We start from the raw sequence: 55514 nt of genomic DNA on the forward strand, positions 1-55514 counted from the left end.
AAGTCGCCGTCCAGGGTGAGCTGGGTGGCGTGCGCGGCCATCGCGGCGGCCTTGCGGTCGCGGAACGCCGCGCCGTCGAGCTCGCAGCTGACGTCGGCGTCCTCGGCGGCGAAGGGGATCTCGCGGGCGTCGGTGACGCCGTCGTAGCCGGTGTCGGCGGCGGCGAGGGCATCCAGGCCCTCCTGCAGCACCGAGACCGGCACGCAGGTCCAGTACAGCTTGGCCACCCGGTGCGGTGCGCCGAGGTCGGGCCGGTAGGCGGGGTCGGCCGCGGCGTCGGCGGCGGCCATGGTCACCCGGTGGGCCTGCACGTGGTCGGGGTGGCCGTAGCCGCCGTGCTCGTCGTAGCCGACCACCACCTGGGGGCGGACCTCGCGCAGCACCGCGACGGCGGCCGCGACCGCCTCGTCGAGGTCGGCGTTCCAGAACGCGCGCGGGTGCGCGTTGGCCGGGGTGCCGACCATGCCCGAGTCGCGCCACCGGCCGGTGCCGCCGAGGAAGCGGTGGTCGGTGACCCCGAGGGCGGCCATCGCCCGCTCCAGCTCGACGATCCGGTAGCCGCCGAGCTGGTCGGCCTGGTCGGCGGCGAGCCCGGCGAGCTCGGGCACGAGGATCTCGCCCTCCTCCCCCAGCGTGCAGGTGAGCAGGGTGACGTGGGCGCCCTCGGCGACGTAGCGGGCCATGGTGGCGCCGTTGTTGATGGACTCGTCGTCGGGGTGGGCGTGCACGAGCAGCAGACGACGATCAGCGGGAGCCACGTGCACATGGTCCCAAGGCCGGGGCCCGGCGGTCACCGGGCCCCGGTCGGTCACAGGACCTGGGTGGCCGCCGCGTAGTGGCAGGCGCTCTGGTGCGCCGGACCGCGGGACTCCAGCGGGGGCTCCACGGTCAGGCACTTCTCCCGCTGGGTGTCGGTCAGCTCGTTCGCGAACTTCTGGCAGCGGGTGCGGAACCGGCAGCCCGAGGGCGGGTTGGCCGGGCTGGGCACGTCGCCGGTGATGATGATCCGCTGCCGGCTGCGCTCCCGGCGCGGGTCGGGCAGCGGGATCGCCGACAGCAGCGCCTGCGTGTACGGGTGCGTGGGCCGGTCGAACAGCTCGTCCCGCGGCGCGACCTCGATGATCTTGCCCAGGTACATGACGGCGACGCGGTCGGAGATGTGCCGCACCACCGACAGGTCGTGCGCGATGAACAGGTAGGACAGGCCCAGCCGCTCCTTGAGGTCCTCCAGCAGGTTGATGACACCCGCCTGGATGGACACGTCCAGCGCCGAGACCGGCTCGTCGAGGACCAGCACCTTGGGCTCCAGCGCCAGTGCCCGGGCGATGCCGATGCGCTGCCGCTGCCCGCCGGAGAACTCCGCGGGGTACCGGTTGGTGTGCTCGGGGTTCAGCCCCACCGTCTCGACGAGGGTGCGCACCCGCTCGCGCAGCTCCGCCTCGTCCTTGGTCAGCCCGTGGATGATCAGCGGCTCGGCGACGATGTCGAAGACGGGCAGCCGCGGGTTGAGCGAGGCGTAGGGGTCCTGGAAGACGATCTGGATGTCGCGGCGCAGCGGCCGCATCGCCTTGCGGTCCAGGCCGACCAGCTCGCGGCCCTCGAACTTCACCGAGCCGCCGGTGGCCGGCTGCAGGTTGAGGATGGCGCGGCCGGTGGTCGACTTGCCGCAGCCGGACTCCCCGACCAGGCCGAGCACCTCGCCCGGGTAGAGGTCCAGGTCCAGGCCGTCGACGGCCCGGACGGCGCCCACGGTGCGCTTGATCAGCCCACCGCCCTTGATCGGGAAGTGCTTCTCCAGACCGCGCACGGTCAGGATGGGCTCACGGGTGGCGGTCATCGCCGGTCTCCGTCCGTGCTCGTGCTCGGGGTCGTGGTCGCGTCCAGCAGCGAGCCGGTGCCCGCCTGCGGGGCGGGGTCGGTCCGCTCGCCGACCGGGTCGCCGGGGGCGCCGACGTCCTCGGTGCCGGCCGCCGCGGACAGGTCCGCGGGCTGCTCGGAGCCCAGCAGCCGGTCGTCGGCGGTCTCGTCGAACACCGCCGCGGCCTCGCCGTGGGCCTTGCGCACCTCGTCGATGCGGATGCAGGCCGCGGTGTGCCCGCCGCCGACGTCGACCAGCTCGGGCTCGGTGACGTCGCACTCGGCCACGTGCAGCGGGCAGCGCGGGGCGAAGGGGCACCCGGGCGGCATGTTGACCACCGAGGGCGGGGAGCCCTTGATCGGGGTCAGCCGCTGCTTGGTGGAGGAGTCCAGCCGGGGCAGGGAGCCGAGCAGGCCCAGGGTGTAGGGCATCCGCGGCTCGTAGTAGATGTCCTCGACGCCGCCGATCTCGACCGGGCGGCCGGCGTACATGACCAGCACGCGGTCGGCGATGCCGGCCACGACGCCGAGGTCGTGGGTGATCAGCACCATCGCGGCGCCGGTCTCGGACAGCGCGGTCTGCAGCACCTCGAGGATCTGCGCCTGCACGGTCACGTCGAGGGCCGTGGTCGGCTCGTCGGCGATGATCACGTCGGGCTGGTTGGCCATCGCGATGGCGATGACCACGCGCTGGCGCATGCCGCCGGAGAACTCGTGCGGGTAGGACCGCACGCGCTCGGCGGCGTTCGGGATGCCGACCATGGTCAGCAGGTCCGCGGCCCGGGCCTGCGCGGCCTTCGAGGACAGCTTCGAGTCGTGGACCCGCAGCGTCTCCTCGATCTGGTACCCGACGCGGTAGACCGGGTCCAGCGACGTCATCGGGTCCTGGAAGATCATGGACACGCCCTTGCCGCGGATCCGGGACATCGCCCGGTCGCCCTGCCCGAGCAGCTCCTGGCCCCGGTACTTCACCGACCCGCTGACCCGCGCGGAGGCGGGCAGCAGGCCCATGACGGCCAGCGACGTCACCGACTTGCCCGACCCGGACTCGCCGACGATGCCCAGCACCTCGCCCGAGCGCAGGGTGTAGTCCACCCCGCGGACGGCGTGCACCAGCCCGTCCTCGGTCGGGAAGCGGACGTTGAGGTCCTCGACGGTCAGCAGCGGCGCGGCCGGGTCGAGGTCTTTCACGATCGACATGTGGTGAACCCCTCAGGCCCGCACGCGGCGGTTGCTCGGGTCGAAGGCATCGCGGATCCCGTCGCCGATCAGGTTGATCGACAGCACGATGATCAGCAGCGTGATGCCGGGGAAGTAGAAGAGCCACGGCCGGGTGGTGGTGGCCTGCACCCCGTCGGAGACCAACCGGCCCAGGGACGTCTGGTTGGCCCCGTTCACCCCGAAACCGAGGTAGGTCAGCGACGCCTCGAGGATGATCGCGGTGGCCGCGGCCAGCGTCGTCCAGACGATCAGCGACCCCAGGGCGTTCGGGATCAGGTGCTTGAAGATGATCCGGCTGTTGCTGGCGCCGAGGGCGTGCGCGGCCTCGACGTACTCCTTCTCCCGCAGGGAGAGGAACTGGCTGCGCACGATGCGGGCCAGGTCCAGCCAGCCGAACAGGCCCAGGATGATGCCGACGCCCAGCGGCGTGCGGCTGGAGGGGAAGTTGCTGGCGACGACGATCAGCACGACCAACAGCGGCACGGTCAGGATCAGGTCGACGAAGCGCATGAGCACGCTGTCGATCCACCGCCCGAAGTAGCCGGCCAGCGCGCCGACCAGCAGGCCCAGCGGCAGGGCGATGACGACGAACAGCAGCACGATGAACAGCGAGCGCTGCACGCCCTGCATGAGGCCGGCGAGCAGGTCGCGGCCGATCGCGTCGCTGCCCAGCGGGTAGCCCTGGCTGCCCGGCGGAACGGACTGGGCGCCGGAGTTCTGGGTGGCGTAGTCGGTCGTGTAGAGCAGCGGGCCCAGGAAGCCGAAGGCGAGCAGCAGCACGAACACGACCAGGCCGGTCATCCCGACCTTGTTGTGCAGGAAGCGCCGGATGATCTGCTGCCGCTGGCTGCGGGCCTTGACGGTGAACTCGCGCTCGACCCCGCCGCCGACCGGCGCGCCGGGCTCGGTGGGGAGGGCCGCCTCGGCGGCGGCCTGCGTGGTGGCCATGGGATGTCCTCTCAGCCGGTCAGGACAGTCGGATGCGCGGGTCGAGGACCGCGTAGAGGACGTCGGCGACGAGGTTGAACACCACGACGAAGACGGCGCTGACGAGCAGCCAGCCGAGGACGACGTTGATGTCGTTCTGCCCGATGCCGTCCTGCAGCAGGTACTCGCCCATGCCGTGCCAGACGAAGACCTGCTCGGTGATGACCGCGCCGCCGAACAGGGTGCCGATGCCGAGGGCCACGACGGTGGTCAGCGGGATCAGCGCGTTGCGCAGGCCGTGCTTCATGACGACCCGGCGGTAGGGCAGGCCCTTGGCGCGGGCCAGCCGCATGTAGTCCGAGCCGAGGACGTCGAGCATGGCCGAGCGCTGGAACCGGCTCCACGCGGCGAAGGACAGCAGCGCCAGGCTGACGGTGGGCAGCACCAGGTGGCCCAGGCGGTCGCTCCACAGCTCCCAGCCCGAGGCGTAGAGCGACAGCCCCGGTGTCTCCTCGCCGATCGTGTAGAGCACTTGCTTGCCGAAGACGTCGTTCACCCCGCCGGCCACGAACTCCTTGAGGATCGCGGCGAACCAGAAGGTCGGCAGCGCGATCAGCAGGTAGGCCAGGAAGGTGAAGGCGTAGTCGGACGGCTTGTACTGCCGCACGGCACCGATCACGCCCACGACCACCGCCAGGATGACCGCGATGATGATCGCCAGCAGGATCATCCGGCCGGTGACCATGAGGCGGCCCGGCAGCTGCTCGCTGACCGGGGTGCCGTTGATGGTCTCGCCGAAGTTGCCGGTGACCACGCCGGAGAGCCAGCGCCAGTACCGGACGAAGAAGTTGTCGTTGAGCCCGAGCTGCTCGCGGAGGTTGTTGAAGAACGACTCCGGGGGCCGGGGGTTCTGCGTGTAGTACTTCGACAGCGGGTCGAAGCTGGCCGCGCAGAGCGCGAACACCAGGAACGAGCTGGCGAGCAACACGAAGACGGACGCGATGACCCGTCGGATCGTGAAGAAGAACATGCGGGGACCTTACGCCGTGAGCGGAAGCCGTCCGGTCGGAACGGCCAGTTCAGCTGGGACGTACTGACTCAGCGCAGACACAGCGCGGCCCCCGGGGGGTGCCCCCGGGGGCCGCGACTGCGATCAGCGATCAGGTGGTGCGGTGGTGCGTGCCGGCCGGGTGGCCGGCGGCGGGACCCTCAGGTCACTGCACCGTCCACGTCTCGGAGTTCCAGAGCGGACCGGCCTGCGTCGAGTTGTCCTCGACGTTGCTGATCGAGCTCTGGTAGGCGATGAACGTGGGCTTCTGGTACAGCGGCACCGTGGCGACCTGGCCCCAGAGCAGGGCGTCGATCTGGTTGCCCAGCTCGGCCTGCTTGTCGGGGTCGGGCTCGACCTGGAACTGCGCGAACAGGTCGTCGATCTCCTGGGTGCCCTGGCGGGAGTAGTTCTGCCCGATGGCGTCACCCTGCGGCTGCTCGTAGATCGACTGCGTGGCACCGCGGAACGGCGACCCGACCCAGGCGAAGACGGCGGCCTGGAAGCCACCGGCCTCCAGCGAGGTCGGCTTGTCCGCGCCGGCGAAGATGTCCGGGTTGGCGTTGAACGTCGCCTCGATGCCGGCCTCGGCCAGCTGCGGGATCATGACCTCGATGGTGGTCTGGCGCAGCGGGTTGTTGGCGGTGGTGTCGATCTGCACCGTCAGCCGCTGGCCGTTCTTGGCGTAGACGCCGTCGGACCCGAGAACCCAGCCGGCACCCTCGAGGGTCTGCTTGGCCAGCGCGGTGTTCTTGGTCTTGTACTCGTCGGGCGCGGTGTCCTGGTACTGCGGCTGGTTGTTGAAGTAGATCCGGTTCTCCAGCACCGTCGCGTCGGAGGAGAACTGGCCGACGGTCTGGTCGACGATCTCCTGCCGGTCCAGGGCCATGGTGAAGGCCTGGCGCACGGCGAGCTCGGAGAGCGGGCCGTAGGTGGTGTTGAAGTCCAGGTGCTCGAAGGACAGACCGAAGGTCACGTCGCTGGAGACGTTGGGCTCCAGGCCCTGGATCTGGTCGACCAGGTCCAGCTGCGGCTGCGGGTAGATCACGCCGAGCTCACCGGACTGGATGCCCTGCACGGCGGTGGTCGGGTCGTTGCCGATGTTCTGCACGACCAGCTGGGCCAGCCCGGTCGGCTCGCCCCACCACTCGGGGTTCGGCGTCAGGACGACGATCTGGCCGCCGACGTCGATGTTCTCCTTCTTGATCTGCCACGGCCCGGCGGAGATGTCCCCGACGATGCCGTCGGCGATCGGCCAGCCGTTGGTGATCGTGTCGCACAGCGCGACCGGGTCCTCGTTGTCCATCAGGTGCGCCGGCAGCAGGTTGCCGAACAGCGACTGCCAGTCGGAGAACGGGGTGGAGTAGGTGACGGTGACGGTCTTGTCGTCGTCGCCGGCCTCGACCGAGGCGATCTGCTCGTAGCCGGTCGTGCCCAGGAGCGAAGCGCAGCCGCCGTCGGCCGGGTCGCTGGAGCGGTTGGCCCGCCAGGTGAACTCGAAGTCCTCGGCGGTGATCGGGGTGCCGTCGCTCCACACCGCGTCGGGGTTGATGACGTAGGTGTTGACCTGGCCGCCGCCGGAGGTGTCCAGCTCGGGCTCGGAGGCCAGCAGGTCCTGGTCCCACTTCACGCTGAAGTCGGGCTCGACGACGTAGGGGCCGGGGAGGACCCGGATGAGCAGGTTGGCCACGGAGGTGGCGTTGCCCGCCGCGATGTAGGGGAAGAGGTTCTCCGGGAAGTCCGTGGACTCACCGAAGACGACGCGGCCCTGCCCGGAGGACCCGGACTCACCGCCCCCACCGCTGCTGCTGCCGCCGCCGCAGGCCGACAGCACCATCGCGCCGGCGATGCCGGTCGCGAGGAGCGCTGCGCCGCGCTTGCTGAACTTCACGTTCGAATGCCTCCCTCGACCCGCCCGAGGCGGGGGGAACTGACCTGGTCTGCCCGTCCGGGCACGATCGGCACCCGGACCGGACTGTGGACGAGCCGCGCCGGACCTGGCCGACAGCTGTCGGTCCGGGTACGACCAGGAGGACACTAGGCAGACCGTGGGGGGGCGTCCACGACCGTCACCGATTTGTGACCTGGGCTCACGACCTGCAGGAATTTCCCAGCATTCGCCCGGAACGACGACGTCACGGCGGCGTGACGGCTGGATTTCCTGCGGCCCCACGGACCCCTGGCCGGATTCCTTGCAGCGCGGCCGGTGCCGGGGACGACGGGGAACCGGCGGCGGACGGGGCGCGGGACCGGTCCCACCACACCGCCGGGGCCTGCCAGGGAATCGGCAGGTGCGAGCAGGTGTGACCGGTGGGGCCCCGGGTAGTGCCGAACTCGACCGCGTACGACGACCTCGAGGGAGAAGACCATGAGCGCCGTGGACAAGATCAAGAACAAGGCCGAGGAGCTGCTGGGTCAGGGCAAGGAGGCCGCGGGCAACGCGACCGACAACGACCGCCTCCGCGCCGAGGGCCAGGGCGACCAGGCCAGCGCCAACACCAAGCAGGCCGGCGAGAAGGTCAAGGACATCTTCAAGTAGGCCGCTCGACGGAGGGCCGTCCCGCGACAGCGGGACGGCCCTCCGTGCTGTCCGGGGGCTTGTGGTCGCCCCCCACCGGGGTCACGATGGCTGGTGATGATGAGCAAGGCTCACGATGTCCCCGTCCCGTCGGCCGCGTACGACGCCGCCTCCGCGGCCGTCGAGGCCGCCCTGGCCGCCGGCGCCCGCTACGCCGACGCCCGGCTGGTCGACCGCCGCACCGAGTCCATGACGGCGCGCGACGGCGACGTCCGCACGCTGGACCAGAGCACCACCGCAGGACTCGGCGTCCGCGCCCTGGTGGGGTCCTCCTGGGGTTTCGCCGCCCTGGGTGACCCCGACGGCGACGCCGCCTGCCGCGCCACCGGCGCGCGTGCCACCGCCATCGCGCAGGCCTCCGCCGCCGTCGCCGGGCCCGACGTCGACCTGCTGCCGGCGCAGGCGCACGTCGACACCTGGGCCAGCGGGTGCACCGAGGACCCGTTCGCGGTGTCGCTGGCCGAGAAGGGCGACCTGCTCACCGGGGTCACCGCGACGATGCGTGCCGCCGGGGTCGCCGTCGCCGAGGCGCTGTACCAGGCGTGGGACACCCGGACCGCGTTCGTCTCCAGCGAGGGCGCCCGCATCGGCCAGCACGTCCGCGAGTGCGGCGCCGGCATGCACTGCCTGACCGTCGGCGAGGACGAGACCCAGCGCCGCTCCTACCCCGCCTTCCGCGGCCAGTACGGCACCCGCGGCTTCGAGCTGGTGCGCGAGCTGGACCTGCCCGCCCACGCCGAGCGGATCGCCGCCGAGGCCACCGCGCTGCTCACCGCACCGCCCTGCCCGTCCGGGCGCACCACGCTGGTGCTCGGCGGTGAGCAGCTCTCGCTGCAGATCCACGAGTCGGTGGGCCACGCGGTCGAGCTGGACCGCATCCTCGGCTGGGAGGCCGCCTACGCCGGCACCTCGTGGCTGGACCTGGACCGGCTCGGCTCGCTGCGCTACGGCTCGGAGCTCATGACCATCACCATCGACCCCACGATCCCCGGGGCGCTGGGCTCCTTCGGCTACGACGACGAGGGCACCCCCGCGCAGCGGCGGTACGCCGTCCGCGACGGCGTGTGGGTCGGCGTGCTGGGCGGGCGGGACTCCGCCGCCGTCGCCGGGCTCACCGACACCGGGTCCGTGCGGGCCGACGGCTACGCCCGGATGCCGATGGTCCGGATGACCAACGTCGGCTTCGAGCCCGGCCCGCACTCCCTCGAGGAGATCGTGGCCGCCACCGACGACGGCGTCCTCATGGAGCACAACCGCTCCTGGTCCATCGACGACCGCCGGCTCAACTTCCAGTTCGGGTGCGAGATCGGCTACGAGATCAAGGACGGCCGCCGCGGCCGCATGCTGCGCAACCCGACCTACACCGGGATCGGCCCGCAGTTCTGGGCGTCGCTGGACATGCTCGCCGGCGGCGACGAGTGGCGGGCGTGGGGCACCCCGAACTGCGGCAAGGGCCAGCCCGGCCAGGTCGGCCACACCGGCCACGGCGCCGCGCCCGCCCGGTTCACCGACGTCCGGGTGGGGGTGCGCGGGTGACCGCCGACGACGTCGTCGCCGAGTTGCTGGAGCAGGTCCGGCGGCAGGCCGGCCCGGGTGCCGAGGCCGTCATCCGGGTGGAGGACGCCGACCTGGCGCTCACCCGGTTCGCCGGCTCGGCAATCCACCAGAACACCGCCGAGAGCCGCCGGACGCTGCACCTGCAGCTGGGCGTGGACGGCGGCCGCACCGCCGCGGCGTCGACCACCCGTGCCCGCGACGTGGCCGGTCTCGTCGAGGCCACCCTCGCCGCGGCGCGGCTGCGCCCGCGGGACCCCGCCTGGCCCGGGCCGGCCGGCCCGGCCCCGCTGGTGCTGCCGGACGTGGCCGACCGGGCGACCGCCGACGCCGACCCCGCGCTGCGCGCCCGCCTGGTGGGCGAGTTCGTCGCCGCGGCCGAGGGCCTGGAGACCGCGGGCTACGTGCAGACGTCGGTGGTGCACGCCGTGCTCGCCACCACCGCCGGCCAGCACGTCGCCGGGTCCTCGACCGCGGCCGCCTGCGACGGCGTCGCCCGGCTCCCCGGTGCCGACGGCACGGCCCGCCAGGTGGCCGCCGCGGTCGGCGAGCTGGACTGCGCGGCACTGGGCGCCCGGGCGGCGGCCAAGGCGCGGGCCGGCACCGACCCCTCCCCCGTCGACCCCGGCCGCTGGCCGGTGGTCCTCGAGCCCACCGCGGTGGCCGACGTGGTCGCCGGCCTGCTCACCGGGCAGTTCCAGGCCCGCGCCGTGCTCGACGGCACCGGCGGGCTGCGGACCGGGGAGCAGCAGTTCGACCCGGCGGTGTCGCTGACCGACCCGGCCGGCCTGGGCCTGCCCTTCGACACCGAGGGCACCCCGAAGCGGTCGGTCGAGCTGGTGCGCGACGGGGTGCCGGTCGGGGTGACCTCGGACCGGCGGACCGCGGCGGCCACCGGCGGGGCCTCCACCGGCCACGGCGGGCCGGCGTCGGCGACCTGGGGCCCGGTGGCCACCGACGCCGCGCTGGCGCCCGGGACCGGCGGCGGCGTCGAGGACCTCGTCGCCGGGCTCGACCGCGGGCTGCTGGTCACCGATGTCTGGTACACCCGCGTGCTGGACCAGAAGCGCTCGGTCTGGACCGGCCTGACCCGCAACGGCGTCTGGCTGGTCGAGGGCGGCCGGGTGGTGCGGCCGGTGTCCACGCTGCGGTTCACCCAGTCCTACCTGGAGGCGCTCGCCCCCGGCGCGGTCACCGTGGGCTCGCAGGTGCAGGCGGTCCCCCGCACGCTGACGTCGACCGCGTGGGGCACCCACCGGGTCGCCGTCCCCGCGCTGGCCCTGGCGTCCTGGAACATCACCGGCAACGCGACCGGCTGAGGTCAGAGCCGGGCCAGCAGCGCCCGGACGGCGGGCAGCAGCGGCCGGTCGGCCGGGATCCAGTCCAGGTCCTCCAGCTCGTCGGCGGTCACCCAGCGCACCTCGGAGTGCTCGTGGGCCACCAGCTCGCCGCCGGTGACCCGGCCCCACCACACCCGCAGCGTGGAGGCACCGGGTGCGCCGCCGGCGACGACGCCGGGCAGCGGCACCTCGCCGAGGAAGGCCTGCGGGGCGATGTCCACCGCCAGCTCCTCCTGGCACTCCCGGACCAGCGCCGCCAGCTCGGACTCCCCGCGCTCGACCTTGCCGCCGGGGAACTCCCACCTGCCGGCCAGCTGCCCGCTCCCGCGGCGGGCCACCAGCACCCGGTCGCCGTCCACCAGCGCGGCACCGACGACCTGCACGACGTCCTCGGCCCGGCGCTGCGCGGCCGCGGCGAACAGGTCCAGGTGGGCCTGCATGGCGGCCAGCACGTGCCGCCGGACGACCGTCTGGTCCAGCAGGCGCCCCAGCACCCCGGGCACCCGGTTGTCCCACTCGACCTGCTCGTCGACCAGCGTGCCGGCGCCGGTCGGGTGGAACCGGCGGGTGTGCCGCACCTGCGCCATCAGCCCGCCCGACCCGTGGAACTCGTCGGCGAAGGGGCGCTCGGAGGAGACCTCGGTCAGCGCCCACGGCCAGGGCCGGCCGAGCACCCGGGCCACGTCGTGGGCCACCGTCAGCGGCGCCTCCACCAGCGTGGTGAATCGCAGCTGGAACACCACCGCAGCTTCCCAGACGGGGCAGGATGGCGGTCGTGCGCATCTCCGCCCGGGTCGACTACGCCGTACGGGCCACCCTCGAACTGGCCAAGGCGAGCCCGGACGCCCTGACCTGCGACCGCATCGCCACCGCCCAGGGCATCCCCTCCCGCTTCCTGCAGGCGATCCTCGGCGACCTGCAGCACGCCCGGCTGGTGACCAGCCAGCGCGGCCGGGACGGCGGCTACCGCCTGGCGCTGCCGCCGTCGGAGGTGTCGATCGCCCGGGTCATGCGGGTCGAGCAGGGCTTCCTCGCCGAGGTCCACGGCCAGCGGCCGGAGGACGCGCTCTACCCCGGCGCCGCGGAGGCGCTGACCAGCGTGTGGGTGGCCGCGCGGGACTCCTACCGGCGGGTGCTCGAGCAGGTCACCCTGGCCGACGTGGTCTCGGGCAAGCTGCCCGACGCGGTGGCCGAGCTGGCCGAGGTGGAGAGCGCCTGGCGCTCCTTCGGCGCGGTGCCGGTCGACTGATTGACTCACCGCCCATGAGCGGAGTCGCCGTCCTGCTGACCGGGCTCTCGGGAGCCGGGAAGTCCACCATCACCGACGCGCTCGTCGCCGAGCTGGAGGCCGAGGGCACCCCGGTCACCGTGCTGGACGGCGACGTGGTGCGCACCCACCTGTCCAGCGAGCTCGGGTTCAGCCGGGCCGACCGCGACCTCAACATCCGGCGCATCGGCTGGGTGGCCGGCGAGGTCGTCAAGCACGGCGGGACGGCGGTCATCGCCGCCATCGCCCCCTTCGAGGAGGCGCGCGAGCAGGCGCGCGCGCTGGTCGAGGCGCACGGCCGGTTCGTGCTGGTGCACCTGTCCACGCCGCTGGAGGTCTGCGAGGCCCGCGACGTGAAGGGGCTGTACGCCAAGGCGCGCGCCGGGGAGATCCCGACGTTCACCGGCGTCAGCGACCCCTACGAGGAGCCGGTCCGCGCGGAGCTGCGCGTCGACACCTCCGTCGTGCCGCTCCCCGACGCGGTCGCGCAGGTCCGGGCGGCGATGGCAGGTGTGGGAGACTCGTCGGCGTGACTGGCCGCGGCACGCCCCTGGTCGCGCGCCTGCACATCGACCTGGGCCGCGTCGTGAGCGCCGCCTGTCGCCGCTCGCTCTGAGCCGCGCCACCCCAGTCCCCGCAACGCCGCGCCGCCCCGACCCCGGCGCGAAGATGGAGCCCACCCGTGTCCTCCCCCACCCGCACCAGCCGCACGGCCCAGAAGGGCCAGGGCCAGTGGGCCCTCGGCTACCGCGAGCCGCTCAACCCCAACGAGCGGATGAAGAAGGACTCCGACGGCCTCGACGTCCGCCAGCGGATCCTCGACATCTACCGGCACACCGGCTTCGACGGCATCGACCCCGGTGACCTGCGCGGGCGGATGCGCTGGATGGGCCTCTACACCCAGCGCGCCCAGGGCATCCCCGGCGGGAAGACCGCCGTGCTGGAGCCCGAGGAGCTCGAGGACTCCTACTTCATGCTGCGCATCCGCATCGACGGCGGGCAGCTGTCGGCCGACCAGCTGCGGGTGGTCGCCGGTATCTCGACCGAGTTCGGCCGCGGCGTCGCCGACGTCACCGACCGGCAGAACGTGCAGCTGCACTGGATCCGGATCGAGGACGTCCCCGAGATCTGGGAGCGGCTGGAGGCCGTGGGCCTGTCGACCACCGAGGCCTGCGGCGACACCCCGCGCGTCATCCTCGGCTGCCCGCTGGCCGGGGTGCTCGACGACGAGGTCCTCGACGCCACCCCCGCGGTCGCCGAGGTGGTGGAGAAGTACCTGGGCGACCGGGAGTTCTCCAACCTGCCCCGCAAGTTCAAGTCCTCCATCTCCGGGTGCGCCCACCACTGCACCAACCACGAGATCAACGACGTCGCCTTCGTCGGCGTGCGCAACGCCGACGGCGAGGCCGGCTACGACCTGTGGGTGGGCGGCGGGCTGTCGACCAACCCGCGCTTCGCCGAGCGGCTGGGCGTCTTCGTCCGGCCCGACCAGGTCTCGGACGTGTGGGCCGGCGTGTGCGCGGTCTTCCGGGACTACGGCTACCGCCGCTCGCGCACCCACGCCCGGATCAAGTTCCTGATGGCCGACTGGGGGCCCGAGAAGTTCCGCCAGGTGCTGCAGGACGAGTACCTGCACGAGGCGCTGCCCGACGGCCCGGCCCCCGACCGGCCGGCCACCGACCAGCGCGACCACGTCGGCGTGATGAGGCAGGTCGACGGCACCAACGCGCTGGGCTTCGCGCTGCACACTGGCCGCATCGGCGGCGAGCTGCTGGCCCAGGTCGCCGACATCGCCGAGCGGTTCGGCCAGGGCCGCATCCGGACCACGGCCGACCAGAAGCTGGTGGTCCTCGACGTCCCGGACGACCAGGTCGAGGACGCCGTCGCCGCGCTCGCCGAGCACGACCTGCTGGTCCGCCCCAGCGTGTTCCGCCGGCAGACGATGGCCTGCACCGGCATCGAGTTCTGCAAGCTGGCCATCGTCGAGACCAAGGGCCGGGCCAAGGAACTGACCGCCGAGCTCGAGCGCCGGCTGCCCGACTTCGACACCCCGCTGACCATCAACGTCAACGGCTGCCCGAACTCCTGCGCCCGGTTCCAGACCGCCGACATCGGCTTCAAGGGCATGGTCGTCGGCGGCGAGGAGGGCTTCCAGGTGCACCTGGGCGGCCACCTCGGGTTCGAGTCCTCGATCGGCCGCAAGCTGCGCGGGCACAAGGTCGCCGCCACCGAGACCGCGGACTACGTCGAGCGGGTGCTGCGGGGCTACCTCGAGCACCGCACCGAGGGCGAGACCTTCGCCGCCTACGCCGGCCGCGCCGACGAGGAGTGGCTGCGCTGAGCGGCGAGGGAAGGGTCCGGCAGCTCCCGCCGTTCTACTGCCCGTACTGCGGCGAGGAGACCCTCCGGCCGCGCGCGACCGAGGGAGAATGGCACTGCGGGTCCTGCCTGCGGACCTTCACCCTCGCGACGACGGGAACGGGAGTGCAGCAGCCGTGAGCTCGACCCTGGTGGAACCGACACCCGAACTGGCCGCCGAGGCCGACGCCCGCTTCGAGGGCGTCGCCGACCCGGAGGAGCAGGCGCTGGCGGTGCTCCGCTGGGCCGGGGAGACCTTCGGCGACTCGTTCGCGCTGACCTCCTCGATGGCCGACGGCCTGCTGGCGCACCTGGCCGGCCGCGCCCACCCCGGCGTCCAGGTGGTCTTCCTCGACACCGGCTACCACTTCGCCGAGACCACCGGCACCCGTGACTGGATCGCCTCGGTCACCGACATCCGGGTGCTCTCGGTGCAGCCCGAGCAGACCGTCGCGCAGCAGGACGCCGAGTTCGGCCCGCAGCTGCACGACCGCGACCCCGACCTGTGCTGCGCGATGCGCAAGGTGCAGCCGCTGGCCCGCGCGCTGGCCGGCTTCTCCGCGTGGGGGTCCGGGGTGCGCCGCGACGAGGCCGAGACCCGGCGCGGCACCAAGGTCGTCGACTGGGACGCCAAGCGCGGCATGGTGAAGGTCAACCCGCTCGCCGCCTGGACCCAGGACGACGTCGACCGCTACACCGCCGAGCACCAGGTGCCGGTGAACCCGCTGGTCGAGGTGGGCTACGCCTCGATCGGCTGCGCGCCGTGCACCCGGCCGGTCGCCCCCGGCGAGGACCCGCGCGCCGGGCGCTGGGCCGGTCGCAACAAGGTGGAGTGCGGCCTGCACACCTGAGCGCCCTGGCCCACACTGCTGGGCATGGGACGACCCGAACCGCTGTCCGCCGAGCAGGTGGCCACCGCGGTGGCCGAGCTGACCCACTGGGACGGCGACACCCAGGGCATCTACCGCCGGGTCGAGACCGGGTCCTTCCGGGCCGCCGTCGAGCTGGTCGACCGGATCGCCGACGTCGCCGAGGAGATGGACCACCACCCCGACCTCGACATCCGCTACAGCTGCGTGCGGGTCGCGGTGGTCACCCACTCCGCCGGCGGCGTCACCGACCTGGACGTCGAGCTGGCGCGCCGGGTCGACGCCCTCGCCGAGGCCGCCGACCCGGCCTGACCGACCGGTCCGCTGCCCGCTGTTCACCGGGGCGTCGTCCGCCCGCCCCCTCCCCCTCGCCGTGCTCGACCAGGGTCGGGTGGTCGAGCACGCATGCGATCCGGGAGGACCGAACGGGATGGGCCACGACCACGGGCACCCGCACGACCACGACCACGAGCACGACCACGAGCACCCGCACGACCACACCCACGACCACGGCCCGGTGGAGGGCAGCTGGCGCGACGAGCGCGCCGACGACCCGCTGTCGGTGTCGCGCCGGCAGTTCCTGACCCGCGCCGCCCTCGTCGCCGGGGCCACCGCCGGCGCCGGGGTGCTGGGCACCGGCCTGGCCGCGGCGGCGCCCGGCGGCACCCCCGGCCGCCCGGGCCCGCGCCCGCAGCCGGTCAACCCGTGGAGCGGCGGTGCCCGCTTCTACGCCGGCGACCACCACATCCACACCCAGTACTCCCCCGACGCGCAGTACACGGTGGAGACCCAGGTCGCCAAGGGCCGGGAGTACGGCCTGTCCTGGGTGGTCATCACCGACCACGGCAGCGTGGCGCACCAGAAGTTCTCGATCGACCAGGTCACGCCGAACATCGAGGCCTCGCGCAACGCCTACCGGGACATGCTGGTCTACCAGGGCCTGGAGTGGAACATCCCCGGCGCCGAGCACGCCACCCTGTTCCTGCCCCCGGGCCGCAACACCGTCGACATCCTGCGCGCCTTCGAGCTGGCCTACGACGGGTCGGTGCTCGCCGCCAACGGCGTCATCCCCGGCGCCAACGCGGTGCAGGGCGAGCCCTACGCCATCCAGGCCCTGCAGTACCTGGACCAGCAGGTGCGCAGCGGCCGCACCGACATCGCGCTGATGTTCGCCAACCACCCCTCCCGCCAGGGCATCGACAGCCCGCACGAGCTGCGCAACTGGCGCGACACCGCCCCCGGCGTCGCCGTGGGCATGGAGGGCGCTCCCGGGCACCAGGCCGCCGGCATCCCGACCGCCGCGGGCGGCCCGGGCTCGGCCCGCGGCTACTACGACCGCAGCCCCAACCCCAACAGCTTCCCGGGCTACGCCCCCACCGCCACGGAGAACCCGTACCGCACCTACGGCGGGTTCGACTGGATGACGGCGAAGGTCGGCGGCGTGTGGGACTCCCTGCTGGCCGAGGGCAAGCCGTGGTGGGTCACCTCCACCTCGGACTCCCACCAGGTCTGGCGGGACACCCGCACCCCCGGCACCCAGGACTACGCCACCACCGGCAGCCGTGGCGCGCCGGTCGACACCGGCTCCCCCATCACCACCTACGGCGACTTCTGGCCCGGCCAGTACTCCTCCACCCTGGTGGCGGCCCGGACGAAGAACTACCTCGACGTCATGCGCGGCCTGCAGTCCGGCCAGGTCGTGGCCGTGCACGGCCGGCTGATCGACGGCCTGGACGTGCGGGTGCGCGCCACCCGCGGGGACGGCGACGCGCGTGGGGTGACCCTCGGCGGGCGCACCTTCGTGGCCCGGGGCGGGGACGTCCGCCTCGACGTCACCATCGACCTGGCGGCCGGCCCGAACTCCAGCGGGCAGATCCCCAAGCTGGCGAAGGTGGACGTCATCTCCGGACCGGTCACCGGGGCCGCGACCGACCGCGACACCCTGGCCGCACCGCAGACCCGGGTGGTGAAGACCTTCGACGTCAGCTCGGCCGGTGGCCGGCGGGTGCGGCTGGACCACACCTTCACCAACGTCCAGCAGTCGTTCTACCTGCGGCTGCGCGGCAGCGACGGCAAGCAGCTCGACGCCGCGGGCAACCCGCCGATGGACACGATCGCCAACGAGGACCCCTTCGCCGACCTCTGGTTCTACGCGAACCCGGTCTTCGTCGACGTGGTGTGACCGGCTCCGACCACTGGTGGGTGGGCGTCCCGGCGCAGGCCGCGGACGCCCACCTGCTGGCCGACCTCGACGCGGCGCTGACCGGGTCGGGCCGGCGGGCGGTGTGGGTGCAGACCCACGTCGACCGCACCGGCCCGGCCCCGGTGGTGACCGCGAGCTGGCAGCTGGACGACGGGCCGGCGGTCCCCGCCGCGCGGTTCGCCGGCCCGTTCGGCGACACCGCCCGGCCGGTCGACGGCGCACCCGTCGACGGCCGGGCGGTGCGCTTCCCCGGCAGCGATGCGGTCTCCGCACGGCTCACCGTCGCCGAGCTGCTGGCCTCGACGGCCGTGGACCGGGTGGTGGGCATCGGCGCCCCGGCCGGGCCGGGCGACGTCCTGGACACCGTCGACGGGTACCTGCGCCCGGTCCGCCACCCCGACGGCGTCGAGCTGCTGGTCGACCCCGCCGGCCCCGGCACGTGGCGGCCGGTGGAGATCAGCTCGCCGCACGAGTGCTGCGGAGGCCACGGCTGAGCGCTGCCCGGTGTTCACCCGCCGGCCCCGTGGCGGTCGCCGGGACCGGTCAGCATGTCGACATGTCGACGACGACGCACGTCTCCCGCCGCACCGTCCTGCAGGGCGGGGCCGCCGGCCTGGCCGCCCTGGCGCTGGGCGCGCTGACCCCCGAGCAGGCCCGCGCCACCGTCGAGGACGGCGCCCGCGCCGGCGTCTTCGGGTTCGGCGTGGCCAGCGGGGACCCCACGGCGACCTCGCTGCTGCTCTGGACCCGCGTCACCCCGGTCCCGGGCGCGGTGCCCGGCAGCGGCACCGGGCCGGGCTCCCGGGTGGACTGGGAGGTCGCCGCCGACGCCGGGTTCCGGCGCGTGGTGCGCCGCGGCACGGCGCGCACCGACGCCTCCCGCGACCACACGGTCAAGGTGGTGGCCGACGGGCTGACCCCCTACACCCGCTACTGGTACCGCTTCCGCACCCGCGGGGCGACGTCCCCGGTCGGGCGCACGCAGACCTCGCCCGACGAGCCGGGCCGCACGCACGCCCTGCGGCTGGCGTTCGTCTCCTGCTCGAACTACACCGGCGGCTACTTCACCGCCTACCGCGGGATCGCCGCCCGGGACGACCTGGACGCCGTGCTGCACCTGGGCGACTACCTCTACGAGTACGGCAACGCCGAGGACCGCTACGGCCCCGACTCCCTGGCGGGCACCCGCGACCACCAGCCGCCCACCGAGATGGTGACCCTGGCCGACTACCGGCTGCGGCACGCCCTCTACAAGACCGACCCCGACCTGCAGGCCGCGCACCGGCAGCACCCGTGGATCACGATCTTCGACGACCACGAGGTCACCAACGACACCTACGCCACGGGCGCGGAGAACCACCAGCCGCAGGAGGGTGACTTCTTCGTCCGGCGCGCCGCCGCCTACCAGGCCTACCTGGAGTGGATGCCGATCCGGGAGCCCGGCTGGCAGCCCGCCCCGCACCGCGGCACGCAGTTCTTCCGCCGGTTCTCCTTCGGCGACCTGGCCGACCTGTCGGTGGTCGAGACCCGGCAGAACCGCAGCCAGCAGGTGCCCACCACGGTCGGTGGCCAGGTGAACCCGGCGCTGGCCGACCCTGCGCGGCACCTGCCCGAGCCCGAGCAGCTGCGGTGGCTCACCGACGGCATCCGGCGCAGCCGCAAGCCCTGGCACCTGGTCGGCAACCAGACCGTGTTCGCCCGGCTGTTCGCCGTGCCCCGCGCCGGGGTGGTCGGTGGCCAGGTCTTCAACGCCGACCAGTGGGACGGCTACCAGGCCGACCAGGCGACGCTGCTGCAGGCGATGGCCGCCGGGAGCACGCACCCCGTCGTGCTGACCGGCGACATCCACTCGTCGTGGGCCAACGACCTGCCGCTGGCGCCCGACGCGGTCGGCTACCTGGCGCGGCGGTCGTCGGTCGGCGTGGAGTTCGTCTGCCCGTCGGTGACCAGCGACGGGTTCAAGGAGTCCCTCGGCGGGTCGGCCGCCGCCGCGGTGGCCGCGACCACCGCCTTCCAGACCACCAACCCCTGGATCCGGTACCTGGAGGGCATCGGGCACGGGTTCGCCGTCGTCGACGTCACCCGCGAGCGGGTGCAGACCGACTTCTGGTTCATCCGCTCCGGCGGTGACAAGGGCCTGGCGGTCGACCCCCGCACCGACCCCGCCGCCGTGGTCGGGTTCGAGTCGGCGTGGCAGTCGGTGCAGGGCTCCCGGCAGGTGTCCGGCCCGGTCGGCCAGCTGGGCCCGCGCAGCGACCGGCCGCGCGGCGCCTGATCGCTCAGACCGGCAGGACCAGCAGGGCCAGCAGGCGGTCGGCCTCGGCGTCGGGGTCGGCGGTCAGCCCGGTGTGCACGGCCCCGGGCTGGACGACGGTCGAGCGGGGCGCGGTGAGCCAGCGGAACCGCGACCCCAGCACCTCCCGCCCGGCCGCCCCGGCACCGGGCACCGCGGCGCAGACGTCGGCGGCGGCCTGCAGGGCCCAGGCGATCGCCACCGGGTCGGCCGTGGGGTCCAGGGCGCGCAGCCGGTCGAGGTCCAGGTGCACGCGGGAGCCCAGGTAGTCGCGCTGCCGGCAGTAGACCAGCACCCCGGCGTTGAACTGCTCGCCGCGGTCGACCCGCGGGACGACCCGCAGCACGGCGTACTCGTAGGTGTTCACCGCTGGGAGACCCCCGGCGGGGGCGGCGGGCCCAGCCAGCCGGGCCGGTTCTGCCCGCGCGGCGCCGGCGCGCGGCCCCGGGAGCCCTCGGCGGCGGCCTGCACCAGCGCGGGCAGCCAGGCCGGGCGGGCCTCCAGCCGGGCGAGCAGCTGCGCGACGTACCGCTCCCGGGTGGTGGCCGGCGGCTCCTCCTCCGGCCCGCGCAGCCAGGCGTCGGGCACCAGGTCGAGCACCCGCTGCAGCAGTGGCCGGGTCACCAGCGGGCCGAGCGCGGCGTCGGCCGCGGCGACGTCGGGGTGCGACTCCACGAGGGCGTGCTGGGCGGCGTCGTAGGGCCGGGCGACGGCGGCCGGCGCGCCGGGCCAGTGGTGGTGGAAGGTGAGCGCCGCGCCGTGGTCGATCAGCTGCAGCCGACCGTGCCAGAACAGCATGTTCGGGTTGCGCCAGGAGCGGTCGACGTTGCCCACCAGCGCGTCGAACCACAGCACCCGGCCGGCCAGCTCGGGGTCGACGTCGGCGGCGTGCGCGGAGAAGTCCAGCGCCCCGGGCAGGTAGTCCATGCCCAGGTTGGTGCCGGCGGAGTGCCGCAGCAGCTCCTGCACCTCCTGGTCGGGCTCCCCCACCGCGAGGTCGGGCGCCACGTCGACGGTGACCAGCGCGGGCACCGGCAGCGACAGGGCCCGGGCCAGCTCCCCGCAGACCACCTCGGCGGCCAGCACCGGCACACCCTGGCCGGCCGAGCGCCACTTGACCACGTAGGTGCCCAGGTCGTCGGCCTCGACCAGACCGGGGAGCGAGCCGCCCTCGCGCAGCGGGAGGACGTAGCGGATGGCGGTGACGGCGGCGAGCACAGTGCCGCGAGGCTACCGCCGCACCTACGGTGCAGCCATGCCCCGCCGCCGACGTCCGCTGCTGCTCGCCGGCGCGCTGCTGCTGGTGGCCGGCTGCGCCGCGGACACCGGCATCCGGACCCTGCCCGTCGTCGGCGCGACCGGCATCGGCGACGACTACTTCCCCGGCGACGGCAACGGCGGCTACGACGTACAGCGCTACGACCTCGACGTCGGCTACGACCCCGCCACCGACGAGCTCACCGGCACCGCGCTGGTCACCGCCGACACCACCGGCGCGCCGCTGCGCGGGTTCTCTATGGACCTGATCGGCCTGGACGTCGCCTCCGTGCAGGTCGACGGCACCGAGGTGAGCACGACCCGGGACGGCGACGAGCTGGTGGTCGAGCCCGGTCAGGTGGTCGTCGACGGCCGGTTCACCGTGCAGGTCGAGTACTCCGGCGTCCCCGAGCCGGTGCGCGACGGGCCGGGCACCTCGGGCGTGGTGCCGACCGCGGACGGCGTGCTGGTGGTCGGCCAGCCCGACGTCGCGGCCACCTGGTTCCCGGTCAACGACCACCCGCGCGACGCCGCCGCCGTCCAGCTGTCGGTGACCGTCCCCGAGGACCTGGTCGCGGTCTCCAACGGCACCCTGGTCGACCGCGGCGAGCCGGTCGACGGCCGGCGCACCTGGGTGTGGCGCACCGACGAGCCGATGGCGCCCTACCTGCTCACCCTGGCCGTCGGCGACTACGACCTGACCGAGCGGGAGGTCGACGGGATCACCTACCGGGACGCGGTCGCCACCGGGCTGACCGACCGGCGGGCGGAGAACGCGCGCGCCGCCCTGGACCGCCAGCCGCAGGTCGTGGACTTCCTGGCCGGGATGTTCGGCTCGCCCTACCCCTTCACCGAGTGCGGCGCGATCGTCACCGACTCCTCGCTCGGGTTCGCCCTGGAGACCCAGACCCGGCCGATCTACGCCCGCGACTTCTTCGGCACGGCGGAGGGCGCCGAGCTCGTCGTGGTGCACGAGCTGGCCCACCAGTGGACCGGTGACGACCTGCGGCTGGACCGGTGGTCCGACATCTGGCTCAACGAGGGCTTCGCCACCTACGCCGAGTGGGCCTGGACCGAGGCGCAGGGCGGGGAGACCGTCGCCGACCAGCTCGCCGCGGTGCTCGACCAGCCGGCCGACGACCCGTTCTGGGCGCAGGCCATCGGCGACCCGGGCCCGGCCACCGACGAGCTGTTCAGCGGTGCGGTGTACGTCCGCGGCGCGGCCACCCTGGCGGCGCTGCGCGCCGAGGTCGGCGACGACGCCTTCGACGAGCTGCTCTCCCGGTGGACCACCGACCGCGCCGGGCAGGCGGTGACGACGTCGGAGTTCACCGACCTGGCCTCCGAGGTCGCCGGCTCCGACCTGTCCGGGTTCTTCGACACCTGGCTGGGCGCGGGCAGGCCGTCCTGATGCGGACACTGGGCGGGTGCACCCCGCCCTCGCCGCGCTGACCGACGCCCCCTTCACCTACCCCGAGGTCGGCGCCACCCGCACCGGCGACCTGCCGGCCGGGGTCCACGTCGTCCGCCGCCGGGCCGTGGTCGGGCAGGGGGACGACGCCTTCGACCGGGCGGTGGCCGCGGTCTTCGACTGGGCGCCGCAGCGGCACGCCGGCCTGCGGGTCCGGGCCAGCGGGCCGGCCAGCACCGAGGGCGCCGTCGTGCTCATGACCGCCGGGCTGCCGCCGCTGGGCCTGCGGATCCCCTGCCGGGTCGTCTGGTCGGCCACCGACGGCGACCGGCAGGGCTACGCCTACGGCACGCTGCCCGGCCACCCGGAGAGCGGCGAGGAGTCCTTCGTCGTCTCCCGCGACGGCGCGGACGTGGTGTTCGAGATGGTGGCCTTCTCCCGGCTGGCCACCCGGGCCGCCCGGCTCGGCGGGCCGGTCAGCCGGGTGCTGCAGTCGATCGCGCTGACCCGCTACACCGGCGCGGTGCGGCGGGCCGCCCGCGGCTGACCCTCAGCTGCCGCTGGGCCCGAACTGCTCCACCCGCACCGACGACGGCGCGAACCCCAGCCCCACGAGCAGGTCCGACGCCGTCCGGGCGAACCCGGCCGAGCCGCAGACGAACGCCGTCTGCCCCGGCTCCCACAGCGGGAGCAGGTCGGCCGCGGTCAGCCGGCCGGCCGGCCGGATGCCGTGCGCCTCCCGGGTGGTGACGACGACGGCGCCGGCGGCCCGCAGCTCGTCGGCGTAGGGCAGCTCGGCCAGCGTGCGGGCCGAGACCGCCACCCGCAGCAGGTCCTGCCGCCCCGTCGCGACGGCGTGCCGGACCATCGCCACCAGCGGCACCACGCCGGTGCCGCCGCCGACCAGCAGCGCGGGCTCCTCGCCGTCCCAGGCGAACCAGCCACCGACCGGGCCGCGCACCTCGAAGGTGTCCCCGGGCTCGACGACGTCGGCCAGGTAGGTGGAGACCTCGCCGTCGTCCAGCCGCTCGACGAACAGCTCGAGCAGCGGGTCCGAGGGGGGCGAGGCCACCGAGTAGGAGCGCTGCGCGGTGTAGCCGTCCTCGGCGGTCAGCCGGACGACGTAGTGCTGGCCGGGCAGGTGGTCGACGCGGTCGGCGACGTCCAGGCGCAGCTGCACCGTGCGCGGCAGCGGGCGCCGCACCCCCGACACCGTGGCCGTGGTCCACGGGCCGGGGGCGACGATGCGTGCGGGCATCAGTCGCCCTGGTAGCGCTGCTGGCGCCACGGGTCGCCGCGGTCGTGGTAGCCGTTGCGCTCCCAGAAGCCCTGCTGGTCCCGCTTCAGGACGTCGAGCTTGGTGACCCACTTGGCCGACTTCCAGAAGTACAGGTGCGGCACCAGCAGCCGGACCGGCCCGCCGTGCTCGACGGTGAGCGGCTTGCCGTCGAACTCCCACACCAGCCAGGCCTTGCCGCCGGTGAGGTCCTCCAGCGGCAGGTTGGTCGTGTAGCCCGACTTCGAGGTGGCCATGACGTACTGGCCCTCCGGGGTCGGGCGGGCCACCTCCCACAGCGCGTCGAGGGAGACCCCGGCGAACTGGGTGTCGAACTTCGACCAGGTGGTGACGCAGTGGATGTCGCCGCGGTACTCGCTGCGCGGCAGGGCGTGCACGCCGTCCCAGTCCCAGGTGGTGGGGGCCTCGACGTGGCCGGCGACGGTGATGCTCCACGTCTCCGGGCTGATCCGCGGGGTCGGCTCGGCGGTCAGCACGGGCCAGTCGGCGCCCACGTCGTACTGGCCCGGGGGCAGCCTCGGGTCACGGGCGGGGCGGGTGCGGCCGAGGAATCCTCGGGTCGGTCCGGGCATGGTTGCCTCCCATTCGGGTTCGGTCGGGGGAACACGGGTAGGGGGTCGTTCGTTCCCCCGGGTAAGGCTGCCCTTCCATGAGACGTGTCACGCGGCGTTCACATGGGTCTCACCTGTGCATCGTCGTACCGTGTGCTCGTGGCGACAGTGACGACGCAGCAGGCAGGGCAGTCGGCGGGGGCGAACCCCGGTCCGAAGCGGGACCCCAAGACCGGCCGGTTCGGCTCCTCGGTCTTCAAGAAGGCCGTCATGGCGGTCACCGGGATCATCATGATCCTCTTCCTGATCGCGCACATGATCGGGAACCTGCACGTGTTCCAGGGCGCGGCCTCGTTCAACGACTACTCCGAGTGGCTGCGCCAGGTCGGTGAGCCGGCGCTGCCGCCGCGCACCCTGCTGACGGTCATCGAGATCGTGCTGCTCGTCTCGGTGCTCGCCCACGGCTGGGCCGCGGTGTCGCTGTGGCGCCAGGCCAAGCGAGCCCGGCCGATCGCCTACCAGACCAAGAAGCGCGTCCAGCAGAGCTACGCCTCGCGGACGATGCGCTGGGGCGGCGTGATCGTCGGGCTGTTCATCATCTACCACCTGCTCGACCTCACCTTCGGCGTGGCCAACATCGACGGGCCCGACGCCACCCCCTACGACCGGCTGATCGCCAGCATGTCCAACCCGGTCGTCGTGTTCTTCTACGTGCTGTCCCTGCTGGCCCTGGGCTTCCACCTCCGCCACGGGGTGTGGAGCGCCACCCAGACGCTGGGGCAGAGCAACAAGCGTCGTGAGCGCGCGGTCAACGTGTTCGCCACCGCCTTCGCCGTCGTCCTCATCGGCGGCTACCTGGTGATCCCGTTCGTCGTCCTCACCGGCATCGTGGCCTGAGACAGGAGAGATCCGACATGGCACTGGAGCTGTTCCTCGAAGGCGACCCGATCGCCGACACCAAGGCCCCCACCGACGTCCCGATCGGGGAGCGGTGGAGCGAGCGCAAGTTCCGCGGCAAGCTGGTCAACCCGGCCAACCGCCGCAAGATGACCATCATCGTGGTCGGCACCGGCCTGGCCGGCGGCGCCGCCGCGGCCACGCTGGCCGAGGCCGGCTACAAGGTGAAGTCCTTCTGGTTCCAGGACAGCCCCCGCCGCGCGCACTCCATCGCCGCGCAGGGTGGCATCAACGCCGCGAAGAACTACCGCAACGACGGCGACTCGGTGCACCGGCTGTTCTACGACACGGTCAAGGGCGGCGACTTCCGGTCGCGGGAGGACAACGTCCACCGCCTGGCCGAGATCAGCACCCAGATCATCGACCAGTGCGTCGCGCAGGGCGTGCCCTTCGCCCGCGAGTACGGCGGTCTGCTGGACAACCGCTCCTTCGGTGGCGCCCAGGTCTCGCGCACCTTCTACGCCCGCGGCCAGACGGGTCAGCAGCTGCTGATCGGCGCCTACCAGGCCTTCGAGCGCCAGGTGGCCGCCGGCAACATCGAGACGCACTCGCGCACCGAGATGCTCGACCTGGTCGTCGTCGACGGCAAGGCCCGCGGCATCGTCGTCCGTGACCTGGTCACCGGCGAGGTGACCACGCACGTCGCGGACGTCGTCGTGCTGGGCACCGGCGGGTACTCCAACGTCTACTACCTGTCCACCAACGCCAAGGGCTCCAACACCACGGCGATCTGGCGGGCGCACAAGCGGGGCGCGTACTTCGCCAACCCCTGCTACACCCAGATCCACCCGACCTGCATCCCGGTCTCGGGTGACTACCAGTCGAAGCTGACCCTGATGTCGGAGTCGCTGCGCAACGACGGCCGGGTGTGGGTGCCCAAGGAGCGCGGCGACAGCCGCCCGCCGCAGGACATCCCCGAGGACGAGCGCGACTACTACCTGGAGCGCAAGTACCCGGCCTTCGGGAACCTGGTGCCCCGCGACATCGCGTCCCGGCAGGCCAAGAACGTCTGCGACGAGGGCCGCGGCGTCGGCCCCGGCGGGCTGGGCGTGTACCTGGACTTCGCCGAGGCCATCGAGCGGCTGGGCCGCAAGGCGGTCGAGGCCAAGTACGGCAACCTCTTCGACATGTACGCCCGGATCACCGGCGAGGACCCGTACTCCGCGCCGATGCGCATCTACCCGGCCGTGCACTACACGATGGGCGGTCTGTGGGTCGACTACGACCTGCAGTCGACCATCCCCGGCCTGTTCGTGATCGGCGAGGCCAACTTCTCCGACCACGGCGCCAACCGCCTCGGTGCCAGCGCCCTCATGCAGGGCCTGTCCGACGGCTACTTCGTGCTGCCGAACACGATCACCGACTACCTGTCGGCCGGCCCCTTCGAGAAGGTGCCCGCCGACCACCCGGCGATCGTCGAGGCCGAGGAGGGCGTCAAGGCCCAGGTCGAGAAGTTCCTGTCGATCAACGGCACCCGCACGGTGGCCTCCTTCCACCGCGAGCTGGGCCGGCTGGTCTGGGACTACTGCGGCATGGAGCGCACCGCCGAGGGCCTGCGCAAGGCCCTGGACCGGATCCCCGAGATCCGCAAGGAGTTCTGGACCAACGTCAAGGTGGCCGGCGACGCGCACACCTTCAACCAGAACCTCGAGCACGCGGCCCGGGTCGCCGACTTCATCGAGCTCGCCGAGCTGATGTGCATCGACGCCCTGCACCGCGAGGAGAGCTGTGGCGGGCACTTCCGCGCGGAGAGCCAGACCCCCGAGGGCGAGGCGCTGCGCAACGACGAGGAGTTCGCCTACGTCGCCGCCTGGGGCTGGACGCCGGAGGGCGAGCCGCCGGTCCTGCACCGGGAAGCACTCGAGTACGAGTACGTCCACCTCGCCCAGCGCAGCTACAAGTGACGATCAACGGAGCTGAGAACCGATGCAGCTGACCCTCCGGGTCTGGCGCCAGCCCTCCCCCCAGGTCAAGGGGAAGATGGCCAACTACCACCTCACCGACGTGTCCGAGGACATGTCCTTCCTCGAGATGCTCGACGTGCTCAACGAGCAGCTCATCCTCGACGGCGAGGACCCCATCGCCTTCGACCACGACTGCCGTGAGGGCATCTGCGGCAGCTGCGGGCTGATGATCAACGGGATCGCGCACGGTCCCGAGCAGACCACCACCTGCCAGCTGCACATGCGGTCCTTCTCCGACGGCGACACCATCGACATCGAGCCGTGGCGCTCGGGTGGCTTCCCGGTCGTCAAGGACCTCGTCGTCGACCGGTCGGCCTTCGACCGGATCATCTCCGCCGGCGGGTTCATCTCCGCGCCCACCGGCACCGCGCCCGACGCGCACGCCACCCCCGTGCCCAAGGTCGACGCCGACGCCGCCTTCGACGCGGCGACCTGCATCGGCTGCGGCGCCTGCGTGGCGGCCTGCCCGAACGGGTCGGCGATGCTGTTCACCGCGGCCAAGGTGACCCACCTGGGCCTGCTGCCGCAGGGCCAGCCCGAGCGCGACTCGCGCGTGGTCCGGATGATCGCCCAGCAGGACGCCGAGGACTTCGGCGGCTGCACCAACATCGGCGAGTGCTCCGCGGTGTGCCCGAAGGGCATCTCCATGGAGACCATCTCCCGGCTCAACCACGACCTGCTCGGCGCCCTCCGCGCCGGCGCGGTGCCCGCGAGCTGAGCTGACCCACCCCACGGAAAGGGGCGGTCGACCTCCGGGTCGACCGCCCCTTTCCGTCGTCGCGGGACTCGTCCACGACGGATTCCCCGTTCGGGCCCGATCGGTGACACCATGGCGGTGACCGACCGCCTGTGAGGAGACACCCATGACCGACGTGCTGGACCAGACCGGCCTGCAGCAGCGCCGCCACCTGGTCACCGAGATCCCCGGCCCCCGGTCGCAGGAGCTCATGGCCCGCCGGCAGGCCACCGTCTCGGCCGGCGTGGGCACCACCCTGCCGGTCTTCATCACCCGGGCCGGCGGCGGCGTGCTCGAGGACGTCGACGGCAACACCCTCATCGACCTCGGCTCCGGCATCGCCGTCACCAGCGTCGGCAACGCGGCGCCCCGGGTGGTCGAGGCCGTGCAGGCGCAGGTCGCCGACTTCACCCACACCTGCTTCATGGTCACCCCCTACGAGGGCTACGTCGCCGTCTGCGAGGCGCTCGCCGAGCTGACCCCGGGCGACCACGCGAAGAAGAGCGCGCTGTTCAACTCCGGCTCCGAGGCCGTGGAGAACGCCGTGAAGATCGCCCGGCACGCCACGGGCCGGCAGGCCGTCGTCGTCTTCGACCACGCCTACCACGGCCGCACCAACCTCACGATGGCGCTGACCGCGAAGAACATGCCCTACAAGCACCGCTTCGGGCCCTTCGCCGGCGAGGTCTACCGGGTGCCGATGAGCTACCCGTTCCGCGACGGCCTGTCCGGCCCCGACGCGGCCGTCCGCGCGATCTCCCAGATCGAGGTGCAGGTGGGCGCGGGCAACACCGCGGCGGTGCTCATCGAGCCGCTGCAGGGCGAGGGCGGGTTCATCGAGCCCGCGCCCGGCTTCCTCACCGCGATCAGCGAGTGGTGCACCGCCAACGGCGTGGTGTTCATCGCCGACGAGATCCAGTCCGGGTTCTGCCGGACCGGCGCCTGGTTCGGCGTCGACGCCGAGGGCGTCGTCCCCGACCTGGTCACCACCGCCAAGGGCATGGCCGGTGGGCTGCCGCTGGCCGCGGTCACCGGCCGCGCGGAGATCATGGACGCCGTCCACCCCGGCGGGCTGGGTGGCACCTACGGTGGCAACCCCGTCGCCTGCGCCGCCGCGCTGGGCGCCATCGAGACCATGCGGGCCGAGGACCTCGTCGGCGCCGCTCGCGGCATCGGCGAGGTGATGCTGCCCCGGCTGCGCACCCTGGCCGAGCGGTTCCCGGCCATCGGCGACGTGCGCGGCCGCGGCGCGATGATCGCCGTCGAGCTGGTGCGCCCGGGCACCACCGAGCCCGACGCCGCGCTGACCGGCGCGGTGGCCAAGGCCTGCCACGCCCGAGGCGTCGTCGTCCTCACCGCCGGGTCCTACGGCAACGTGCTGCGCTTCCTGCCGCCGCTGGTCATCGGGCGGGACCTGCTCGAGGAGGCCCTCGACGTGATCGAGGAGGCCTTCGCCGAGGTGACCGGCTCCTGATCCGCCGGCTCGACGCCGCCGACTGGGCGCTGCTGCGCGACGTCCGGCTCCGCGCCCTGGCCGCGGACCCGGACGCGTTCGGGCCCACCCTGGACGGTGAACGCGACCTGGCCGCCGACCGGTGGCGCGAGCGCGTCACCGGCGCGGCCTGGTTCCTGTCCCACCCGCTCGGGCTGGTCGGCGCCACGCGGGAGGACGACGACGCGGTGCTGTCGGGCATGTGGGTCTCCCCCACCGCCCGCGGCCAGGGCGTCGGCCGGCTGCTGGTCGGCGCGGTCGACGCGTGGGCCGCCGGGCAGGGGGCCACCCGGCTGGTGGCCCGGGTGTTCGACGACAACGCCCCGGCGCTGGGGCTCTGGGCCGCGCTGGGGTTCGCCGTGGACGGGCCGGTCGTGGTCAGCCGACGCGACCCGTCCCGGACCTGGCGCACCTGGGTGCGACCCGTTGTGGCGGCGACCACAGGGTCCTAGCGTCGGGTCATGAAGAAGCTGATCAACGACCCCGCCGACGTCGTCGCCGACGCCCTGCGCGGGATGGCGCTGGCCCACCCCGAGCTGCGGGTCGACCACGAGAACCGGGTGGTGTTCCGCGGCGAGGGACCCCGGCAGGGCAAGGTCGGGCTGGTCTCCGGCGGCGGGTCGGGGCACGAGCCCATGCACGGCGGGTTCGTCGGCCGCGGCATGCTCGACGCCGCCTGCGCCGGGGAGGTGTTCACCTCCCCCGTGCCCGACCAGATGGTGGCGGCCACCCAGGGCGTGGACGGCGGCGCCGGCGTCCTGCACATCGTGAAGAACTACACCGGCGACGTGATGAACTTCGAGATGGCCGCGGAGCTCGTCGCCGCCGAGAGCGGCGCCGAGGTGGTCACCGTGGTCGTCGACGACGACGTCGCGGTCACCGACAGCCTCTACACCGCCGGCCGGCGCGGGGTGGGCACCACCGTGCTGCTGGAGAAGATCGTGGGTGCCGCCGCCGAGGAGGGCCGGCCGCTCGCCGAGGTCGCCGACCTCGCCCGCCGGGTCGACGACGCCGGCCGCAGCATGGGCATGGCGCTGACCTCCTGCACGGTGCCCGCCGCCGGCAAGCCGACGTTCGACCTGCCCGAGGACCAGATGGAGATCGGGATCGGCATCCACGGCGAGCCCGGCCGCCGCCGGGTCCCGCTGGCCCCGGCCCGCGAGGTCGCCGAGATGCTGGTCGAGCCCATCCTGTCCGACCTCGCCTTCACCGGCGGCGAGGGCGTCATCTGCTTCGTCAACGGCCTGGGTGCCACCCCGCTGCTGGAGCTCTACGTGCTCCACGCCGAGGTGGCCGCGCTGCTGGACAAGGCCGGCGTCGGCATCGCCCGCTCCCTGGTCGGGCCCTACATGACCAGCCTGGACATGGCCGGCGCCACCGTCACCCTCCTCCGGTGCGACGACGAGCTGCTCCGGCTCTGGGACGCCCCCGTCGTCACCCCCGGGCTGCGGTGGGGCGCGTGAGCACCGAGGAGCTGCAGGCCTGGCTGCGCCGGTTCGCCGAGCTGGTCCACGAGCACAAGGACGAGCTGACCGCGCTGGACTCCGCAATCGGGGACGCCGACCACGGCGCCAACCTCGACCGCGGCATGACCGCGGTGCTCGCCGCGCTGGAGGAGGCACCCCCCGCCGACGCCGCGGCGCTGCTGAAGAAGACCGGCGCCACCCTGGTCTCCAAGGTGGGCGGGGCGAGCGGGCCGCTGTACGGCACCCTGTTCTTGCGGATGGCGGGCGCCGACACCTTCCCGGCGGCGCTGCGGGCCGGGTACGAGGGCGTGCTGGCCCGCGGCAAGGCCGAGCCGGGCGACAAGACGATGGTCGACGCCCTGGGCCCGGCCTGCGACGCCCTCGACGCGGGCAGGTCGGTGGCCGAGGCCGCGCAGGCCGCCGCCGAGGGCCGCGACGCCACGGTGCCGCTGGTCGCCCGCAAGGGCCGGGCCAGCTACCTCGGCGAGCGCAGCGCGGGGCACGCCGACCCGGGCGCCACCTCGACCGCGCTGCTGCTGCAGGCCGCGGCGGAGACCCTCTCGTGACGGTCGGCATCGTCGTCGTCTCGCACAGCCGGGCGCTGGCCGACGCGGCCGTCGAGCTGGCCCGGCAGATGCTCCCCGGCCGGGAGCTGGTGGTCGAGGTGGCGGCGGGCACCGAGGACGGCGGGCTGGGCACCGACGCGATGGCGGTGTCGGCGGCGATCGAGGCGGCCGACGGCGGCGAGGGCACCGTCGTCCTCATGGACCTGGGCAGCGCGGTGCTGTCGGCGGAGACGGCGCTGGAGTTCCTGCCCGACGACGTCCGGGAGCGGACGACGCTCTCGGCGGCGCCGCTGGTCGAGGGCCTGGTCGGCGCGGTGGTCGTGGCGGCCGGCGGCGCGACCCGCGAGCAGGTGGCCGCCGAGGCCGGTCGCGGGCTCGCGCCGAAGGAGGCCCAGCTGCGCTGAGATGACCTAGCCTGCTGCTGTGACCCACCTGAGCGGCGCCCTCTGATGGCCAGCGGTCTGTTCGCCCTCTTCGACGACGTCGCCGCGATGGTGCGCCTGTCGGCGGCCTCGCTCGACGACATCGGCGCGGCCGCCGGGCGGGCCGGGGTCAAGGCCGCCGGTGTCGTCGTCGACGACGCCGCGGTCACCCCGCGCTACGTGCAGGGGCTCAAGCCCGAGCGCGAGCTGTCGATCATCTGGCGGATCGCGAAGGGGTCGATCCGCAACAAGCTGCTGATCATCCTGCCGGCGATCCTGCTGCTGTCGCAGTTCCTGCCCTTCCTGCTCACGCCCATCCTCATGGTCGGCGGCGCCTACCTCTGCTACGAGGGCGCCGAGAAGCTCTGGGAGAAGGTCTCGGGCCACCACCCGGAGGAGACCGCGGCCGCCGAGGACACCACCACCGACCCCGCCGAGCACGAGAAGACGGTCGTGTCGGGGGCGGTGCGCACCGACTTCATCCTGAGCGCGGAGATCATGGTGATCGCGCTCAACGAGGTGGACACCGAGCCGTTCCTGTCGCGGGCGATCATCCTGGTCGTCGTCGCCGTGCTGATCACCGCGCTGGTCTACGGCGTCGTCGGGCTGATCGTGAAGATGGACGACGCCGGGGTGGCGCTGGCCGCGAAGCCGTCGAGGGGCGTCGCCGCGCTCGGCCGCGGCCTGGTGAAGGCCATGCCGGTCGTGCTCGCCACGCTGGCCACCGTCGGTGTGGCCGCGATGCTCTGGGTCGGCGGGCACATCCTGCTGGTCGGCGCCGAGGAGCTGGGCTGGGCCTGGCCCTACGACCTGGTGCACCACGTCGAGGTGGCCGTGCACGACGCCACCGGTGCGCTGGGCGGGGTGCTGGGCTGGCTGACCAACACCGCGCTGTCCGCCGTCGTCGGCGTCGTGGTGGGTGCCGTCGTCGTGGCGGTGCTGCACCTGGTGCCGAGGCGCGGCGGCAAGGCCGCCGCGCACTGACCTCACCCGCCGCGGGCGAACAGCTCCGCGGCCTGGGCGTCGTCCACGAAGGGGTACTTCACCTTGAACTGGGCAAGTGCGTCGGCGACCGACAGCACGTGGGTCTCCCGCCGGCCGGCCGCGTCGACGGTCTGCACGGTGACCATGTCGTCGTTGATCGGGACCCAGTGGGTCTGCGCGTAGTCGGTGAACACGTTCGGCACGGCCCCGACCCTACGACCGGTCAGAGCGGCGCCAGCACCGCCAGGTCGGGGGCCTCGAGCGCCTCGGTCACCGCGGTGGACAGCCAGCCGGCCGCCGAGAACAGGTCGTCGCCGCGGGTGTCGGCGGACAGGGTGGCCGCCGAGGTGCCGGCCTGGTGCAGCGCGTCGCACACCGTCGTCGTCATGCCCCAGGTATCGGCAGCCCGACACCCGCACCTGAGCCCCGGCGTCCCCGCGACCGCGACGTAGCCTCCCCGCCGTGGACCGTCGACGCTTCCTCGCCACCGCGCTCGCCGGTGGTGCCGCGGTGCTCGCCGGCTGCAGCACCGGGGCCGGCACCGCCCCGCAGGCCGCGCCCACCACCACGCCGCCGCGCCCGACCACCACCGCGCCCACCACGACGCCGTCCCCCACCTTCCCGGCGCCGCAGCTGACCCGGGTGCCCGTGCCGCCGGGGAAGCTCACCGGGCTGCCCGGCGAGGGGTCGCTGCTGGCCTGGACCGTCGACGACGGCGACGACAGCTCCGTGGTGCGCGCCTACACCGAGTTCGGCCGCGACACCGGCACCCGGCTGACGTTCTTCCTCAACGGCTCCAAGCCCGCGTGGACCGAGAACGCCGACCTGCTGCGCCCGCTGGTCGCCGACGGGCGCATCCAGCTGGGCAACCACACCTGGAGCCACGCCGACCTCACCTCGCTGTCGACCGCCGGCATCCAGGACGAGCTGCAGCGCAACCACGACTTCGTGCAGGCCACCTACGGCGTCGACATGCGGCCGTACTACCGGCCGCCGTACGGCTACCGCAACGCCGCCACCGACGCCGCGGCCGCCGCGATCGGCTACACGTGCCCGGTCCTCTGGTACGGGTCGCTGTCGGACTCCGCGCTCATCACGCCCGAGGCGCTGCTCGGCTTCGCCGACCAGTGGTTCCTGCCCCAGCACATCGTCATCGGGCACCTGAACTTCACCCCGGTGACGACGGTCTTCCCGCAGCTGCACCAGCTCGTGGTCTCCCGCGGCCTGACCACGGTCACGCTGGACGACGTCTTCCTCCCCCCGACCTCCTGAGAGGGAGCCATGCGCTACTTCAGCGTCGCCTACCGCCCGCTGGCCTGGCCGCTGCCGCGGTTCGTCGAGGCGGTCTCGATCTCCCCCGTCGACGAGGGCGTGCAGGACCTCGGTGCGCACGCCCCCCAGTGGGTGGGGACCGACCCCCAGCTCGGTGAGTACGCGACCCTGTTCGCCCTGCGCCGGGTGCTGGAGGAGGAGCCGGCGGCGAGCCCCGACGAGATGGTGGGCATCTCGCACTACCGGCGGTTCGCGGTGACCCTCCCGGCGCGGGTCTCCTCCCGGCGGGGCGAGGCGATCAAGCCGGCGGACTTCGCGAAGCTGTCCCGCGACCGCTTCCTGCCACCGCCCGGCACGATCCTGCACCCCGAGCCCTTCCCGGTCCCGCCGTCGCTGGTCGCGCAGTACGGCCGCTTCCACCCGGTCCGCGACCTGCTGCGGTTCATGGCCCTCGCCATCGAGCTGCAGGTGGTCGAGGACCACGAGGTCGCGGCCTGGCTCGGCGGGGACGTCCTGGTCCCGGCGGCGTCGGTCGGGGTCTTCCCCCGGTCGTGGTGGATCGCCACCATGACCGACCTGGAGCGGGTGGCGAGCGCGTTCCTGGAGACCGCCGCCGAGCCGCGGGAGGGGTACAACCGCCGGGCCCCCGCGTTCTGCCTCGAGCGGCTGCACTCGCTCCTGCTCGTCAAGCTCGTGCAGGGCTGGCCGCCCGACCGCGTGCTGGCGCACCCGGAGCTGGTCGTCGACCCGACGGGGCGCTACCAGGGCAACAGCGGGGCCTGAGCCGGGGTCAGCGGGACCGCAGCCACCACCGCCGGGCGGCCTCGAGCGTCGCGCCGAACAGGAGGTGGCTGCCGCCCTCCCACACCCACCAGGCGGCTGGCAACCGGGTGGGTGGGGTCTGCACCCCCGCGGCGGGCAGCGTCGAGGCGTGGGTGGCCAGGAAGGCGACCGCCCCCGCGGCCGTGCCGAACCCGGCTGCGGCCCGGTCGCTGCGCCGGGTGGCCAGCGCGTACCCGACCCCGAGGGCCGTGCCCATCGCGTAGTGCAGCACGGGCGTCAGCGCGGTCTTCTGCTCCAGGCTCGCGGGGGTGCCGGTCAGGGCCTTCTCGGCGCGGTCGACGACGAGGGCCGGGGGCATGACCGCGGTGTTGCCGGGGTCCGCGGCCGGGCGCCCCTTCTCCGCCGGGGTCGGTGGCACGACCGCCTCGGCCAGGCGCTGGAGCACGGGCTCGGCCTGCGACTTGACCCAGGAGGCGGCGAGACCGGCGGCGGCACCGTAGGTGAGGGCGGCACGGAGGGACGGTGACGGGGGCACGACGGTCCACGTGCCCCTGATCCGGCCGACCAACCGCGGCATCGGCAGATCTGCCCACGGCGGGCGGGGGCAGCCGACGCACAGGTGGTCGCGGCACCATCGGCGGGTGCTCACCCTGTGGCGACCGGACTGGCTGGTCCTCGGCGTCCTCGCCGTCCTCGTCGTGGCGGTCGTGCGGGCGCGGCTGCGGGTGCGGTCGGCCGGGCAGACCTGGCCGGTGCTGCGGGACGTGTCGTTCGCGGCGGGGGTGCTGCTGGCGGCGTGGGTGACGTCGGGCTGGCTGCAGGTGGAGGGCCGGCAGGTGGAGTGGGTGTGGACCGCGCAGGAGCTGCTCCTGCTGCTGGTCGTACCGGTGCTGCTGGTCGCCGGGCAGCCGGTCGCGCTGCTCCGGGGACACCGGCGCTGGCCGCGGGCGCTGCGCGTGGTCGGGCACCCCGCGCTGTCACCGCTGTACGTGCCGGTGGCGGCCGGGCTGCTGTTCTTCGGCGGGGTCGGCCAGCTGGCGCTGTCGTCGGAGCCGGCCGGCTGGGCGGTGCACCTGGTGCTGCTCGGGCTGGGGGCGCTGATCGCGCTGCCGCTGGTGGACCGGGACGACGCGCGCTCGTCGCTGGCGGTGGGCGCGGCGCTGGCCGTCGGGGTGGTCGAGCTGCTGCTGGACGCGGTGCCGGGGATCGTGCTGCGGCTGGAGACGCACCTGACCGTCCCGTGGTTCGACGCACCCGGGTGGCTGGCCGGGCAGCAGGCGGCCGGGGGCCTGCTGTGGACGGTGGCCGAGGTGCTGGACCTGCCCTTCCTGGTGCTGACCGTGCTGCAGTGGATTCGGGTGGAACGCCGGGAGGCCGTGCGGGTGGACGCCGAGCTGGACGAGGCGGCGCCGTCCGCGGAGCCCTGGTGGCTGGCCGACCCGGCACTGCGGGCCCGCTACGGACCGCGCGCCTAGCCTGCGTCGGTGAGCATCCACCTGGTCGGCGGGGGTCCGGACACCACGCCGGCCGGGGCGGTGGCGCCGTTCCGGGCCGAGCTGCCCGGGCGGCCGCGGGTGGGGGTCGCACTGGCCGGGTCACCGGTCGTCGGGCGGTGCTGGCTCCCGGCCTACGCGCGGGTGGTCGGCGGGGACTGCGTGCTGCTGCCGCTGCGCCCCGGCCGGCCGTTCGACGTCCGGGGGCTGGCCGGGCTGGACGCGCTGGTCGTCGGGGGCGGCCGCACCCCGCGCTACCTGGACGGTCTGGCCGGCGCGGCCGGGCCGGTGGGTGAGCTGGTGCGGGCCGGGCTGCCCTACCTCGGCTTCTCCGCCGGCGCCATGGTCACCCCGGTGGACGCGCTGGCCGGCGGCTGGCGCCAGCAGGGCCGCGCGGTGTGCCCCGAGGAGTGGTCGGAGGGGCTGGAGGAGCTGACCACCCGGCCCGGGCTCGGGCTGCTGCCGTTCCCGGTGGACGTGCACACCGCCCAGGCGGGGACCCTGGGCCGCACGGTCGCGGTGGTCCCGGCCGACCGGGCCGTGGCCGTGGGGATCGACGAGGGCACCTGCCTGTCGCTCCCGGTGGACGCCGCCGACCCCGACGCCGGCGCGGTCAGCGGGACCGGTGCCGTGTGGACCGCCCGCGGCGGTGACGGTGGGCCCCTGGTGAGCCGCCGGACGGCGGACTGACCCGCCGGCTCCTCACCCGCGCGGGTCGGGTCCCCGCCGCAGCGCCCGTCGGCAGCCCATCATGGCGCCGTGCTGACCTACCGCCTCGGCTTCGGGCCGCCGTCCCGGCTGGTCCGGGTCTCGGTCGTCGTGGGCGTGACGGTGATGAGCGGCGTCCAGCTGGTGGGCTGGGCGGCCTTCGCGCCGCCCGGGCAGGCGCCGTGGGCGAGCCTGCTCGGGGGCGTCCTGTTCGGTTTGCCTTTCGGTGTGCTCATCGGGCTGCTGGAGCACCGTCGGCTCGGTGCGCTGCGGTCGGCGCTGCAGGACCGCATGCCCAACCGCGAGGCCGTGCGGGCGGCGAACCGCGGCCCGGTCCCGGTGGACCCGGACACCCGGGGGGTCGCCCGCGCGCTGATCGAGTACGCACTCGCGGAGCGGGGACGCCAACGGCTCGGACAGGTGCTCACGGCGTCCATCGCTGCCGTGTCGGGCACCCTGTTCGCGCTCGACGGGAGCGCCTGGGGCCTGGTGCTGGTCGTGCTCGGCGCGGCGACCGTCGCGTGGGACCGCCTCCGGACGGCCCGCCTGCAGCGCCGTCGGGCGCTGCTGGCGGACGACCCGGCCGGCCGGGCGGACGGCGTCAGACGTTGAAGCGGAACTCGACCACGTCGCCGTCGGCCATCACGTACTCCTTGCCCTCGATGCGCACCTGGCCGCGGGACTTGGCCTCGGCCATCGAGCCGGCGGCGACCAGGTCGTCGAAGGAGACGACCTCGGCCTTGATGAAGCCGCGCTGGAAGTCGGTGTGGATGACCCCGGCGGCCTGGGGCGCGGTGGCCCCGACCGGGATGGTCCACGCGCGCGACTCCTTCGGACCGGCGGTCAGGTAGGTCTGCAGGCCCAGGGTGGCGAAGCCGACCCGGGCGAGCTGGTGCAGGCCCGGCTCCTCCTGGCCGACCGCGGCCAGCAGCTCGGCGGCCTCCTCGTCGGGCAGCTCGGCCAGCTCGGCCTCGGTCTGCGCGTCGAGCACGATCGCCTCGGCGGGGGCGACCAGCGCGCGGAGCTCGTCGAGCAGCTCGGTGTTGCCCAGCTCGTCGGAGTCGACGTTGAACACGTACAGGAACGGCTTGGTGGTCATCAGGCCCAGCTCGCGCAGCGGCTCGGTGTCCACCCCCGCGGCGAACAGGGTCTGCCCGCCGTCCAGCACCTTCTGCGCGGCGACCGCGGCGTCGTACAACGCCTTGCGGTCCTTGTCCTTGCGCATCTCCTTCTCCAGCCGCGGGACCGCCTTCTCCAGCGTCTGCAGGTCGGCGAGCAGGAGCTCGGTGTTGATCGTCTCGATGTCGTCCCTCGGCGAGACCTTGCCGTCGACGTGCACGACGTCGGGGTCGGCGAACACCCGGATGACCTGGCAGATGGCGTCGGACTCGCGGATGTTGGCCAGGAACTTGTTGCCCAGGCCCTGCCCCTCGCTCGCCCCCCGCACGATGCCGGCGATGTCGACGAAGGACACCGTCGCCGGGATCGTCTTCGCGCTGCCGAACAGCTCGGCCAGCACACCCAGCCGCGCGTCGGGGACGCCGACGACGCCCACGTTGGGCTCGATGGTCGCGAACGGGTAGTTCGCCGCCAGCACGTCGTTCTTGGTCAGCGCGTTGAACAGGGTCGACTTGCCGACGTTGGGCAGGCCGACGATCCCGATGGTGAGACTCACGAGGAGCCAGCCTACGGCCCCGGGCGGGTCAGCCGATCGTGACCGCGGCCTTGCCCCGTGCCTCGGCGCGGTGCGCGGCGGCCTGCTCCCACGCACCCACCCACTGCGGCACCCGGTGCTCCACCAGGTGCTGCTCCAGCACGACCTCGCGCGCCGCGCGGGCCTGCTCGACCCGCCACCCCGGGTCCTGCACGGCCCGGGTGAGCGCCTTGGCCCAGTCCCGCGCGGCCCGCGCCCGGTAGCCCAGCCCCAGCCGGTCGTACTCCGTGATCGGCGACCGGACGGCGAACACCCCGCGGGCGGCGTACTCCAGCACCTTCAGCCAGCTCTTCGCGGTGTTGAACCGGTCCACCCGCAGCGGGGCCAGCCCGATGTCCAGGGTGTCCCCGACCAGCGCGAGGTAGTCGTCGACGGCGTTCTCCCACGGCACCTCCCGCGGCTCGGCCCGCAGCCCGAGCCGCTCGGCGGCGTCCCACCGCTGGCCCAGGACGACGAACTCGCTGCCCCCCGCGGTGGCGTCCAGCGCCTGCTGCAGGCCCGAGCCCATCTCCTGCAGGTCGTAGGGGTGCCCGAGCACGTTCCCGGTCCACCCCAGGACCACCCGGTCGGGCTGCCGCTCGTAGGCCGGGGTCAGCTCCGCGACCCGGCGCGGGACGGCGTTGGGCACCACGGCGCCCCGGCCGTGGCGGGCGTACTCCTTGAGCAGCACCGGCGTGGTGACGGTGACCAGGTCGGCCTCGCGGGCGCACTCCAGGACCCGCTGGGAGGCCCCGACCTGGGCCATCAGGTGGCCGACGAGCCCGTAGGACGCCCCGTGCAGCAGGTCGTCGACCTCGACCACCACGGCGGTCCCCCGGGCCTGCAGGATCCGCAGGCACTGCAGCATCTCGACGGTCTTGGGCAGCTGCATGACCACGACGTCGGCGCCCTGGTCGTCGACGTCGAGCACGACCGGGTCGGGCCCGGTGCTCATCGTCGTCGCCAGGCCCGGCACGACCACCACCTCCACCCCGATGCCGGCCTCGACCACCGCACGGGCCGGCTCCTCCGCCCGGTAGTAGCTCAGGCCGTTGAAGAAGGTCTTGCAGACGACGACGCGCATGGGTCCTGCTTCCGGGAGGGGCTGCTCGTGCCCGGTATCGGCAGCGTCGTCCGGCCCGCGCACCGTCGTGTCCGATTCCCGCCAGAACCTGTCCTCCCCCGCTGGCATGCTCGCAGCCGTGACCGAACTGCTGGAGGGCCGCGACCAGGGCCGCGACCAGGGTCGGGGCCTGGACCCTGAACGCTGCTACCGCGCCGTGGCCAGCCGTGATGCCCGCTTCGACGGGTGGTTCTTCACCGCTGTGCACACCACCGGGATCTACTGCCGGCCCTCGTGCCCGGCCCGCACCCCGCTGCCGGGCAACGTCGAGTTCCACCCGACCGCGGCCGGGGCGCAGGCCGCGGGGTTCCGGGCCTGCCGTCGCTGCCGTCCGGAGGCCGTCCCCGGGTCGCCCGAGTGGGATGTCCGCGCCGATGTCGTCGCCCGCGCCGTCCGGCTGGTCGCCGACGGCGAGGTCGAGCGCAGCGGGGTCTCCGGGCTGGCCGCAGCGCTGGGCTACAGCGAGCGCCAGCTGCACCGGCTCGTCGTCGGCGAGCTCGGCGTCGGCCCACTGGCCCTGGCCCGGGCGCAGCGCGCGCAGACCGCCCGGGTGCTGCTGGAGACCACCGACCTGCCCGTCGCCGACATCGCCTTCGCCGCCGGCTTCACCAGCGTCCGGCAGTTCAACGACACCGTCCGCGAGGTGTTCGCCACCACCCCGACCGACCTGCGCGGCTCCCGCTCCCGCGCCGGCCGCGGCCCCTCGGGCTGGCTGACCCTGCGGCTGGCCGCCCGGGCCCCGTTCAGCGCCGAGGAGGTGCTGCTGTTCCTCGGCGGCCACGCCGTCCCGGGTCTGGAGGAGTGGCACGGCACGACCTTCTCCCGGGTGCTCGACCTGCCCCACGGCCCCGCCGTCGTGCGGCTGTCCCCCGGTGCCGACGGCACCTCGGTCACCGCCCGGCTGCACCTGACCGAGCTGCGCGACCTGGGGACGGCGGTCGCCCGCTGCCGGCACCTGCTCGACCTGGACGCCGACCCGACCGCGGTGGACGACGTCCTGGCCGCCGACCCCGCCCTCACCCGCCTGGTGCGTGCCGCGCCCGGCCGGCGGGTGCCCACCCACCCCGACGCCGCCGAGGCCGCCGTCCGTGCCGTGCTCGGTCAGCACGTCTCCCTCGCCGGCGCCCGCACCTTCACCGCCCGGGTGCTCACCGCGGCCGGCACCCCCCTGCCCGAGCCGGTCGGCACCCTCACCCACGCCTTCCCCCGCCCCGCGGCGCTGGTCGAGGCCGACCTCGCTGCCGTCGGCCTGACCGGCAAGCGCCGCGCCACCGTGCACGCCCTGGCCGCCGCGCTGGGCACCGGCGCCGTCGACCTCGGCCCCGGTGCCGACCGCGCCGAGGCCGGCCGCGCCCTGCTCGCCCTGCCGGGCATCGGCCCCTGGACCGTCGCGCTCGTGGCGCTGCGCGGGCTCGGCGACCCCGATGTCTGGCTCCCCGGCGACCTGGCCCTGCGCCGCGCGCTGGCCGCGCTCGGCAGCTCCGACGCCGACGCCGCCACCCGCTGGCGGCCCTGGCGCTCCTACGCCGTGCTGCACCTGTGGGCGATGTCCGCCCCCGCCCTGTTCACCCGCCACCCGGAGGACTCGCCATGACCGCGCTGCACGCCACCACCGGCACACCCGTCGGCCCGTTCACCGTCCTCGTGCAGGACGACGCCGTGCTGGCCAGCGGCTGGACCGCCGACATCGGCGACCTGCTCCCCGTGGTGCACCGCTCGCTGCGCCCGGCCGAGGTCACCGCCGTCCACCGGCTGCCCGTGCTCGACGTCGTGGACGCCTTCCACGCCGGCGACGTGGCCGCGGTCGACGCCGTCGTGGTCCGCCAGCGGTCCGGCCCGTTCCTGCAGGAGGCCTGGGACGTGCTGCGCACCGTGCCGGCCGGGCAGCCGGACAGCTACGCGGCGTTCGCCGCGCGGTGCGGCCGGCCGGCCGCCGTCCGCGCCGCCGCGGGGGCCTGCGCCCGCAACGCCGCCGCCCTGTTCGTGCCCTGCCACCGGGTGCTGGCCACCGGCGGCGGCCTCGGCGGGTTCCGCTGGGGGACGCCGGTCAAGCGCTGGCTGCTGGACCACGAGGCCGCGCACGCCCCCGCGCCCGCCCCCGCGCCCGCCTGACCGGTTCTGTCGTACCCCTCGGGCACCCTCCCGGGCATGGACGCCGCCTCCCTGCTGCTGGGCCTGCTCGTCGGTGCGCTGCTGGCCACCGCGGTCACCCTCGGCGTCGTCGCCGTGGTGCGCCGCCGCACCCCGCAGCCCGACGGCCTGGAGCCGGTGCACGAGTCGCTGGACCACCTGCACCGGCTGCTGGCCGGCATCGAGCGCGACCGGGCCACCGCGCACGGCGAGCTGCGCGAGCAGGTCGGCACGGTCGGGCAGACCTCGGCGCTGCTGCGGCAGGAGACCGCCGCCCTGGTCACCGCCCTGCGCACCCCGCACGTGCGCGGGCGGTGGGGCGAGGTGCAGCTGCGCCGGCTGGTCGAGGTGGCCGGGCTGCTCGAGCACGCCGACTTCGTGCAGCAGCCCTCCTCGGTGAACGACCTGGGCGCGGGTGTCCGGCCCGACCTGGTGGTCACCCTGGCCGACGGCAAGCACGTGGTCGTCGACGCCAAGGTGCCCTTCGCCGGCTGGATCGAGGCCGTGCAGGCCACCGACGAGGCGGTCCGGGTCACCCGGGTCGCCGAGCACGCCCGCCAGCTGCGGGCCCACGTCGACGCCCTGGCCGCCCGGCGCTACCCCACCGCCTTCGACCCCGCCGCCCCCTTCACCGTCCTGTTCGTCCCCTCCGACGGCTTCCTGACCACCGCGCTGGAGGCCGAGCCGGGTCTGCTCGAGCACGCCTTCGGCCGCGACGTGGTCATCGCCACCCCCAGCACCCTGCTCGCGCTGCTGCGCACCGTGGCCTACTCCTGGCGCACCGAGCGGCTGGCCCGCGACGCCGGCGCGGTGCTCGAGGTCGGCCGCCTGCTGCACACCCGGTTGGGCACGCTGTCGGGCCACCTCGGCAAGCTCGGCGCCGCCCTCGGCTCGGCCGTCGGCCGGTTCAACGACACCGTCGGCAGCTACGAGCGCTCGGTGCTCACCACCGCCCGCCGGTTCGACGACCTGGGGGTGTCCGCCACCCCCGTGCCCACCCCGGCGCCGGTCAGCGCCCAGGTGCGCGAGCTGCACCCCGCCCCCGACCCGGAGCTGCGCACCGGGTGAGCCGGCCCACCGCGACGCGCCCGGGCGCACTGTGCTCACCTCCAGCTCCCCGACAGGGACGGCCGTTACCGTGACGTGATCGATCATCGGCCGCACAGGGGTGCTGCCAGGAGCGAGGAGGTGCACCATCGCACCGATCAGTGCAGTCGGATCCAGGCGGGAGGGTGCCGTGCGTCCCGAGCGCAGCTACCCCGGGGACGTCCCCCGCCCCCGCTCCGGCGCCCCGCGGAGCAGGCCCGTGCCGCAGGACGAGTGGTCCTTCGACGGCCCGGTCCCCGGCTCCCCGCGCGCCCAGCGGCCCGCTGCGCGCGACCCGCGCCGCGAGGGACGCGACCCCGCCGGTGACCCCCGCCGCACGCCGCGCCGGTCCGCCGCCCCCCAGCGCGGGGTCGTCGGTGCCCTCGCCGTCCTGGGTGTGTTCCTGGTGACCCTGGCCGCCGCGGCCGCGGACTCCTACCTCGGCGTGGGGTTGGGCACCATCACCACGATCGGCCTGGCCGGCTCCACCGTCGCCGCGGCCCTGCTGGTCCGCCGCCGCGACCTGGCCACCGTCGTCGTCGCCCCGCCGCTGGTGTTCGTCGGCGTCGCGCTGGCCAACATCGTGCTGGCGCCCTCGGCCACCCTGTCGCTGCCGACGATCGCCACGCTGCTCATCCGCGGCTTCCCGGCCATGGCCATCGCGGTCGCCGCCGCCCTGGTCATCGGCCTGGTCCGCGCGGTCGCCCGCCGCTGACCCCGACGGTCCCGCGCCACCCGGCGCGGGACCGCGCGCTCAGTCCGTCGCCGCGGTGTCGACGACCAGGGCCTCCCGGCGCTGCTTGAGCTCGTGCGGCAGCGCGAACACCAGCCGCTCCTCGGCCGCCTTCACCGTCTCCACGTCCGGGTAGCCACGCCGACCCAGCCAGTCCAGCAGCTCCGACACCAGCACCTCGGGAACCGACGCCCCGCTGGTCACCCCGACGGTCGACACGCCCTCGAGCCAGGCCTCGTCGACCTCGGCGGCGTAGTCGACCAGGTGCGCGTCGCGGGCCCCGGCCTCCAGGGCGACCTCGACCAGCCGCACCGAGTTCGACGAGTTCGTCGAGCCGACCACCAGCACCAGGTCGCACTCGGCGGCCATCTGCTTGACGGCCTGCTGCCGGTTCTGCGTCGCGTAGCAGATGTCGTCGCTGGGGGGCGCCTGCAGACCCGGGAACCGGCCCTTGAGCTGGTCCACCGTCGCCAGCGTCTCGTCGACCGACAGCGTCGTCTGCGAGAGCCAGACGACCTTCTCGGGGTCGCGGACCTGGACGTTGGCCACGTCGTCGGCACCGTCGACGAGCTGGGTGCGCTCGGGCGCCTCGCCCATCGTGCCCTCGACCTCCTCGTGCCCCCGGTGGCCGATCAGCAGGATGTCGTAGTCGTCGGCGGCGAAGCGCTTGGCCTCCTTGTGCACCTTGGTGACCAGGGGGCAGGTCGCGTCGATGGTGCGCAGCTGGCGTGCCGCGGCCTGCTCGTGCACCGCCGGGGAGACGCCGTGCGCGCTGAAGACCACCACCGCACCCTCGGGCACCTCGTCGGTCTCCTCGACGAAGACCGCACCGCGGCGCTCCAGGGTGGCGACCACGTGCTTGTTGTGCACGATCTGCTTCCGGACGTAGACCGGGGCGCCGTGGATCTCCAGGGCCTTCTCCACCGCGATGACCGCGCGGTCGACACCGGCGCAGTAGCCACGGGGGTCGGCGAGCAGGACGCGACCGCGCTGATCAGCAGGCATGCCTCCACGGTACGTGGGCCTGGGGGCGCGCCGCAGCGCTCACTGGGGCAGGCTTCCCCCATGGCCCGTGAGATCCCCGAACCCGTCCGCGCCGTCGCCGGGCTGGCCGCCACGCTGCTGGACGAGGCCCGCAAGCTGCCCGAGACCCTGCCCGGCCTCCCCGTCCGCGCCGTCGGGCTGGCGATGCAGACGGCGTTGAAGGTGCAGCAGGAGTACTCCGGGCTGGTCGCCCGCGGCGACGAGCTGCTCACCGGCCTGCGCGGGGACGACGAGCCGGGCCTGGCCACCTTCGACGACGACGAGGACGACCTGCCCCCGGCCGCGCCCGCCGCGACCGGCGGCCTGGGCTCGCGCACCTCCTCCTTCGACCGCGTCCCGGTCGACCCCGAGGACGCCTTCGCCCCCGACGGCTACCTGGTCGAGGACGAACCCGTCGAGGACGAGCCCCTCGACGACGAGCCCGTCGAGGAGCCGGTGCTGGTGGTCGACGAGGCCGCCGCGGTCGGCGACGACGACCTCACCGACGAGACGCTGGCCACCGAGGAGCTGCTGGCCACCGGCCTGACCGCCGACCTCGGCGGGGCCGTGCTCACCGACGCCGACGTCGCCACGCTGCCCGACGACCCCCAGGCCGACGAGATCACCGCCGCCGTCGACGAGCTCGCCGTCGGGATGAGCGACTCCGCCGCCGAGGACGACGCGGTCATCGCGGCGTCGGAGAAGGCGATCGACGCCGCCCACGAGGTCGCCGCCGAGGCGCCGGTCTCCGGCTACGAGGGCTTCACCATCGCCCAGCTGCGCGGTCGCCTCCGCGGTTACCAGCCGGTGACCGTGGACGAGCTGCTCGCCTGGGAGGAGGCGCACCAGGCCCGGCCGCCGTTCCTGACGCTGCTGCGCAACCGCAAGGAGAAGCTGGCCCGCGAGCAGGGCTGAGCGCCGGTCAGCAGACCAGCACCAGGTTGCCCTCGGTGAACGGGCAGTCCCCGCCGTCGGGGACACCCAGCACCTGGCGGTCGGCGGCCGGGAAGTCCGCGGTCGGTCCGGCGGCGAGCACCGGCGCCATGGCGTCGTGCCAGATCCGCGCGCCCTTGTCGCCGCCGTAGCCACCCACGCTCACGTTCCGGTCCGGGTTGAACACCATGACGCCGGCGGTGTACTCGGGTGTCGAGCCGACGAAGGCGACCGAGATGTTGCCCTGCGCGGTGCCGGTCTTGCCGGCGATGTCGTGGCCCGCGATCCGGGCCCGGCTCGCGGTGCCGATGTCGGACTCCACGTCGCCCCGCATGACCTGCGCCAGGGTGTGCGCCACCGGCGCGGGCAGCGCCCCGGCCGTGCAGTGGTCGCCGGTGTCCAGCGCCGAGCCGTCGGGCCCGGTCAGCGGTGACCCGTCGGCGGCCAGGACGGCGGTCACCGGCGTGGGGTCGCACCGGGTGCCGCCGGAGAACACCGTCGCGTAGGCGTCGGTGAGGTCCAGCGGGCTGGTCGCGTCGGGACCCAGGGTGAACGAGCCCTCCTCGCCGTCGATGATCTGCTGCGCGTCGTCGTCGGTGAGCGACGCCAGCCCGAGCTGCTGTGCCTCCCGGACCGGGCCCTCCACGCTGCCCAGGTGGTCCTCCAGGCCGACGAAGTACGTGTTGGACGACATCACCAGCGCGTCGGCCAGGTCGAGGGTCTCCGGGTAGTTCGGACTGGCGTTGGAGATGGTGTACGGCGCCCCGCGCGTGCCGCCGTTCTTCTTGTAGACCGTCGAGGTGTAGGGGCTCGACGTGGTCTGGGTGAACGACGCGGTGTAGCCGTGCTGCAGCGCGTAGGCCGCGGTGAACAGCTTGTACGTCGACCCCGACCCGCGGGCCGCCACGGTGGGCAGGTCGACCGACGTGCAGCCGGTGCCGGTGCAGCCGTAGGTGCGGTTGACGCTCAGGCCCAGCACGTGGCCGGTGCCCGGCTGCACCACGTCGTAGACCGCGGCCAGCTCGCTGTCCGGCGACACCACCCCGGCGGTCGCGGCGTCGCCGCTGCGCTGCACGGTCGGGTCCAGCGTCGTGCGGACCACCAGGCCACCCTCGTCCAGCTGCTGGTCGGTCAGGCCGAGCGTGCCGGTGAGGTACCCCCTCAGGTAGCTGCAGAAGAAGCCGCCGACCAGCGCCTGCGCGCACCCCTGCGGTGGCGTCCCGCCCGGCACGGTCGCCACCGGGGTCGCCAGGTCGGCGGCCAGGTCGGCGTCGGAGAGGTCGCCCAGGTCGTGCATCCGGTGCAGCACGACGTCGCGGCGGGCCTGCGCCACGTCGGGGTGCGCGATCGGGTCGTCGGCCGACGGGTTCTGCACCAGCCCGGCCAGCGTCGCCGCCTGCAGCGGGGTCAGCGCCGAGGCGTCGACGGAGAAGTAGGTGCGCGCCGCGGCCTGCACGCCGTAGGCGCCGTGGCCGAAGTACACGGTGTTCAGGTAGCGGGTGAGGATCTCGGTCTTGCTCAGCCGGGCGTCCACGGCCAGGGCGAGCCGTGCCTCGGTGAGCTTGCGGGCCAGCGTGTCGGCGGTGGCCTCCTGCTGCCCCTGGGTCGAGGTGGCGCGCTGCACCAGGGTCTGCTTGACCAGCTGCTGGGTGATCGTCGACCCGCCCTGCGCGGCGCCGCCGCTGGACACGTCGGTCACCAGCGCGCGCAGCGTGCCGATCGGGTCGACGCCGCCGTGGCTGTAGAAGCGGGAATCCTCGATGTCGACCAGCGCCGTCCCCATGACCGGGGCGACCTGGCCGGCGGTGACCGGCACCCGGTACTGGTCGTAGAAGTCGGTGACCAGCGACCCGTCGGCGGCCAGCACCGAGGTGATGCCCGGCAGGGGCGCGGTGGTGACCTCGTCGACGGCGGTGGTCGACACCGCGCCCTGGCTGTCGGCGGCGGCCCGGCCGGCCAGGTCGAGCCCGACCAGCCACGGCCCGGCCACCGCGGCGACGAGCACGCCGGCGACCACGACGGCTCCCAGAAGCTTCCCCACGACCACCCAGCGCACGCACCGCACCCTGCCCCCGCCGCCTGGGCACCGGCTGGCAGCTCCCCGCACGAGCACCTGGCAGGCTCGCACCCGTGACCGCACCGTCGTCCCCGGACCAGCCGTGGCCGGTGCGCACCGTGGCCCGCAAGGTCGCCGACTGGATCGGCCGCCTCGGCGAGGTGTGGGTCGAGGGCCAGGTCGCCCAGCTGTCCCGCCGGGGCTCGGCGACGGTGTTCCTCACCCTCCGCGACACCGCCGCCGACCTGTCGGTGCCGGTCACCTGCCCGCGGGACGTCGCCGACCGGCCGGGCGCGGCGCTGACCGAGGGCGCGCGGGTCCTCGTCCGGGCCCGGCCCGACTACTACGTGGCGCGCGGGTCGTTCTCCCTGCGCGCGACCGAGATCCGGGCGGTCGGGCTGGGCGAGCTGCTGGCCCGGATCGAGCGGATCCGCACGCTGCTGGCCGCCGAGGGCCTGTTCGACGCCCACCGCAAGCGGCCGCTGCCCTTCGCCCCCGCCGTCGTCGGGCTGGTCACCGGCAAGGGCAGCGCCGCCGAGCGCGACGTGCTGGTCACCGCGCGGCGGCGCTGGCCCGCCGTCCGCTTCGCCGTGCGGCACTGCGTCGTGCAGGGCCCCTCCGCCGCCGAGGAGGTCGTCGAGGCGCTGCAGCGGCTGGACCGGGACCCGGAGGTCGAGGTCATCGTGCTGGCCCGCGGCGGCGGCTCGGTCGAGGACCTGCTGCCCTTCTCCGACGAGGGCCTGGTCCGGGCCGTCGCCGCCTGCCGCACCCCGGTGGTCACCGGGGTCGGCCACGAGACCGACACCACCCTGGTCGACCACGCCGCCGACGTCCGGGCCGCCACGCCCACCGACGCCGCCCACCGGGTGGTGCCCGAGATCGGCGAGCAGCGCCGGCTGGTCGACGGGCTGCGCGCCCGCGCCCGCGCCCTGGTCACCGCCCGGGTCGAGCAGCAGGAACGCTGGCTGGAGTCGGTGCGCAGCCGCCCGTCCCTGGCCGAGCCCGAGCGGCTGCTGGCCGGCCGCGGGGAGGAGGTCGCCGCGCTGCGCACCCGGGCCACCCGCACGCTCACGCACCGGGTGGACCTCGCCGTCCGCGACCTCGAGCACGCCCGCGCCCGCGTCGCCGCGCTGTCCCCCCAGGCCACCCTGGACCGCGGCTACGCCCTGGTGCAGACCGCCGACGGTGCGCTGGTGCGCGCCCCCGACGAGGTCGCCGACGGGCAGTCCCTGCTGGTGCGGGTGGCCGGCGGTCGCATCCCCGTGCGCGTGGACCGGCAGGATGGTCAGCCGTGAGCACCCCGGAGCCGGCCCCGACGCAGAGCTACGAGCAGGCCCGCGAGGAGCTGGCCGACGTCGTGCGCAAGCTGGAGGGCGGCGGGCTGACGCTCGAGGAGTCCCTCGCGCTGTGGGAGCGCGGCGAGGAGCTCGCCGGGGTCTGCCAGCACTGGCTCGACGAGGCCCGCGAGCGGCTGCAGCAGGCGGCCCCCGCCGAGGAGCGCTGAGCGGTCACCCCGCCTGGTAGGGCTGCACGGACGCCGCGAGGGTGCGCAGCTCGTCGTCGGTCGCCGACCCGGTGACGGCGACCGTCGCACCGTCGGCCTCGAGCAGGTAGGCGGTCTCGCCCCGGGCGGTGGTCGTCTCCGTCCACTGCCGGCCGTCGATCTCCACCGGGGTGTCGCCCGACCGGCCGTCCAGCACCCGGGCCAGGTCCTCGGCGCGGGGCTCGTCGCCGACCACGAAGCCGGCGTACTCCTCGCTCGGGGTGACGTACCCGATGGCCAGCGTCACCGGGTCGCCGGTCTCGGTGGCGTCGCCGGCGTCGGTGGAGATGCTGGTGGCCCGCCAGTCGTCGGGCAGGCCCTGCGGCACCAGCAGCGGGTAGCTCGCCCGGGCCGCCGCGAGCTGGGTGCCCGTGGTCGTCTCCACCGTGCGCACCGGGTCGACGTCGTTCTGCCGCAGCGCGGTCAGGCCGACCAGCGCGAGCACGATGACGGTCAGCGGGAGCAGCGACCGCACCATGTTGGCGGCGGTGAACTTCGCGGCCCGCTCCTGCGAGGAACTGGCGACCATCTGCGCCTCGACGTCCTTCGAGCGCTCCTGACCCTGAGGTGCGGTGTCGGCCATGGACCTAGGATCGCAGCAGCGCTCCCCCATCCCGTCGACCGGCGGTGCACCGGCGGTCCGGCGGCCCCCCGAGGAGGTCCTCCGTTGTCCCTGCCCGTCCCCGACGGCCCGGTCCCGACCTACCACTCCGCCTTCCACGAGCAGACCCCTCCGACGGGCATCCGCCCCGACCGGAACCTCGCGCTGGAGCTGGTCCGGGTCACCGAGGCCGGGGCGATGGCAGCGGGCCGGTGGGTCGGCCGGGGTGACAAGAACGGCGGCGACGGCGCGGCGGTCGACGCCATGCGGGCGCTGATCCAGACCGTGAGCATGCGCGGCACCGTCGTCATCGGGGAGGGCGAGAAGGACGAGGCCCCGATGCTGTTCAACGGCGAGGAGGTCGGCGACGGCACCGGCGCCGAGTGCGACGTCGCGGTCGACCCGGTCGACGGCACCACCCTGATGGCCAAGGGCATGCCCAACGCCGTCTCCGTGCTCGCGGTGGCCGACCGGGGCGCGATGTACGACCCGTCCGCGGTCTTCTACATGGACAAGATCGCCACCGGGCCCATCGCCGCCGACGTGGTCGACATCCGGCTGCCGGTGAAGGAGAACATCCGCCGGGTGGCCAAGGCGAAGAAGGCGTGGCCCGCCGACGTCACCGTGGTCATCCTGGACCGCCCGCGCCACCAGGCGCTGGCGCAGGAGGTCCGGGACGCCGGGGCGCGGATCAAGTTCATCACCGACGGCGACGTCGCCGGCGCGATCGCCGCGGCCCGCGAGGGCACCGGCGTGGACCTGCTGCTGGGCATCGGCGGCACGCCCGAGGGGATCATCACCGCCTGCGCGCTCAAGTGCATGGGTGGTGCACTCCAGGGCCGGCTGTGGCCCAAGGACGACGACGAGAAGCAGAAGGCCATCGACGCCGGCCACGACCTCGACCGGGTGCTGGACATCGACGACCTGGTCCGCGGCGACGTCTTCTTCGTCGCCACCGGCATCACCGACGGCGAGCTGCTGCGCGGCGTGCAGTACCGGGCCGGCGGGTGCACCACGCAGTCGCTGGTCATGCGTTCGCGGTCGGGCACGATCCGGGCCATCGAGAGCCTGCACTCGCTGGAGAAGCTGAACCAGTACTCCGCGGCCGGCTCCGACTACTGACCTCCCGCACGACGACGGCCGGGTCCCCCGCGGGGGGCCCGGCCGTCGTCGTGGTGGTCAGGAGGTGAAGCAGTCGAAGACCGTCGACTCCTCGGTCCACGGCACCCGGCCGCCGCAGCTCTCCGCGTACCGCTCGTACTCCGAGTCGACCGGCGACGACGCGTACAGGTCCAGGCACCCCTCGACCGAGCCGTCGAAGCAGTCCTGCGCGTAGCCGTCGAGCTCGGCGTCGTCGCCTAGCCCGTCGGGCGAGGTGGGCGTGCCCTCGATGATCGACCCGTACAGGCTGCCGTCCGAGGGCAGCGACGGCAGGGAGATCGACGGCAGCGAGGGCAGCGGCGGGAGGCTGAGCGTGACCGTCGGCGGGGCGGCCACCGGCACGTCGTCGTCCCCTCCGCCGAGGAACACCACGAGCGCGACGACCACCGCCGTCACCACGACGACGGCGCCGATGGCCAGCCCGATCACGGTGTTCTTGTTGTCCTTCTGCGGCGGGTGGCCCCAGGGCTGCTGACCGTAGGGCGGCTGACCGTACGGAGGCTGACCCCAGGGCGGCTGGCTCCACGGCTGCTGACCGTGGGGACCCTGCGGCCCGTACGGGTCGGCGCCCCAGGGCTGCTGCCCACCCGGGGGTGGGACGGGGGGCTGGGCCATCAGTCGAAGGCCGAGGTGCAGGGCGTGCCCGTACCGGTCGGCTGGCGGCCGGCGCACGAGTCGCCGTAGGCGTTGTAGGCCTCCAGGCCCTGGCCGAGCGACTGGAAGAACAGCGAGTCGCAGTCGTCCATGTTGCCGTCGTAGCAGCTCTGCGCCAGCTGGTTGAGGTTCGCGTCGGAGCCGAGCCCGTCGGGGGTCGCACCCGGCGGGGGCACGGGGCCGCCGCCGGAGCTGCCCCCGGAGCCGTCGCCGTAGAGCGAGTCGCACTCGCCGTAGGTCTCGTCGGTCCGCTGGCCGCAGGTCGAGCCGTACTCCTCGTAGTCCGACCCGACGTCGGAGGTCAGCCAGAGCTCGTCGCAGGCGGCCCAGTCCTCGGCGTAGCACCGGTCGGCGAGCTGGTCGAGGGAGGAGTCGTCGCCCAGGCCCGAGGGTGACTCGCCGGCCGGCACCGAGCCGCCGCCCCCGGAGGAGCTGGACGACGCACCCGAGGAGGTGGTGCGCGAGGCCGAGGTGGACTCACCCGCGGAGGTGCTGGTCGGGCTCGTGGTGGTGTCGCTGTTGCCCTTGTCCAGGAACAGCACGAGGCCCACCACGATCGCCGCGACGAGCACGACACCGCCGATGGCCAGGGCGATGACCTTGTTCTTGTTGCCCGACGGGGGCTGCCCGTAGGGCGGCTGGCCGTACTGGCCCGGCTGCCCGTACTGGCCCGGCTGTCCGTACTGCCCCGGCTGCCCGTACTGGCCCGGCTGCCCGTACTGGCCCTGCTGCCCGTACTGGTCCTGCCCGTAGGGCGGCTGGCCGTACTGGCCCTGTTGGCCGTAAGGCGGCTGCTGGCCGTACTGACCCTGCTGGCCGTAGGGGGGCTGCTGGCCGTAGGGCGGCTGCTGGCCGTGCTGACCCGACTGCCCCTGCTGGCCACCCCAGGGCTGCCCGGACTGGCCCGGCTGCTCGCCGCCGCCCCAGGGCTGCTGGCCGTCGTGGGGCGGGTTGGGGGGTTGGGACATGTTCTGGACTCCTCGGTTCCGGACCCTGGCGTGCGGATCGTAGGGACCGGTCCCACGCAGGGCCACCCTTCGTGATCCTCCGGTGACCTGGCCGGGCCGCGGCTGCCGGGCCGCCGGTGTCTAGGGTCTGCCTTGCGTCTCGCACGACAGTCGACACCACCGGGAGAGCAGCGTGGCCACCGAGCAGGACTTCCGCATCGAGCACGACTCCATGGGCGAGGTCCGGGTGCCCGCGCACGCCAAGTGGCGGGCGCAGACCCAGCGGGCCGTGGAGAACTTCCCGATCAGCGGCACGCCCATCGAGCGCGAGCTCATCGGCGCGCTGGCCGCCATCAAGGGTGCCGCGGCCACGGTCAACGCCGAGCTCGGCGTGCTGGACGGCGACGTCGCGCAGGCCATCCACGCCGCCGCCCAGGAGGTCGCCCGGGGCGACTGGGACGAGCACTTCCCGATCGACGTGTTCCAGACCGGGTCGGGCACCTCGTCGAACATGAACACCAACGAGGTCATCGCCACCCTGGCGTCGGACGCCTCCGGCCTGGCCGTGCACCCCAACGACCACGTGAACGCGTCGCAGTCCTCCAACGACGTGTTCCCCTCGGCCATCCACATCGCCACCACGCGCGCCGTCGTCGCCGTCCTGGTGCCGGCCCTGGAGCACCTGGCCGCCAGCCTCGAGCGCAAGGCGACCGAGTTCGCCACCGTGGTCAAGAGCGGCCGCACCCACCTGATGGACGCCACCCCGGTCACCCTCGGGCAGGAGTTCGGCGGGTACGCCGCCGCGATCCGCTACGGCGTCGAGCGGCTGCAGGCCTCGCTCCCCCGCATCGGCGAGCTGCCCCTGGGCGGCACCGCGGTCGGCACCGGCATCAACACCCCGCCCGGGTTCGCCGCCACGATCATCGAGAAGCTCGCCGCGGACATGGAGCTGCCGCTCACCGAGGCACGCGACCACTTCGAGGCGCAGAGCTCCCGCGACGGCCTGGTCGAGGCCTCCGGCCAGCTCAAGACCATCGCGGTCGGCCTGGTCAAGATCTGCAACGACCTGCGCTGGATGGGCTCGGGCCCGCGCACCGGCCTCGGCGAGATCGCCCTCCCCGACCTGCAGCCGGGCTCGTCGATCATGCCCGGCAAGGTGAACCCGGTGCTGCCCGAGGCCGCCATCCAGGTCGCCGCCCAGGTCATCGGCAACGACGCCGCCGTCACCTTCGCCGGCACCACCGGCTCCTTCGAGCTCAACGTGACCCTGCCGCTGATGGCGCGCAACGTGCTGGAGTCGATCCGGCTGCTGGCCAACGTGTCGCGGCTGCTGGCCGACCGCTGCGTCGACGGCATCACGGCCAACGAGGAGCAGTGCCGCACCTACGCCGAGAGCTCCCCCTCCATCGTCACGCCGCTGAACAAGTACATCGGCTACGAGGAGGCGGCGGTCGTGGCCAAGACCTCCCTCAAGGAGCGGAAGACGATCCGCCAGGTGGTCGTGGAGCGCGGCTTCGTGGCCCAGGGCAAGCTCACCGAGGCGCAGCTGGACGCCGCTCTCGACGTGCTGTCCATGACCCACCCGTGACCACGACCCGTCTGGCCATCATCGGCGCCGGCGGGTTCGGGCGGGAGGTCCACGACGTCGTCGAGGCCATCGAGGACTCCGGTCGACCCGACCGGTTGGTCGTCGTCGGCTTCCTCGCCGACGGCGACGGCGACGTGTCCCTCGTCGAGGAGCGGGGCGTGCCCTTCCTGGGCCCGGTCGCCGAGCTGGAGGGACTGCCGGACGACGTCGGCTACGTCGTGGCGATCGGCAGCGGAGCCGCCCGGCGCGCGATCGACACGTGGGCGTCCGGTCTGGGCCGGCCCGCGGTGACCCTGGTGCACCCGGCGGCGTCGGTCGGCCGGCACCGCGTGGAGCTCGGCCCGGGCACCGTCGTGCTGAGCGGCGCCACGATCACCACGAACGTCCGCACCGGGCGGTCGGCGCAGGTCCACGCCGGGGTGGTCGTGGGCCACGACGCCACGATCGGCGACTACGCCACCCTGTGCCCGAACGTCTCCGTGACGGGCAACGTGACCGTGGGCGACGGGGCGTTCCTGGGCTCGGGCTGCTCGGTCGTCCCGGGGGTGACCATCGGTGCGAACGCGGTCGTGGGTGCCGGTGCCGCCGTCGTCTCCGACATCCCGGCCGACGCCCTGGCCCTCGGTGTCCCCGCCCGGGTGCGCCCCCCTCGCTGAGCCCGCCGCGCGGTCCGGTGCCGTTGCGGAACCGGACTGCCGATGACGGACCTGCGCCGCCGCGCAGTGCGCGCGTGCAGGGCTGGGCAGAGGAGCGCACGCAGATGGACACCCCGTTGGTCACCGTGCTCGTCCCGACCTGGAACGGCGCGGTCCACCTACGGGCCACCCTGAGGTCCATCCTCACCCAGTCCTACAAGAACCTGCAGGTGGTGGTCGGGGACGACGCCTCGACCGACGACACGCCCAGCATCCTCGCGGCGGTGGCCGAGGCCGACCCCCGCGTGGAGGTCGTGACCCACCCGGTCAACGGCGGCCAGTTCGTGAACCAGCTCGCCCTCCTCGAGCGCGTCCGTGGCGAGTTCGTCAAGTTCGTCATGCACGACGACGTCCTGGCCACCGACCACGTCCGCGTGCTCGTCCGCGGTCTGCAGGCGCACCCCGAGGCCCGGATGGCCTTCTCCCGCAGGCTGCACGTGGACGCGTCCGGGAAGGAGATCCCGGGCTCCGCGGAACGTCCCCTCGCCGACCGTTCCGGGCTGCTGGACGGGTCCGACCTGGTGGTCCGCTGCCTCCGCGCCGGGGCCAACCTCGTCGGCGAGCCGACCACGGTGCTGATGCGCAGCGCGGACCTGGCCGCTGCCACCGAGGACCTGGGCTTCCTGGACGGCGAGACGCTGTGGACCCTCACCGACTTCACCATGTGGCTGCGC

General features: G+C 74.0%; 59 protein-coding genes (2 of these 59 cut by a window edge). 38 read left to right on the top strand and 21 right to left on the bottom strand.

Translation table 11 applies throughout. The features are described from left to right. From mshB to BLT39_RS00345, 6 genes are all read right to left on the bottom strand, one after another. Positions 1 to 758 carry the 5' portion of an N-acetyl-1-D-myo-inositol-2-amino-2-deoxy-alpha-D-glucopyranoside deacetylase gene (mshB, locus tag BLT39_RS00320; RefSeq protein ID WP_207507479.1) on the bottom strand. Its footprint begins 127 nt before the window's first position, so 758 of the gene's 885 nt are visible here — the first part of the coding sequence; the start codon lies at positions 756 to 758; its stop codon lies off the left edge, out of view. Positions 759 to 808: 50 nt separating this feature from the next. Continuing rightward, positions 809 to 1837, bottom strand: coding sequence for an ABC transporter ATP-binding protein (locus BLT39_RS00325; protein ID WP_091056840.1), 1029 nt, complete (start codon positions 1835 to 1837; stop codon positions 809 to 811). After that, the gene (locus tag BLT39_RS00330) at positions 1834 to 3057 is read right to left on the bottom strand and encodes an ABC transporter ATP-binding protein (RefSeq protein WP_091056844.1); all 1224 of its coding nucleotides are present in this window, start codon (positions 3055 to 3057) and stop codon (positions 1834 to 1836) included. Before BLT39_RS00330 ends, BLT39_RS00325 begins: the two co-directional genes overlap by 4 nt. A gap of 12 nt (positions 3058 to 3069) precedes the next feature. After that, positions 3070 to 4026 carry an ABC transporter permease gene (locus tag BLT39_RS00335; protein ID WP_091056847.1) on the bottom strand — a complete coding sequence of 319 codons (957 nt, stop codon included), beginning with the start codon at positions 4024 to 4026 and terminating at the stop codon, positions 3070 to 3072. 19 nt (positions 4027 to 4045) lie between these two features. After that, the gene (locus BLT39_RS00340) at positions 4046 to 5035 is read right to left on the bottom strand and encodes an ABC transporter permease (RefSeq protein WP_091056851.1); all 990 of its coding nucleotides are present in this window, start codon (positions 5033 to 5035) and stop codon (positions 4046 to 4048) included. Positions 5036 to 5219: 184 nt separating this feature from the next. Then, positions 5220 to 6944 (bottom strand): ABC transporter family substrate-binding protein, encoded by a 1725-nt coding sequence (locus tag BLT39_RS00345; RefSeq protein WP_091056855.1) that lies wholly within the window; start codon positions 6942 to 6944, stop codon positions 5220 to 5222. A gap of 477 nt (positions 6945 to 7421) precedes the next feature. Between BLT39_RS00345 and BLT39_RS00350 the strand changes: the two genes are divergently transcribed. The 3 genes from BLT39_RS00350 to BLT39_RS00360 all read left to right on the top strand — a co-directional run bounded on the left by BLT39_RS00350 (position 7422) and on the right by BLT39_RS00360 (position 10504). Further along, positions 7422 to 7592: a CsbD family protein gene (locus tag BLT39_RS00350; RefSeq protein ID WP_091056858.1), complete on the top strand. Its 171-nt coding sequence runs from the start codon at positions 7422 to 7424 to the stop codon at positions 7590 to 7592. A 96-nt stretch (positions 7593 to 7688) separates the two neighbouring features. Then, on the top strand, positions 7689 to 9167 hold the full coding sequence (locus tag BLT39_RS00355; RefSeq protein ID WP_242658050.1) for a TldD/PmbA family protein: 1479 nt from the start codon (positions 7689 to 7691) through the stop codon (positions 9165 to 9167). Continuing rightward, positions 9164 to 10504 (top strand): metallopeptidase TldD-related protein, encoded by a 1341-nt coding sequence (locus BLT39_RS00360; protein ID WP_091056862.1) that lies wholly within the window; start codon positions 9164 to 9166, stop codon positions 10502 to 10504. The genes BLT39_RS00355 and BLT39_RS00360 overlap by 4 nt, the downstream gene beginning before the upstream one ends. A 2-nt stretch (positions 10505 to 10506) precedes the next feature. Here BLT39_RS00360 and BLT39_RS00365 read toward each other — a convergent pair whose 3' ends face one another. Further along, positions 10507 to 11265: an NUDIX domain-containing protein gene (locus BLT39_RS00365; RefSeq protein ID WP_091059050.1), complete on the bottom strand. Its 759-nt coding sequence runs from the start codon at positions 11263 to 11265 to the stop codon at positions 10507 to 10509. Positions 11266 to 11291: 26 nt separating this feature from the next. On the opposite strand from BLT39_RS00365, the gene BLT39_RS00370 reads away from it, so the two are divergent. The 8 genes from BLT39_RS00370 (at position 11292) to BLT39_RS00405 (ending at position 19497) form a co-directional block, all read left to right on the top strand. Beyond that, a complete protein-coding gene (locus tag BLT39_RS00370; RefSeq protein ID WP_091056865.1) occupies positions 11292 to 11774 on the top strand; it encodes an RrF2 family transcriptional regulator in 483 nt (160 codons plus the stop codon). Between the two features lie 14 nt (positions 11775 to 11788). Continuing rightward, complete coding sequence (gene cysC, locus BLT39_RS00375) at positions 11789 to 12325, top strand: adenylyl-sulfate kinase (protein ID WP_091056869.1); 537 nt, start codon at positions 11789 to 11791, stop codon at positions 12323 to 12325. 149 nt (positions 12326 to 12474) lie between these two features. After that, a complete protein-coding gene (locus tag BLT39_RS00380) occupies positions 12475 to 14133 on the top strand; it encodes a nitrite/sulfite reductase (protein ID WP_242658051.1) in 1659 nt (552 codons plus the stop codon). A gap of 154 nt (positions 14134 to 14287) precedes the next feature. Next, positions 14288 to 15001 carry a phosphoadenylyl-sulfate reductase gene (locus BLT39_RS00385; RefSeq protein WP_207507483.1) on the top strand — a complete coding sequence of 238 codons (714 nt, stop codon included), beginning with the start codon at positions 14288 to 14290 and terminating at the stop codon, positions 14999 to 15001. 24 nt (positions 15002 to 15025) lie between these two features. Further along, a complete protein-coding gene (locus BLT39_RS00390; protein ID WP_091056876.1) occupies positions 15026 to 15331 on the top strand; it encodes a 4a-hydroxytetrahydrobiopterin dehydratase in 306 nt (101 codons plus the stop codon). A 118-nt stretch (positions 15332 to 15449) separates the two neighbouring features. Further along, positions 15450 to 17201 carry a PHP domain-containing protein gene (locus BLT39_RS00395; protein WP_091056879.1) on the top strand — a complete coding sequence of 584 codons (1752 nt, stop codon included), beginning with the start codon at positions 15450 to 15452 and terminating at the stop codon, positions 17199 to 17201. Further along, a complete protein-coding gene (locus BLT39_RS00400) occupies positions 17198 to 17716 on the top strand; it encodes a hypothetical protein (RefSeq protein WP_091056882.1) in 519 nt (172 codons plus the stop codon). The genes BLT39_RS00395 and BLT39_RS00400 overlap by 4 nt, the downstream gene beginning before the upstream one ends. Positions 17717 to 17778: 62 nt before the next feature. After that, complete coding sequence (locus BLT39_RS00405) at positions 17779 to 19497, top strand: alkaline phosphatase D family protein (RefSeq protein WP_091056886.1); 1719 nt, start codon at positions 17779 to 17781, stop codon at positions 19495 to 19497. A 4-nt stretch (positions 19498 to 19501) separates the two neighbouring features. Here the strand turns inward: BLT39_RS00405 and BLT39_RS00410 are convergent, their stop codons facing one another. Both BLT39_RS00410 and BLT39_RS00415 read right to left on the bottom strand, forming a co-directional pair. Continuing rightward, positions 19502 to 19882 (bottom strand): DUF3037 domain-containing protein, encoded by a 381-nt coding sequence (locus BLT39_RS00410; protein ID WP_207507484.1) that lies wholly within the window; start codon positions 19880 to 19882, stop codon positions 19502 to 19504. Further along, complete coding sequence (locus BLT39_RS00415; RefSeq protein WP_091056889.1) at positions 19879 to 20733, bottom strand: HipA family kinase; 855 nt, start codon at positions 20731 to 20733, stop codon at positions 19879 to 19881. Before BLT39_RS00415 ends, BLT39_RS00410 begins: the two co-directional genes overlap by 4 nt. Before the next feature lie 37 nt (positions 20734 to 20770). Between BLT39_RS00415 and BLT39_RS00420 the strand changes: the two genes are divergently transcribed. Beyond that, entirely contained in the window at positions 20771 to 22183 is a 1413-nt protein-coding gene (locus BLT39_RS00420; protein ID WP_091059061.1) for a M1 family metallopeptidase, read from the top strand. 16 nt (positions 22184 to 22199) lie between these two features. Next, positions 22200 to 22730, top strand: coding sequence for a DUF1990 family protein (locus tag BLT39_RS00425; RefSeq protein ID WP_091056893.1), 531 nt, complete (start codon positions 22200 to 22202; stop codon positions 22728 to 22730). Between the two features lie 3 nt (positions 22731 to 22733). Here BLT39_RS00425 and BLT39_RS00430 read toward each other — a convergent pair whose 3' ends face one another. Both BLT39_RS00430 and BLT39_RS00435 read right to left on the bottom strand, forming a co-directional pair. Next, positions 22734 to 23441: an FAD-binding oxidoreductase gene (locus BLT39_RS00430; RefSeq protein ID WP_091056897.1), complete on the bottom strand. Its 708-nt coding sequence runs from the start codon at positions 23439 to 23441 to the stop codon at positions 22734 to 22736. After that, the gene (locus BLT39_RS00435) at positions 23441 to 24052 is read right to left on the bottom strand and encodes a sulfite oxidase-like oxidoreductase (RefSeq protein ID WP_091056900.1); all 612 of its coding nucleotides are present in this window, start codon (positions 24050 to 24052) and stop codon (positions 23441 to 23443) included. Before BLT39_RS00435 ends, BLT39_RS00430 begins: the two co-directional genes overlap by 1 nt. Positions 24053 to 24190: 138 nt before the next feature. Here BLT39_RS00435 and BLT39_RS00440 point away from each other — a divergent pair, with 138 nt between their 5' ends. The 9 genes from BLT39_RS00440 (at position 24191) to BLT39_RS00480 (ending at position 32618) form a co-directional block, all read left to right on the top strand. Further along, on the top strand, positions 24191 to 24928 hold the full coding sequence (locus tag BLT39_RS00440; RefSeq protein WP_242658052.1) for a succinate dehydrogenase cytochrome b subunit: 738 nt from the start codon (positions 24191 to 24193) through the stop codon (positions 24926 to 24928). Between the two features lie 17 nt (positions 24929 to 24945). Then, positions 24946 to 26892: a fumarate reductase/succinate dehydrogenase flavoprotein subunit gene (locus tag BLT39_RS00445; protein ID WP_091056908.1), complete on the top strand. Its 1947-nt coding sequence runs from the start codon at positions 24946 to 24948 to the stop codon at positions 26890 to 26892. A 22-nt stretch (positions 26893 to 26914) separates the two neighbouring features. After that, complete coding sequence (locus tag BLT39_RS00450) at positions 26915 to 27670, top strand: succinate dehydrogenase/fumarate reductase iron-sulfur subunit (protein WP_091056911.1); 756 nt, start codon at positions 26915 to 26917, stop codon at positions 27668 to 27670. A gap of 145 nt (positions 27671 to 27815) precedes the next feature. Continuing rightward, a complete protein-coding gene (gabT, locus tag BLT39_RS22630) occupies positions 27816 to 29162 on the top strand; it encodes a 4-aminobutyrate--2-oxoglutarate transaminase (protein ID WP_091056915.1) in 1347 nt (448 codons plus the stop codon). A 32-nt stretch (positions 29163 to 29194) separates the two neighbouring features. Further along, on the top strand, positions 29195 to 29632 hold the full coding sequence (locus tag BLT39_RS22635) for a GNAT family N-acetyltransferase (RefSeq protein ID WP_242658144.1): 438 nt from the start codon (positions 29195 to 29197) through the stop codon (positions 29630 to 29632). 9 nt (positions 29633 to 29641) lie between these two features. Continuing rightward, positions 29642 to 30643, top strand: coding sequence for a dihydroxyacetone kinase subunit DhaK (dhaK, locus tag BLT39_RS00465; RefSeq protein ID WP_091056918.1), 1002 nt, complete (start codon positions 29642 to 29644; stop codon positions 30641 to 30643). Continuing rightward, on the top strand, positions 30640 to 31212 hold the full coding sequence (gene dhaL / locus BLT39_RS00470; RefSeq protein ID WP_207507486.1) for a dihydroxyacetone kinase subunit DhaL: 573 nt from the start codon (positions 30640 to 30642) through the stop codon (positions 31210 to 31212). Before dhaK ends, dhaL begins: the two co-directional genes overlap by 4 nt. Beyond that, positions 31209 to 31616, top strand: coding sequence for a dihydroxyacetone kinase phosphoryl donor subunit DhaM (gene dhaM, locus BLT39_RS00475; RefSeq protein ID WP_091056924.1), 408 nt, complete (start codon positions 31209 to 31211; stop codon positions 31614 to 31616). The genes dhaL and dhaM overlap by 4 nt, the downstream gene beginning before the upstream one ends. Before the next feature lie 45 nt (positions 31617 to 31661). Beyond that, the gene (locus tag BLT39_RS00480; RefSeq protein WP_091056928.1) at positions 31662 to 32618 is read left to right on the top strand and encodes a DUF808 domain-containing protein; all 957 of its coding nucleotides are present in this window, start codon (positions 31662 to 31664) and stop codon (positions 32616 to 32618) included. A 2-nt stretch (positions 32619 to 32620) separates the two neighbouring features. Here the strand turns inward: BLT39_RS00480 and BLT39_RS00485 are convergent, their stop codons facing one another. Continuing rightward, complete coding sequence (locus tag BLT39_RS00485; RefSeq protein WP_091056931.1) at positions 32621 to 32821, bottom strand: hypothetical protein; 201 nt, start codon at positions 32819 to 32821, stop codon at positions 32621 to 32623. 20 nt (positions 32822 to 32841) lie between these two features. Continuing rightward, entirely contained in the window at positions 32842 to 33006 is a 165-nt protein-coding gene (locus tag BLT39_RS22150) for a hypothetical protein (RefSeq protein WP_165640082.1), read from the bottom strand. Between the two features lie 74 nt (positions 33007 to 33080). Between BLT39_RS22150 and BLT39_RS00490 the strand changes: the two genes are divergently transcribed. Beyond that, complete coding sequence (locus BLT39_RS00490) at positions 33081 to 33890, top strand: polysaccharide deacetylase family protein (RefSeq protein WP_091056933.1); 810 nt, start codon at positions 33081 to 33083, stop codon at positions 33888 to 33890. Between the two features lie 9 nt (positions 33891 to 33899). Continuing rightward, positions 33900 to 34673: a hypothetical protein gene (locus BLT39_RS00495; RefSeq protein WP_091056936.1), complete on the top strand. Its 774-nt coding sequence runs from the start codon at positions 33900 to 33902 to the stop codon at positions 34671 to 34673. Positions 34674 to 34680: 7 nt separating this feature from the next. On the opposite strand, the gene BLT39_RS00500 is transcribed toward BLT39_RS00495, so the two are convergent. After that, complete coding sequence (locus BLT39_RS00500) at positions 34681 to 35208, bottom strand: DUF1440 domain-containing protein (RefSeq protein ID WP_165640083.1); 528 nt, start codon at positions 35206 to 35208, stop codon at positions 34681 to 34683. Between the two features lie 106 nt (positions 35209 to 35314). Here BLT39_RS00500 and BLT39_RS00505 point away from each other — a divergent pair, with 106 nt between their 5' ends. The 3 genes from BLT39_RS00505 (at position 35315) to BLT39_RS00515 (ending at position 37486) form a co-directional block, all read left to right on the top strand. Next, on the top strand, positions 35315 to 36148 hold the full coding sequence (locus BLT39_RS00505; protein ID WP_165640084.1) for a cytochrome c oxidase assembly protein: 834 nt from the start codon (positions 35315 to 35317) through the stop codon (positions 36146 to 36148). 9 nt (positions 36149 to 36157) lie between these two features. Next, positions 36158 to 36856: a type 1 glutamine amidotransferase family protein gene (locus BLT39_RS00510; protein WP_091056946.1), complete on the top strand. Its 699-nt coding sequence runs from the start codon at positions 36158 to 36160 to the stop codon at positions 36854 to 36856. A 69-nt stretch (positions 36857 to 36925) separates the two neighbouring features. Next, on the top strand, positions 36926 to 37486 hold the full coding sequence (locus BLT39_RS00515) for a hypothetical protein (RefSeq protein WP_091056950.1): 561 nt from the start codon (positions 36926 to 36928) through the stop codon (positions 37484 to 37486). Here BLT39_RS00515 and ychF read toward each other — a convergent pair. Together ychF and BLT39_RS00525 are read right to left on the bottom strand one after the other, a co-directional pair. Continuing rightward, complete coding sequence (gene ychF, locus BLT39_RS00520; protein WP_091056955.1) at positions 37476 to 38549, bottom strand: redox-regulated ATPase YchF; 1074 nt, start codon at positions 38547 to 38549, stop codon at positions 37476 to 37478. The genes BLT39_RS00515 and ychF overlap by 11 nt on opposite strands. 28 nt (positions 38550 to 38577) lie before the next feature. Continuing rightward, positions 38578 to 39651 (bottom strand): glycosyltransferase family protein, encoded by a 1074-nt coding sequence (locus BLT39_RS00525; protein ID WP_091056958.1) that lies wholly within the window; start codon positions 39649 to 39651, stop codon positions 38578 to 38580. A gap of 118 nt (positions 39652 to 39769) precedes the next feature. Between BLT39_RS00525 and BLT39_RS23185 the strand changes: the two genes are divergently transcribed. From BLT39_RS23185 to BLT39_RS00545, 4 genes are all read left to right on the top strand, one after another. Further along, positions 39770 to 41284 (top strand): AlkA N-terminal domain-containing protein, encoded by a 1515-nt coding sequence (locus tag BLT39_RS23185; protein WP_278246916.1) that lies wholly within the window; start codon positions 39770 to 39772, stop codon positions 41282 to 41284. After that, complete coding sequence (locus tag BLT39_RS00535) at positions 41281 to 41802, top strand: methylated-DNA--[protein]-cysteine S-methyltransferase (protein ID WP_091056965.1); 522 nt, start codon at positions 41281 to 41283, stop codon at positions 41800 to 41802. Before BLT39_RS23185 ends, BLT39_RS00535 begins: the two co-directional genes overlap by 4 nt. 36 nt (positions 41803 to 41838) lie before the next feature. Beyond that, the gene (locus BLT39_RS00540) at positions 41839 to 42888 is read left to right on the top strand and encodes a DNA recombination protein RmuC (RefSeq protein WP_091056969.1); all 1050 of its coding nucleotides are present in this window, start codon (positions 41839 to 41841) and stop codon (positions 42886 to 42888) included. A 238-nt stretch (positions 42889 to 43126) separates the two neighbouring features. Further along, positions 43127 to 43621, top strand: coding sequence for a DUF6542 domain-containing protein (locus tag BLT39_RS00545; protein WP_091056972.1), 495 nt, complete (start codon positions 43127 to 43129; stop codon positions 43619 to 43621). A gap of 39 nt (positions 43622 to 43660) precedes the next feature. Here the strand turns inward: BLT39_RS00545 and BLT39_RS00550 are convergent, their stop codons facing one another. Then, positions 43661 to 44644, bottom strand: a complete 984-nt coding sequence (locus tag BLT39_RS00550; RefSeq protein WP_091056976.1) for a 4-hydroxy-3-methylbut-2-enyl diphosphate reductase — start codon at positions 44642 to 44644, stop codon at positions 43661 to 43663. Between the two features lie 60 nt (positions 44645 to 44704). On the opposite strand from BLT39_RS00550, the gene BLT39_RS00555 reads away from it, so the two are divergent. Next, positions 44705 to 45577: a lipid droplet-associated protein gene (locus BLT39_RS00555; protein ID WP_091056979.1), complete on the top strand. Its 873-nt coding sequence runs from the start codon at positions 44705 to 44707 to the stop codon at positions 45575 to 45577. A gap of 7 nt (positions 45578 to 45584) precedes the next feature. Here the strand turns inward: BLT39_RS00555 and BLT39_RS00560 are convergent, their stop codons facing one another. Beyond that, complete coding sequence (locus BLT39_RS00560; protein ID WP_242658053.1) at positions 45585 to 47651, bottom strand: transglycosylase domain-containing protein; 2067 nt, start codon at positions 47649 to 47651, stop codon at positions 45585 to 45587. A gap of 74 nt (positions 47652 to 47725) precedes the next feature. Here BLT39_RS00560 and xseA point away from each other — a divergent pair, with 74 nt between their 5' ends. Together xseA and BLT39_RS00570 are read left to right on the top strand one after the other, a co-directional pair. Then, entirely contained in the window at positions 47726 to 48946 is a 1221-nt protein-coding gene (gene xseA / locus BLT39_RS00565; protein WP_091056987.1) for an exodeoxyribonuclease VII large subunit, read from the top strand. Next, positions 48943 to 49155 carry an exodeoxyribonuclease VII small subunit gene (locus BLT39_RS00570; RefSeq protein ID WP_091056991.1) on the top strand — a complete coding sequence of 71 codons (213 nt, stop codon included), beginning with the start codon at positions 48943 to 48945 and terminating at the stop codon, positions 49153 to 49155. Before xseA ends, BLT39_RS00570 begins: the two co-directional genes overlap by 4 nt. A 4-nt stretch (positions 49156 to 49159) precedes the next feature. Here the strand turns inward: BLT39_RS00570 and BLT39_RS00575 are convergent, their stop codons facing one another. After that, positions 49160 to 49777 (bottom strand): DUF4245 domain-containing protein, encoded by a 618-nt coding sequence (locus BLT39_RS00575; RefSeq protein WP_091056995.1) that lies wholly within the window; start codon positions 49775 to 49777, stop codon positions 49160 to 49162. Positions 49778 to 49861: 84 nt separating this feature from the next. Here BLT39_RS00575 and glpX point away from each other — a divergent pair, with 84 nt between their 5' ends. After that, complete coding sequence (glpX, locus tag BLT39_RS00580) at positions 49862 to 50917, top strand: class II fructose-bisphosphatase (RefSeq protein ID WP_091056999.1); 1056 nt, start codon at positions 49862 to 49864, stop codon at positions 50915 to 50917. 57 nt (positions 50918 to 50974) lie between these two features. On the opposite strand, the gene BLT39_RS00585 is transcribed toward glpX, so the two are convergent. Both BLT39_RS00585 and BLT39_RS22640 read right to left on the bottom strand, forming a co-directional pair. After that, complete coding sequence (locus BLT39_RS00585) at positions 50975 to 51385, bottom strand: hypothetical protein (RefSeq protein WP_091057002.1); 411 nt, start codon at positions 51383 to 51385, stop codon at positions 50975 to 50977. 185 nt (positions 51386 to 51570) lie between these two features. Then, entirely contained in the window at positions 51571 to 52578 is a 1008-nt protein-coding gene (locus BLT39_RS22640) for a hypothetical protein (protein ID WP_207507488.1), read from the bottom strand. 172 nt (positions 52579 to 52750) lie between these two features. Here BLT39_RS22640 and BLT39_RS00595 point away from each other — a divergent pair, with 172 nt between their 5' ends. The 3 genes from BLT39_RS00595 to BLT39_RS00605 all read left to right on the top strand — a co-directional run. Then, positions 52751 to 54145, top strand: coding sequence for a class II fumarate hydratase (locus BLT39_RS00595; protein ID WP_091057005.1), 1395 nt, complete (start codon positions 52751 to 52753; stop codon positions 54143 to 54145). Continuing rightward, positions 54142 to 54801, top strand: a complete 660-nt coding sequence (locus BLT39_RS00600; protein WP_207507490.1) for a NeuD/PglB/VioB family sugar acetyltransferase — start codon at positions 54142 to 54144, stop codon at positions 54799 to 54801. Before BLT39_RS00595 ends, BLT39_RS00600 begins: the two co-directional genes overlap by 4 nt. A 74-nt stretch (positions 54802 to 54875) precedes the next feature. Further along, positions 54876 to 55514: the 5' portion of a glycosyltransferase family 2 protein gene (locus BLT39_RS00605; RefSeq protein WP_131801369.1), read on the top strand. It continues 423 nt past the right edge of the window; only the first 639 of its 1062 coding nucleotides appear in the window; it begins with the start codon at positions 54876 to 54878; its stop codon lies off the right edge, out of view.

The organism is Klenkia brasiliensis (genome assembly GCF_900100695.1).
Classification (GTDB): domain Bacteria; phylum Actinomycetota; class Actinomycetes; order Mycobacteriales; family Geodermatophilaceae; genus Klenkia; species Klenkia brasiliensis.

What these genes read in the sequence shown, in the direction of transcription:
- BLT39_RS00540 (WP_091056969.1), top strand. Translation starts at nt 41,839, where the DNA reads ATGGACGCCGCCTCCCTGCTGCTGGGCCTGCTCGTCGGTGCGCTGCTG.
- BLT39_RS00420 (WP_091059061.1), top strand. Translation starts at nt 20,771, where the DNA reads ATGCCCCGCCGCCGACGTCCGCTGCTGCTCGCCGGCGCGCTGCTGCTG.
- BLT39_RS00390 (WP_091056876.1), top strand. Translation starts at nt 15,026, where the DNA reads ATGGGACGACCCGAACCGCTGTCCGCCGAGCAGGTGGCCACCGCGGTG.
- BLT39_RS00430 (WP_091056897.1), bottom strand. Translation starts at nt 23,441, where the DNA reads ATGCCCGCACGCATCGTCGCCCCCGGCCCGTGGACCACGGCCACGGTG.
- BLT39_RS00550 (WP_091056976.1), bottom strand. Translation starts at nt 44,644, where the DNA reads ATGCCTGCTGATCAGCGCGGTCGCGTCCTGCTCGCCGACCCCCGTGGC.
- BLT39_RS00395 (WP_091056879.1), top strand. Translation starts at nt 15,450, where the DNA reads ATGGGCCACGACCACGGGCACCCGCACGACCACGACCACGAGCACGAC.
- BLT39_RS00535 (WP_091056965.1), top strand. Translation starts at nt 41,281, where the DNA reads ATGACCGCGCTGCACGCCACCACCGGCACACCCGTCGGCCCGTTCACC.
- gabT (WP_091056915.1), top strand. Translation starts at nt 27,816, where the DNA reads ATGACCGACGTGCTGGACCAGACCGGCCTGCAGCAGCGCCGCCACCTG.
- dhaK (WP_091056918.1), top strand. Translation starts at nt 29,642, where the DNA reads ATGAAGAAGCTGATCAACGACCCCGCCGACGTCGTCGCCGACGCCCTG.
- BLT39_RS00435 (WP_091056900.1), bottom strand. Translation starts at nt 24,052, where the DNA reads ATGCCCGGACCGACCCGAGGATTCCTCGGCCGCACCCGCCCCGCCCGT.
- BLT39_RS00330 (WP_091056844.1), bottom strand. Translation starts at nt 3,057, where the DNA reads ATGTCGATCGTGAAAGACCTCGACCCGGCCGCGCCGCTGCTGACCGTC.
- BLT39_RS22150 (WP_165640082.1), bottom strand. Translation starts at nt 33,006, where the DNA reads ATGACGACGACGGTGTGCGACGCGCTGCACCAGGCCGGCACCTCGGCG.
- BLT39_RS00495 (WP_091056936.1), top strand. Translation starts at nt 33,900, where the DNA reads ATGCGCTACTTCAGCGTCGCCTACCGCCCGCTGGCCTGGCCGCTGCCG.
- BLT39_RS00340 (WP_091056851.1), bottom strand. Translation starts at nt 5,035, where the DNA reads ATGTTCTTCTTCACGATCCGACGGGTCATCGCGTCCGTCTTCGTGTTG.
- BLT39_RS00445 (WP_091056908.1), top strand. Translation starts at nt 24,946, where the DNA reads ATGGCACTGGAGCTGTTCCTCGAAGGCGACCCGATCGCCGACACCAAG.
- BLT39_RS00370 (WP_091056865.1), top strand. Translation starts at nt 11,292, where the DNA reads ATGGCGGTCGTGCGCATCTCCGCCCGGGTCGACTACGCCGTACGGGCC.
- BLT39_RS22640 (WP_207507488.1), bottom strand. Translation starts at nt 52,578, where the DNA reads ATGTCCCAACCCCCCAACCCGCCCCACGACGGCCAGCAGCCCTGGGGC.
- BLT39_RS00525 (WP_091056958.1), bottom strand. Translation starts at nt 39,651, where the DNA reads ATGCGCGTCGTCGTCTGCAAGACCTTCTTCAACGGCCTGAGCTACTAC.
- BLT39_RS00405 (WP_091056886.1), top strand. Translation starts at nt 17,779, where the DNA reads ATGTCGACGACGACGCACGTCTCCCGCCGCACCGTCCTGCAGGGCGGG.
- BLT39_RS00325 (WP_091056840.1), bottom strand. Translation starts at nt 1,837, where the DNA reads ATGACCGCCACCCGTGAGCCCATCCTGACCGTGCGCGGTCTGGAGAAG.
- BLT39_RS00575 (WP_091056995.1), bottom strand. Translation starts at nt 49,777, where the DNA reads ATGGCCGACACCGCACCTCAGGGTCAGGAGCGCTCGAAGGACGTCGAG.
- cysC (WP_091056869.1), top strand. Translation starts at nt 11,789, where the DNA reads ATGAGCGGAGTCGCCGTCCTGCTGACCGGGCTCTCGGGAGCCGGGAAG.
- BLT39_RS00480 (WP_091056928.1), top strand. Translation starts at nt 31,662, where the DNA reads ATGGCCAGCGGTCTGTTCGCCCTCTTCGACGACGTCGCCGCGATGGTG.
- BLT39_RS00355 (WP_242658050.1), top strand. Translation starts at nt 7,689, where the DNA reads ATGATGAGCAAGGCTCACGATGTCCCCGTCCCGTCGGCCGCGTACGAC.
- BLT39_RS00335 (WP_091056847.1), bottom strand. Translation starts at nt 4,026, where the DNA reads ATGGCCACCACGCAGGCCGCCGCCGAGGCGGCCCTCCCCACCGAGCCC.
- BLT39_RS00450 (WP_091056911.1), top strand. Translation starts at nt 26,915, where the DNA reads ATGCAGCTGACCCTCCGGGTCTGGCGCCAGCCCTCCCCCCAGGTCAAG.
- BLT39_RS00555 (WP_091056979.1), top strand. Translation starts at nt 44,705, where the DNA reads ATGGCCCGTGAGATCCCCGAACCCGTCCGCGCCGTCGCCGGGCTGGCC.
- BLT39_RS00350 (WP_091056858.1), top strand. Translation starts at nt 7,422, where the DNA reads ATGAGCGCCGTGGACAAGATCAAGAACAAGGCCGAGGAGCTGCTGGGT.